This window comes from Actinopolymorpha sp. NPDC004070 (genome assembly GCF_040610475.1).
Taxonomy (GTDB): Bacteria; Actinomycetota; Actinomycetes; order Propionibacteriales; family Actinopolymorphaceae; genus Actinopolymorpha.
Genome location: NZ_JBEXMJ010000010.1, coordinates 57,672 through 114,151, shown reverse-complemented (window position 1 = coordinate 114,151; position 56,480 = coordinate 57,672). Strand labels below are relative to the sequence as shown.

The following is a 56,480-nucleotide window of genomic DNA, read 5'->3' as shown; positions in this document are numbered from 1 at the left end:
GATGTTGTCACGGTTGCTCGGGGCTACCCACTTACCGAGCAGACCGATGATGATGCCTGCGATCAGAAGGCCGATAAGGCTCATCTAGGTCACCTTCCATGGAGCTGCAAATGTGATCCCCCCGGGGCCCGTTCGGGCCCTGGGGCGGTGCTCCCTCGACCGAAGCCGTTGGTCCCCCGTGGTGGCGTGGCCGATGGGGTTACATGGCGCCGAATCCGACGCGACGCTCCGACTCGGGACCGATCTCGACGTAGGCGAGCTTGGCGGCGGGAACGACGACACGGCGGCCTCGCTCGTCAGCCAGGCTGAGCAACCCGTCTTCGCCGTGGAGAGCCTTGCTCACCGCGGCTTCGACGGCCTCGGGACTGTCGTTGCTCTCCAACACGATCTCCCGAGGAGCGTGCTGGACACCGATCTTGACCTCCACGTGGTCGCCCTCTCTTCTTCGTCGTTTTGTCCATGTGTCGGGGCGCATTGTCGGTCGGTTGACCGCCGGTGCCCCAGTTCGGCGGCCTCTAACCCCCATGGTGCACCGGCGGGACGAGGCTAGCCGAGAACGTGCACTAAGTCGCGCAGGATCATCCCGCTTCGTCCCTTTGCCGCACCCGCCGCGGAGCGGGCAGAACCAGGTGAAACGCCGCCGCGGCGGTGGTCATTCTGCCCGCGGGAACCCCCGCAGACCCCGCCAGGCGAGGGTGGTCAACAGCCTGGCGGCCTCGTCCCGGCCGATCGAGCCCTCCGAGGACAGCCACCACCGTGCGGTGACCTGCGCGGTGCCGGCGAGCCCGGCCGCCAGCAGCAGCGCCTGCTCGCGGGAAACCCCGGTGTCCTCCTGGATGACGTCGGCGATGGCGTCCGCGCACTGGTGCGCCACCCGCTCCACCCGCTCGCGGACGGCGGGCTCGCCGGTCAGGTCGGACTCGAACACCAGGCGGAACGTGCCGTCCTCGTCGCTCACGAAGTCGAGGTAGGCCCGCATCGTCGCCGCAACCCGCTGCTGGTTGTCGGTCGTCGAGGCCAGCGCGGTGCGTACGGCGTCCACCAGGCCGTCGCAGGTGGCGTCGAGCAGGGCGAGATACAGCTCGAGCTTGCTCGGGAAGTGCTGGTACAGCACGGGTTTGCTGACTCCCGCGCGGTCGGCGATGTCGTCCATCGCGGCGGCGTGGTAGCCGACCGCGACGAAGACCTGGCGTGCCGCGTCGAGCAGTTGGGCACGTCGGGCCAGCCGGGGAAGTCGGCCGCCGCGCGGGCGGGCCTCGGACACGGTCACGTGCGCTCCTCAGTGCCTGCGGTCAGCGGTAGTCGTCGTCATCGAGGTCGACCTCGATGTGTTGTTCGACAAAGTCGGCCTCGGGCGCTTCGATGTCGGGCTCCTCCGACTCCTCGGCCGTCTCCTCGGTGTCCGCGGGCTCCTCCTCGAGGGCGGGCACCTCGACCTCGCCGTCGAAGGGTACTTCGGTCTCGGACATGGCCTGCCTCCTCATTCCATCCATTCCATCCGTGCGCGAACCGGCCGCGACGCAGGTGAACCGACCGTTCGAGTCCGGCGTACCCACCGCCTTCCTCCCGACGGTAACCCGACAGTAACCGCGAAGCCCCGTCGACGGCAGCCCGAACCGCGCGAATCGGGCGTACGCTTCGGAGCCGACCGGCGCCGCGACGTGGTCAGGGCAGCCGCTGCTCCAGCGTCGACAGGTCCGCGAAGAGGTCTCCGAACTCCTCCACCCGGTCGAGGACGTCGGCCGGGCCGAAGGACAGCGCGCCGGCCTCCTCGCAGCCCTCCACCTCCTCCCAGGCGAGGGGGGTGGAGACGGTCGGGGTCTCCCGCCCGCGCAGGGAGTACGCCGCGATGGTCGTCTTCGCAGTGTTGTTCTGGCTCCAGTCGAGCAGCACCTTGCCCGGCCGCAGGGACCGGCGCATCGAGGAGACGACCAGCTCGGGGCGGTCGTGGGCGAGCTTCTCGGCCAGCTCCTTGGCATACGCCGAGGTCGTCTCCCCGGAGGTCTCGGCGATCGGGACGTACAGCTGCATGCCCTTTCCGCCGGAGGTCTTGGCCCAGGCCCGCAGCCCGTCGGCGTCGAGGAGGTCGCGCAGCAGCAACGCCACCTCACAGCACGCCACCAGGTCGGCCGGCGGTCCGGGGTCGAGGTCGACCACGAGCAGGTCCGGCTTCCGGACGCCGCCGCGCGGACCGACCCGCCACTGCGGGACGTGCAGCTCCAGGGCGGCGAGGTTGGCCAGCCACACCAGGGTCGGCAGGTCGTCGGCGACGACGTACTCGACCTCCTCCCGGTCGCGAGTGCTGCCCGGGGAGGCGACGGTGACGGTGCGTACCCAGTCGGGGGTGCCGCGGGGGACGTTCTTCTCGAAGAACGGCTGGCCGCTCACGCCGTCGGGCCACCGCTTGCGGGTCAGCGGGCGGTCGGTGAGCCGCGGGAGCAGCACCGGTGCGATCCGGGAGTAGTAGTCGATGACCTCACCCTTGGTGAACCCGACCTCGGGGTAGAGCACCTTGTCGAGGTTGGACAGGGAGAGCACGTGCCCGTCGATGCGGACGCGGGTCGCCTTGTCTGCCATGGGGACCATCCTGCTAGGTCCCGGCGGGTTCGGCCAGGCGGGCCGCCCGCGACGCGCCGTGAACATGCGGAGGGCCCCGCCACGACGTCTCGCGTGGCGGGGCCCCGGGTGGCCGCGGATGACCGCGGGTGACCCGATCAGCCGGCTGCCCGGCTGATCGGCCGGTGTCACCTGGTCGTCTGGAACTTCTTGGTCAGCTTCTTCTTCAGGACCGGCTGGACGACGACGGTCATCTGCTGCTTGTCCGCCGACTGGCCGGTGATGTTCATCCGGACGCCGTACCCCGCGACCTTCACGCTGTTGTTGGGCAGCGACGCGTCCCAGTAGCGGTTCGGCTGGGAGTCGTCGAACACCGTGATCGGGCTCTGCTTCGGCACGTTCGCGATCTGCACCTGAACCTGGCGGCCGTTGCGCACCTCCCGGCTCAGCGACAGCGGGTCGGTGGACTCCGGCCCGAACGTCGCGTCGAAGGTCTGGGCGCGCAGGCCGAGCGTCGCGCCGGTGTCCCACCGGATCGGCTTGGGTCGCGCGTCGACCGGCAGGATCAGGCCCTCACCCGGGTGCTTGCCGGTGTTGTTGTCCTCCTGGCGTTCGTTCCAGTAGGTCACCAGCAGGCCGTTCTGGTAGGGGTAGTGCTCCACCCAGTCGGGCCGGGTGATGCCCCGGTTGAAGTTGTACGGGCCCGTCCGCAGAGTGTCGTCGTACCCGATGTACTGGCGGCTCTCGGCGATGTAGTAGCTGCCCTTGTACGTCGTCACCGTGCCGTTGATGCGCTTCCAGCCGTTGGTGGTCCAGCCGTTGGTGCCACCCTCCACGTTGTCGGAGAAGACGGTGGAACCGGCCGCGGTGACCGCGATGTCGTCGAGCATGGGGCCGGCGTAGTGGACGCCGCCGTCGGTGGCGTAGCGGAACCGGAAGACGATCGACTTGCCGGCGTACTTCGACAGGTCGTACGTCAGCGTGGTCCAGCCGTCGGACTTGCCGGTCACCGGGTCGCCGACCCGGCTCCAGTGGGTGCCGCCGTCGGTGGAGACCTCCGCGTGCAGGAAATCGTAGCCCTCCTCGATGTCGTACCACGCCTTGGCGGTCAGCGTCACCGGGCCGGACTTGCCGGTCAGGTCGATCGGCCGGCGCAGGACGTTGTTGAGGTAGTCGTCGGATCCACCCCACCACTCGTACGACCCGGAGTAGGGGTCGTTGTAGTGGTCGACGACCTGCTCCTTGGGCAGCGGGACGACCAGCGCCTGCGGGTTGCCGGTCTCCAGCTCCGCCGGCCCGAGCACGTTGGTGCTGGTGGTGTCCGGGGAGGCGACGTCGTAGTCGACCCAGCCGAGCTGCAGCTTCTCCCACGCGCCCATGTAGCCCGGGGTGGTGCCGATGCTGTCCTTGCCGTGGTTGAGCCACGAGCCGGAGGACATGAGGGTCCAGTACCCGGTTCCGTTGTCCCCGCCCGCGGTGTCGTAGAGGTCGGGCAGCCCGAGGTCGTGGCCGAACTCGTGGCTGAAGACGCCGAGCCCGCCGTTCTCCGGCTCCGTGGTGTAGTCACCGGCCCAGATGCCGGTCTCGCCGAACGGCACGCCGCCGCGCTGGTTCAGCTCGGGGCCTTCGTCCCCGCCGGGGAAGGCGAACCACCGGTGGGACCAGACCGCGTCCGCGCCCTGGGCGCCGCCGCCGGCCTCCTCGCCCTCGCCGGCGTGTACCACCTGGAAGTGGTCGACGTAGCCGTCCGGCTCGTCGAAGTTGCCGTCGCCGTCGAAGTCGTAGCGGTCCCAGTTGTCGAACTGCGCGAGGTAGTCGCGGATCTGGTCCGGCGTCTTGCCCGCGGCGCGCTGGGCGTCGTACCACGCGGTGGCGGCGTCCTTGACGAGGTTCCAGGAGCCGTCGGCGTCGGAGATCTCGTTGCTGCCGTACCGCGCCTCGTTGTAGGGCAGGCGCACCCAGTCGCTCACGTCACCGGCGACGGTGTACTGGCCCTGCGACTGCGCGCGGTAGAACGTCGACATGGACTCGCCGTCCTGGCCGAAGAACATGTCGAGGTAGTGCGCACGGTTGAAGTCGGACGTCCAGTGCGTTGTGTTGTCGCGGCTGCGGTTGGGCTCCGGGATCTGGTTGTGCACAGGGCCTGGGGAGCCGCCGGTGCGGGGGTCGGTCTTGTCCCCGAAGTCGACCAGGATGGTGAAGATCTTGTCGGTCTTCTCCATGCTGAGCTGGGCGAACTTGTTCTTGCCCAGCTGAACGACGTCGGACTTGCCTCGGCGCTGCACCTTGGCCTCGCCGCGCAGAACCTTCTCCAGGGCGGCCTTGCGGGTGGCCCGCATCTTGTCGCCGAGCGGGTTGGGCTTGTCGTCGGGCGCATGGGTGCGCGCGGCCCCTGGCTTTGCGGGCGGTGACGCGGACGCCGGCATCCCGGCCGCGGCGGCGGCGAGGGCGGCCGCTGTCACCACCGAGGCCACGGCGGCGGTGGCTCTGCGAACTCTCACTGGACTCCTTCGGAACGCCCGGGGCCGGGGTCGCCGGCCACGGGCGTGCTGGAAACGATCGCTGTCGATGGTCGATGATCGGCAACATCGCCGACGATGATCCACAAGGATCCACAAACTGGCACAAGATGGCCAGATCTGTCCGATCGTTCGCAGAAGATTTTCGGGAGCGAACGTCTGTCGGCGCGAGGTCGTAGGGTCGCCGCATGCGCTATCGATCTCTTGGACATTCCGGCCTGCTGGTCTCGGTCGTCGGCCTCGGCTGCAACAACTTCGGCGGCCGGCTCGACCTCGCAGGCACCCGCGCGGTCGTCGACGCCGCCCTCGACGCCGGCGTCACGTTGTTCGACACCGCCGACGTGTACGGCAACCGCGGCGGCTCGGAGGAGCTGCTCGGCCAGGCGCTCGCGGGCCACCGCGACGAGGTCGTGCTGGCCACGAAGTTCGCCGGTGACATGGGGTACGGCCCGGTCGCGGGTGCGCCGGGAGGGCGTGCCTACATCCGCCGTGCGGTGGAGGCGTCGCTGCGGCGGCTGCGCACCGACCACATCGACCTCTACCAGATCCACCGCCCGGATCCGGACACCCCGATCGAGGAGACCCTGGCCGCGCTCGACGAGCTGGTGAAGGAGGGCAAGGTCCGCTACCTCGGCCACTCCAACTTCTCCGGCTGGCAGCTCGCCGAGGCCCACCACGTCGCCCGCGAACTCGGCACGACCGCGTTCGTCTCCGCACAGAACCACTGGTCCCTGCTGGAGCGCGCGGTCGAGACCGACCTCGTGCCGGCCGCCGAGCACTACGGCGTGGGCGTGCTGCCCTACTTCCCGCTGGCCAACGGCCTGCTCACCGGCAAGGTCCGGCGCGGAGGGGCGATTCCGGAAAACTCCCGGCTGGCCGGCCGGGAGGGCTACGTCACCGAGGAGAAGCTCGACCGGGTGGAGGCGCTGGCCGCCTGGGCCAAGGAGCACGACCGGTCCCTGCTGGAGGTCGCCGTCGGCGGGCTGGCGGGGCGGCCCGTCTGCGGCTCGGTCATCGCCGGCGCCACCTCCGCCGAACAGGTGCGGGCCAACGCCGCCGCGGCCGACTGGGAGCCGACCGAGGCGGAGCTGGCCGAGATCGACCAGCTGGCGCCGCCGCCCGGGCGCTGAGGTTCGCGCGTCAGGCGCGCGGGCCGTCGGTCAGGCGCGCGGGCCGTCGGTCAGGTGTGCGGGCCACTGATCGGTCGCGTACGCCGCCACTGCTGTCGTTTGTGCTCGTCGCGGACGACGACGCCGAGCCGGCCGAGTTCGGTGCGAAGCTGCTCGGCGTCGGTGTCGTCGTTCTCGGCGAGAGCGCGCCTGCGCGCCCGCAGGGTGGGCGTGTGCCGCGGTCGGCAGGTCCGGCGCGTGAAGACGCACGTGTCGAGCATCCTGACCAAGCTCGACCTGAACAACCGGGTCCAGGTCGCGCTGCTTGCCCACGACGCCGGCCTGCTGGACGAGCAGGGCTGAGTCCCGGGAACCTGTCCGGGAACGCGGGGAATGCCCCGGTTGCACGGCGTCACCGCCCGGCGACGCCGTGACGGCCGTCCAGTCGGGTGCGCCCCCGCTCGGGCCCGGCGCCGACACCCCGTCCGGGGCATGTCGGCGGGGCGCGGGAACATGGGAGGCAAACCGGTGGTTGCCCCCGAAGAGGAACACCCGACAATCCGAGGAGTCAGACGTGTCCGTGCCGCCGCTCGTCGAGCCAGCCCCCGACCTCAGTGTGGACGAAGTACGCCGGTATTCCCGGCACATCATCATCCCCGAGGTCGGCATGGACGGGCAGAAGCGCCTGAAGAACGCCAAGGTCCTCGTCATCGGGGCCGGCGGTCTCGGCAGCCCGGCCCTTCTCTACCTCGCAGCCGCCGGTGTGGGCACGCTCGGCATCGTCGACTTCGACGTCGTGGACGAGTCCAACCTCCAGCGCCAGGTGATCCACGGGCAGAGCGACGTCGGTAAGCCCAAGGCGGTCTCCGCCAAGGAGTCGATCGCCGAGATCAACCCCTACGTCAGGGTCAACCTGCACGAGGAACGGCTCGACTCCGACAACGCGCTGGAGATCTTCGCCGACTACGACCTGATCCTGGACGGCACCGACAACTTCGCCACCCGCTACCTCGTCAACGACGCGGCGGTCATCCTCGGCAAGCCCTACGTCTGGGGATCGATCTTCCGGTTCGAGGGCCAGGTCAGCGTGTTCTGGGCCGAGCACGGCCCGCACTACCGCGACCTCTACCCCGAGCCCCCGCCGCCCGGCATGGTTCCCTCCTGCGCCGAGGGCGGCGTGCTCGGCGTGCTGTGCGCCTCCATCGGCTCGGTGATGGTCAACGAGGCGATCAAGCTGATCACCGGCATCGGCGAGCCGCTGATCGGCCGGCTGCTGATCTTCGACGCGCTGGAGATGAGCTGGCGTGAGCTCAAGGTCAACCGCGACCCGGAGACCGCGCCGGTCAAGGAGCTCATCGACTACGAGGCCTTCTGCGGCGTGATCTCCGACGAGGCGGCCGAGGCCGTGGTCGACTCCACCATCGACGTGCGCACGCTGAAGCAGTGGCTGGACGCCCGGGAGCGCGGAGAGCGTGACTTCCTGCTGGTCGACGTCCGCGAGCCCAACGAGTACGACATCGTCAACATCGACGGCGCGGTGCTGATCCCGAAGGGTGAGTTCCTGAACGGCCAGGCGTTCGAGAAGCTGCCGAAGGACAAGCAGGTCGTGCTGCACTGCAAGGTCGGTGGCCGCTCCGCCGAGGCGCTGGCCGCCGCGAAGGGCGCGGGCTTCGGCGACGCCGTACACGTCGCGGGCGGCATCTCCGCCTGGGTCAGCCAGATCGAGCCCGACAAGCCGTCCTACTGATCCGCGTCCGCGGCTGAACGACCTGGAGCCGACCGAGCCGATGCCGTCCGAGGAGTACGTCGAGCGGGTGCTCTCCGTCGTGGAGCGCATCCCACCCGGCGCCGTGCTCGCCTACGGTGACGTCGCGGAGTACCTCGGAGACGGCGGTCCCCGCCAGGTCGGCTGGGTGATGTCGCACTACGGCGGGAGCGTTCCCTGGTGGCGGGTCGTCCGTTCGGACGGGCGGCCCGCCGACTGTCACGCCGGCGAGGCGATCCGGCGGCTGCGTGGGGAGGGCACGCCGTTTCGCGAACCATCCGGCCGGGTGGACATGGCCGCCGCCCGCTGGGACGGCGCCCTCGCGGAGGGTGCCGGGGGCCAGAGCTAGCCCTGGCTCCGCCTCGCCCTGGCCCTGCCCTCCGCCTTCGCGTTGCGCTCGGCCTTCCACTTCTTCATCAGGTCGTCGAGCGCCTCGTCGATGAAGGTGTAGAAGTCGCGCATCTGTTCCATCCGTCGTCCGGATGGTGTGTCCGGGCCGCCGAGTGACCGAACACCCTCGTCGGCGAGGGCGGCGACGTTCGCCAGCGCCCCGCGCTTGTTGATCGAGGTCTCGTACCACACGTCGTCGGGGAGCCGGTAGCGATGCGTACGCGAACCCGGCACCGGCTCCCGGCTGAGCATCCCGATGTGCTGCAGGTAGCGCACCGCACCTGAGATCGCGGCCGCGCTCACCCCGAGTCGCTCGGCGAGATCACCGGCGGTCAGCGACTCCTCGTCGGCGGCCATCATGGTCAGCAGCACCCGGGCGGCCATCCTGGGGAAGCCCCAGTTCTCGAAGACCATCGCCATGTGCTCGACGAACAGCCGGACCTTTTCCTCGTCGCGGCCCCCGTCGGGGCTCTGGTCGGGGCCCTGGTCGCGCTCGGTGGGCCGGGCCGCACCCCTCGTGGTCTCGGTTGTCATCCTCGTCACACCCTCCAGCGCCGTCGCGAGCTTCCCAAGCATAACGCTGTAAACAAGCTTCATGAGTGTGTGAATCTCGTGTAGCGTGCGAAACGTACGCCTCGGAGGTTGCCAGCCGCGATCCGTCGGCTGCGCCGAGGCAGAGGAGAGACCCGATGAGCTCGCTGCAGGGCGCTCCGGCGCCGTGGCGGACAAACGCTCACCCATCCGTACGGCCGGCCGGCCGCGAGGTGGCCCCCTCCCGGGCACTGACCGCGGCCGCGCGCAAGGCCGACTCCGACCCGCCGCGCTGACTCGAGCCGCCGCGTCAGGGCAGATCGGGACCGGCCAGGACGGCGCCGGTCCGGCACCTCTCGGCCAGACGAAACAGGCCCGACCAGGCCCGGCCAGCTCCGACCCGGGAATGGCCCGGCCGACCCTGCCCATGCACCGCGAGCGGCAGCCGCGCATCGCCCGACCCCACGACTTCCACGTACGACGAGGACACACTTCGATGACCGAACTTGCCATTTCCGTGTCCGGGCTCCGCAAGAGCTTCGGCCGCACCGTGGCCCTGGACGACCTCGACCTGAGCGTCCGGGCCGGTGAAGTACACGGCTTCCTCGGCCCCAACGGCGCCGGGAAGTCCACCACCATTCGCATCCTGCTCGGCCTGCTGCGCGCGGACGCGGGCCAGGTGAACCTGCTCGGCGGCGACCCCTGGAAGGACGCCACCTCCCTGCACCGGCGGCTGGCGTACGTCCCCGGCGACGTGACGCTGTGGCCCAGCCTGTCGGGCGGTGAGGTGATCGACCTGCTGGGCCGGCTGCGCGGCGGGCTGGACCCGCACCGCCGGGCCGACCTGCTGGAGCGGTTCGAGCTCGACCCGCGCAAGAAGGGCCGGGCGTACTCCAAGGGCAACAAGCAGAAGGTGGGCCTGATCGCCGCGCTCGCCTCCGAAGTCGAGCTGCTGCTGCTGGACGAGCCCACGTCGGGCCTGGACCCCCTCATGGAGGAGGTCTTCCAGCAGTGCATCCACGAGGAACGCCAACGTGGGCGGACGGTCCTGCTGTCCAGCCACATCCTCGCCGAGGTGGAGGCGCTGTGCGACCGGGTGAGCATCATCCGCCGGGGCCACACGGTCGAGTCGGGCACGCTCGCCGAGCTCCGACACCTCACGCGTACGTCGATCCAGGCCGACCTGGCCACCCCGCCGAACGGCCTGGCGTCCCTGCCGGGCGTGCACGACCTGGAGGTCGACGGTACGCGGGTGCGGTGCGAGGTCGACACCAGCCGGCTCGACGTGCTGATGGCCGAGCTCACCCGCTCCGGCCTGCGCGGACTCACCAGCCAGCCGCCCACTTTGGAGGAGCTGTTCCTGCGGCACTACCAGGACGACGTGGCCGGGACCGAGCCGGCGGAGGTGGCCCGATGAGCGCGCTCGTCGGCACCCGCCGGATGGTGCGGCTGATCCTGCGCCGCGACCGGTTCGTCATGCCCTTGTGGATCGTGCTGCTCGGCCTGCTCCCGGCCACCCTCGCATCGGGGACCCGCGACCTGTATCCCACCCTCGCCCAGCAGGAGCAGTACGCCCAGACAGCCGGGACCAACCCCACGTTCCTGGCGTTGTACGGCCCACTGCACGCCTCCGGCATCGGCGGGCTGGTCGCGCAGCGCGTCGGATTCTTCCCCGTGGTGCTCGCGGTGATCAGCATCCTCACCGTCGTACGCCACACCCGGACCGAGGAGGACGCGGGCAGGCGAGAACTGCTCGGCGCCACCGTTCTCGGCCGGCAGGCCGGACTGGCCGCCGCGCTGCTCGTCACGGTCTGCGCGAATCTCGTCTTCGGGCTGCTGATGGCGGTCGGCCTGGTGGGCGTGGGCCTGCCGGCAACCGGCTCGTACGCGCTCGGCTTCGGGTGCGCGCTGGGCGGCTGCGTGTTCACCGCGCTGGCCGGGCTGTCCGCCCAGCTCAGCGAGGGGGCGGGCGCTGCCCGCGCGATCGCGCTCGGCACGCTCGGCGCGGCGTTCGTGCTGCGGGTCGCGGGCGACGTCGGCGGGCCGGACTCCGATGCGGCGTGGCTGTCCTGGCTGTCGCCGATCGGCTGGTCGCACGCGGTCCGGGCGTACGGCGACGAACGCTGGTGGGTGTTCGCTCTCGGTGCCGCGGTGACCGTGCTCCTCGCCGTGGCGGCGGCCGCCCTGTCCGCGCGGCGTGACCTCGGGGCGGGCATCCTGCCGGCGCGGCTGGGTCCGGCGGAGGCCTCACCGCGGCTGTCCGGCGCGTTCGGCCTGGCCTGGCGGCTCCACCGCGGGCTGTTGCTCGGCTGGACCATCACGCTGGCGCTGCTCGGAGTCGTGTACGGCGGAGTGGCCGACGGCGTACGCGACATGATGAACGGCAGCCCGCAGCTTGAGGAGATGTTCCAGCGCATGGGCGGCCAGTCGGCCATCGTCGACGCCACCCTCGCGGCCATGCTGGGCACGATCGGGCTGATCGCCGCCGCGTACGCCGTGCAGGCGGCGCTGCGGATGCGCGCGGAGGAGACCGGCGGACGGGCCGAACCCGTCCTGGCCACAGCCGTCGGCCGGGTGACCTGGGTGGTGAGCCACCTCGGGTTCGCAGTGCTCGGCCCGACGGTGGCGCTGGCCGCCGCCGGGATCACCGCCGGCCTGGCGCACGGCGCCAACACCGACGACGTGGCGGGCGAGCTGCCGCGCGTGTTCGCCGGCGCGATGGTGCAACTGCCCGCGGTGTGGGTGCTCGCCGGCGTCGCGACGGCGCTGGTCGGACTGGCGCCGCGGCTGGCCGGGGTCAGCTGGGCGGTGTTCGCGGCGTTCCTGCTGGTGGGACAGGTGGGCGTGCTGCTCGGCCTGAGCCAGAAGGTGCTCGACCTCTCGCCGTTCACCCACATCCCGCGGCTGCCGGGCGGGCACGCGTCCGCCACGCCGCTGCTGTGGCTGACGCTGGTCGCCGCCGTCCTGGTGGTCGCCGGTCTGGTCGGCGTACGGCGGAGGGACGTGCCGGTCGGCTGACGTGGTGGTCGGCTGACGTGGCAAGCAGGTTCGGCAGCCGTTCGCGGGCGACGCGGGCGGCTGCCGAACCCTGCTGTCGGCGGGGTCTGATGGAATGCGGTGCGTGTCGGTTGTCGCCCCTTCCTCCGGTTCCTCCGGTTCGCCCGGTTCCTCGGCTCCGCCCGGTGGTTCGGACGCACCGGCCTACCGGCTCGTCCGGCGGCCCCGGGCGAGCGATCCGGCGCGGCTGACCGGCCCGGAGCTCGACGAGGCGCAGCGGCGGGTCGTGGAGCACCGCGGGGGTCCGCTGCTGGTGCTCGCCGGGCCCGGCACCGGCAAGACGACCACGCTGGTGGAGGCCGCGGTCGACCGGATCGAGCGGGACGGCATCGAGCCCGAGCACGTGCTGTTGCTGACCTTCGGGCGCCGGGCGGCCGCCGAGTTGCGCGACCGGATCGCCGCCCGGCTGGACCGCACCATCCGCGAGCCGCTGGCCCGCACCTTCCACTCCTACGCCTTCGGTCTGCTGCGCAACGACGCGGTGCTGAACGACCTGCCGTTGCCGAGGTTGCTGGCCGGCCCGGAGCAGGACCTGATGATCCGCGACCTGCTGCGCGGTGATGTCGAGGAGTTCGGCGCGAAGGACTGGCCCACCCGGCTGCGGCCGGCGCTCCGCACCCGCGGCTTCGCCCAGGAGCTGCGCGACCTGCTGCTGCGTGCGGCCGAGCGGGGGATCGAACCGCCGGGCCTGGGCGCCCTCGGCCGGCAGCAGCGCCGCGACGACTGGCGGGCGGCGGCGAGGTTCGCCCGCCAGTACGCCGCGATCACCGCACTGCGCCCGGAGGCTCCGGCGTACGACCCCGCCGAGCTGGTCCGGGCCGCGGTCGACCTGCTGCGCGCCGACCCCGAGCTACTCGCCCGGGAGCGGGCCAACCGGGCCGTGGTGTTCGTGGACGAGTACCAGGACTCCGACCCGGCCCAGGAGGAGTTGCTGCGGCTGCTCGCCGGCGGCGGCCGGGAGCTGGTGGTGGTGGGCGACCCCGACCAGTCCATCTACGCCTTCCGCGGCGCCGAGAGCGAGGGGATCCGCCGGTTCACCGAACGCTTTCCGACCGTCGGCGGGGCCGATGCGCCGACGGTCGCGCTGACCCGCAGCCGCCGGGCCGGGGCCACGCTGCTCAAGGCGTCCCGGCGGATCACCGACCGGCTGGGCGGGCCACCCGCACACCGCCGCCTGGTCGCCGAGCCCGACGCGCCCCCGGGAGAGGTGCAGGCGCACCTGCTGCACACCCGCAACCAGGAGGCGTCGTTCGTCGCCCAGCGGCTGCGTGAGGCGCACCTCGTCGACGGCGTGGAGTGGGCCCGGATGGCGGTGCTGGTGCGCGCGGCGTCCTACATCCCGTTGCTGCGCCGCACCCTCGCCGCCGCCGGCGTACCCGCCACGGTTCGGCTGGAGGAGACCCCGCTGGTCGACCAGCCCGCCGTCCGCCCGCTGCTGACCGTCCTCGCGATCGCCACCGGCCGCACCGAGCTGACCACCGAGGAGACCCTCGACCTGCTGGTCAGCCCGTACGGCGGCGCCGACGCGCTCGCCCTTCGCCGGCTGCGACAGGAACTGCGCCGCAGCGAGCTGGCCGCGGGCGGCGGCCGGTCCTCCTCGGTCCTGCTGGTCGAGGCGCTGGCCGACCCCCGGGTGCTGATCCCGCTCGATCCGGCCGCCACCGCACCCGCGCGACGGATCGGGCACCTGCTCACCACCGCCGCCGAGGCCGCGGCCGAGCCGAACGCGACCGCCGAGACCGTGCTGTGGGCAGTGTGGTCGGCCGGCCGGGTGTCCGACCGTTGGGCACGCCGGGCCGCGTCCGGTGGGCCGGGCGCGTCCGCGGCCGACCGCGACCTGGACGCGGTGACCGCGCTGTTCGACATGGTCGCGCGGTTCGTGGACCGGATGCCGGCGGCCGGCCCGGCGGTGTTCCTTGACCACCTGCTCGGCCAGGAGATTCCCGCCGACACCCTCGCGCCCCGGGCGCCGGAGGGCGACACGGTCACCGTGCTCACCGCGCACGCCTCCAAGGGCCTGGAGTGGGACGTCGTCGCGGTGGTGGGCGTACAGGAAGGGGTGTGGCCCGACCTGCGGTTGCGTGGCTCCCTGCTGGGGTCGGAGTCACTGGTCGACCTGGTCGCCGGGCGCGACCCGTCGCCGGTGGTCACGGTGAGCCATCTGCTGGCCGAGGAGCGCCGGCTGTTCTACGTCGCCGTCACCCGGGCGCGGCGGCGGCTGATCGTCACCGCCGTGTCCAGTGAGGAGACGCACCCGTCCCGGTTCGTCGACGAGCTGGTGCCCTGGAACGGTCCCGGCGAGGAACGCCCGCTCACCCGCGTGCCCCGCGGCCTGGAGCTGGCGGCCGTGGTGGCCGAGCTGCGGTCGGTGGTGTGTGCGCCCGAGGCCGGCCCTGACGCTCCCGACGAGCCGCGCCGGCTGGCCGCCGCGCACCAGCTCGCCCGGCTGGCCGCCGCAGGGATCCGCGGCGCCGACCCGGCCGAGTGGTACGCCGTGGCACCCCTCACCGACGACGCGCCGCTGCGCGGACCGGACGAGCAGGTCCGGGTCTCGCCCAGCAAGGTGGAGGCGTTCGCCCGCTGTGCGCTGCGCTGGCTGCTGGAAAGCTGCGGCGGCACCGCCGGCGACCTGCTCAGCCAGGGTGTCGGCACCCTCGTGCACGACCTGGCGTACGACGTCGCGATCGGTGCGGTCGTGCCCGACGAGATCCTCTCCGCGTTCGAGACCCGCTGGGCGCGGCTGGACAGCGGCACCGGCTGGCACTCCCGCCGCCAGCACGAACAGGCCCGGACCCTGGTCGAGCGGTTGTCCAGCTGGCTGCGGAGCAACCCCCGGGAGCTGGCCGCGGCCGAGGAGACGTTCGCCGTCGAGGTCGGCCGGGCGGTGCTGTCCGGCCGGGTCGACCGGCTCGAACGCGACGCCGACGGGCGGCTGGTGGTGGTCGACCTGAAGACGGGCAAGAGCAAGCCGGTGGCGGCCGACCTGCCCACGCACCCACAGCTCGGCGCCTACCAGCTGGCGGTCGAGGAAGGCGGGTTCGAGGGTGGGCCGGAGGACGGTCCGCGGTCCGGCGGCGCGGTGCTGGTCCAGCTCGGCAGCGGCTCGAAGGTCACCGAGCAGTCGCAGGCGCCGCTGTCCGGCGCGGAGAACCCGAAGTGGGCGCAGCAGCTGGTCGAGGAGACGGCCGAGGGCATGGCCGCGGCCGACTTCCACGCGACCGAGAACCGCTGGTGCGGGGTGTGCCCGTCCCGGCGGTCGTGCCCGTTGCACGTCGAGGGTGGACAGGTGACACCGTGACCGAGCAACTCTCCGCCACCCAGCTGGCGCTTCCGCTGGTCCGCGCCGACGGCGTCCGCTACACCGCGGTCGACCTGGCCCGGCTGTTGCGGCAGCACCCGCCGACCGCCGAACAGGCCGCGGTGATCCAGGCACCGCTGGAGCCGGGCGTGATCGTCGCCGGCGCCGGTTCGGGCAAGACGGAGACGATGGCCGCCAGGGTCGTCTGGCTGGTCGCCAACGGTCTGGTGCTGCCGGAGCAGGTGCTCGGTCTGACGTTCACGCGCAAGGCGGCGCGGGAGCTGTCGGCCCGCATCCGGCATCGGCTCGGCCAGCTCCGCGCCCGCGGCCACGTCAGCATGGAGGCCGACGGGGACGCGCCGCCCGGCGAGGTCAACGTCGCCACCTACGACGCCTACGCCCAGCGCATCGTGTCCGAACACGCGCTGCGGCTCGGCCGCGAGCCCGCGTCGCGACTCGTCACCCCGGCCACAGCCTGGCAGTACGCCACCCGGGTGGTGGAGACCTACGACGGGCCGATGGACGCGGTGGAGGCGGCGTTCTCCACCGTGGTCGACGCGGTGCTCGCCCTGCACGGTGAGATGAGCGGCCACCTGGTGACCGCCGAGCAGGTCGCCGCCTTCACCGCCGACCTGGTGGCCGCGGTGACCAGCAAGCCCGCGGTCGCCCGCACCCGCAAGGCGCTGTACAGCAACGTCGCGGAGGCGCTCGCCCGCCAGCAGGCCAGGGTCGCGTTGCTGCCGCTGGTGCAGGCGTTCGAGGCGGAGAAGCGCCGCCGGGAGGCGGTGGACTTCGCCGACCAGGCCGCGCTGGCCGCCCGGCTGGCTGAGGAGTTCGAGGAGGTCGGCGAGCGGGAACGCGAGCGCTACCCGGTCGTGCTGCTGGACGAGTACCAGGACACCAGCCACGCCCAGCTGGCGATGCTGCGCGGACTCTTCGGTGGCCGCACCGGTCACCCGGTCACCGCCGTCGGCGACCCGTGCCAGTCCATCTACGGCTGGCGGGGCGCCAGCGCGGCGACGCTGACGTCGTTCGGCAGTCACTTCCGCACCTCCGACGGCAACCCGGCGCCGACCCGGTCGCTCACTACCAGCTTCCGCAACGGCGCCTCGGTGCTCGAGGTGGCCAACGTCCTCGCGACGCCACTGCGTCAAGGCGGTCTTGACGTACGTGAGCTGGCCGCGCATCCGGCCAACCCCAAGGGCAGGGTGGTGGTGTCGCTGCACCACACGGTCGACGACGAGGCGGCCGACGTGGCGGCCCGCGCGCGGGCGGTGTGGGACGCCGACGCGGACAACCGCGCCAAGGGGAAGCCGGGGCGTACGGTCGCGGTGCTGGTCCGGCGCCGCAGCCAGATCGACCGGCTGGCCCACGAGTTGCGAGCCGCCGGGTTGCCGGTGGAGGTGGTCGGGGTCGGCGGTCTGCTGTCGGCGCCCGCGGTCACCGACGTGGTGGCGACCCTTCGGGTGCTCGCCGACCCCGGGCGCGGAGACGCACTGATGCGGCTGCTCACCGGGACCAGGTGGCGGATCGGTCCGCGGGACCTGGACGCGCTGGGCCGGTGGGCTCGACGGCTGGCTGCCGGTCCCGGGTTTGCCGGTGGCGTGGGCGGCTCGGCCGGGGCGGGTGACGGGCCGGGTTCAGCTGGGTCGGCCGAGGCGTCCGGAGCGGAGCCGGGCGGTGGCCACGCTCTCACGGAAGTGGGCGAGAAGGCCGCCACGTCGGAGCCGGCCGGCTCGGTCGGCTCAGCCGGGTCGACCGAACCCGCGGAGTCCGCCGAACAGGCCGATCCCGACGACGTGGACAACGCCAGCATCATCGACGCCCTCGACGCGGTGGACACCGCACCCGCCGACGGCTGGTTCTCCCCGGAGGGCCGCCGGCGGCTCACGCTGTTCGCCCACGAGCTCCGGTCGCTGCGCCGGCGGGCCGCGCAGCCGCTGGTCGACCTGGTGGCCGACGTCGTGCGCACTCTCGGCCTGGACGTGGAGATCGCCGCCCGGACCGGTGACGTCGCGGTGAGCCGGGCCGACCTGGACGCCTTCCTCGACGTCGCCGTCGGGTTCGCCGAGAGCGGGGAGGGCGTCTCGGTGGCGGCGTTCCTCGCCTTCCTCGACGCGGCCGACACCGAGGAACGCGGCCTGGAGCCCGGGCAGGTGGAGGTCGCCGAGGAGCGGGTCCAGGTCCTCACCGTGCACGGCGCGAAGGGCCTGGAGTGGGACGTCGTGTTCGTGCCGGGCCTGGTGGAGGGCGTGTTCCCGACGGCCGGTGCGAAGGACAAGGCCTGGCTGACCGACCTGGGCGCGCTGCCGTTCCCGCTGCGCGGAGACCGGGACGCGCTGCCGGTGCTCGACGTCGAGCACGCGCTGGACCAGAAGGAGGTCAAGGAGGCGTTCGACCAGTTCGTGGAGGACTGCGGCGAGCGCGCCCGGATCGAGGAGCGCCGGCTCGCCTATGTCGCGGTCACCCGGGCGCGGCAGCTGCTGGTCTGCTCCGGCTACCGCTGGGACGAGACCCAGCGGCCACGGGAGCCGGGGGAGTATCTCCTGGAGATCGCCGACGCCTGCCGAGCCGGTGCCGGGAAGGTCGGCATCTGGCACGGCGAGGTCGACCTGGAGGCAGGCAACCCGCTGACCGCGCAGCCGCGCCGGCACGCCTGGCCCTACGACCCGCTCACCCCGCAGCGCCGCTCGGAGCTGGAGATGGGTGCCGAGCTCGTACGCCGGTCCAAGGCCGAGCTCGCGGCCGAGCGGGAGCTTCCCGCCGAGGTGGCGCAGGCCGCCCTGGAGTGGCAGCGTGACGTCGACCTCCTGCTCACCGAACGCGCCCGCCGGGTGAACCGCGACGAGATCGTCGTCACCCTGCCCGACCGGCTCTCGGTCAGCCAGCTGGTGCAGTTGCGGCGGGAGCCGGAGGCGCTGGCGCGGTCGATCCGCCGGCCGGTTCCGCACGCCCCCAACCCGCTGGCCCGGCGGGGCACCGCGTTTCACGCCTGGCTGGAGTCGCGGTACGGCCTGCCGCAGTTGCTCGACATCGACGAGTTGCCCGGTTCGGCCGATGCCGAGGCCGAGCCGGACGACGACCTGATCGCCCTGCAGGAGGCGTTCCTCGCCTCGGAGTGGGCCGACCGTGACCCGCTCGAGGTCGAGGTGCCGTTCGAGCTCCTGGTCGGCGGCGTGGTCGTCCGTGGCCGCGCCGACGCGGTGTTCCCGGTCCGGGGTGCCGACGCGGCGAACGGCCGCTCCCGCTCGGCGAACGGCGGCGACTCGCCGGTGACTGCGATCGTCGGCGGCCAACCGGTGACCGCGATCGAGGTGGTGGACTGGAAGACCGGGCGTCCTCCTCGAGACGCCGAGGACGAGGCCGCCCGCACGGTGCAGTTGGCGGCGTACCGGCTGGCCTGGGCCCGGCTGACCGGGCTGCCGCTGGGGCAGGTGCGGGCCGCGTTCCACTACGTACGCCACAACCGGACCGTCCGGCCCGTCGACCTGCTCGACGCCGACGGCCTGGAGGCACTCATCGCCGGCGTCCCCGAGGAGGCCGGCGACTGAGGCGGTCGGCGACTGAGGCGGTCGGCGACTGAGAAGGCAGTGCGCGGTCAGCCGGCGTTCGGCGCCGGCCACAGGCGGTCCGGGCCGATGCGGTAGAAGTCACACGCGGTGCCGAAGAAGACCGCGCGTTGTTCGCTCGCGGACAGGTCGGCGGTGAGGTCCTGGAAGCCACCGAAGATCTGTGCGTACGTCGCCCACAGCGCGTCCACCGGGAAGTTGCTGGCGAACATGCACCGCTGCGAGCCGAACAGCTCCAGGGTGGTGAGCACGACCTCTCGTTGCAGCTCCGGCGTCCAGGTGGTGCGCGGCATGTCCAGGCCGGAGATCTTGCAGTACACGTTGGGCTTTTCCGCCACCAGCCGCATCGCGTCGCGCCAGCCGGCCAACCCAGCCGGCGAACGGTCGGCGGGCAGCCCGGTGTGGTTGATCACCATCGGGGTCTGGTCGAACTCCGCCGCGAGGTCGGCCGCCTCGTGCAGGTGCCACCACGGCACCTGGAGTTCGTAGTGCAGTCCGAGCGGTGCCAGCCGCGCGAAGCCCGCCCGCCAGCGCGGGTCGGTCATCATCGTGGGTTCGGCCGATGCCCGGTCCGGTGTGGCCGCGCCGCCGGGCTTGTGCCGGATCCCGCGGGTGAGTGGTGCGGCGGCGACTGCCGCCAGGTGCTCGGCGATGCCGGATGAGTTCAGTACCGCGTGCCCGACGACCACGCTGGGCACGCCCGTCTTCTCGGCCAGTCCGCTCACCCAGGCGATCTCGGACAGTGTGTCGTCGACGCGCCACTCCGTCTCCACGAAGACGCTGCCCACCACGTCGAGCCCGAGGTCGGCCACCGAGGCGGTGTCGGTGCGGAAGTCCGGGGGCAGGTAGTCGCGGCGGATCCGCCCGTAGTTGCCGTACCGGAACGCGATCATCGGGTCGTCCACCAGCCACGGCTGGCCGCCCAGAGCCAGGTCCCACACGTGGTGGTGTGCGTCGACGACGGGGCCGGTGTAGGGGCTCATCGCGGCCACACCGCCGAATGGCGAACGCTTTTCGGCATGGCCACATTGTCGACCGCGTGAGGCCTTTTCCGGGAAGTTCGTAGCTGGTTTCAGACGGCCGAATACGGCTGAACTTTCAGTGTTCTCTTCACTTGTCGAAATGAACGCGAAAGCGCTTGCCCGGGTCCTGTCCACGATGGGACAGCGGCGTTCCCCGTCACCGACATGTGCACGTAACCTCCACGCAGGCAGGGGTTACTGAATGTTCAGTGAAACCCGAGGGGTCTGAATGGGTGCACGGCGGCGGTCGACACTGCGGGAGGTCGCCGCGCGCGCAGGTGTTTCTATCGGGACCGCCTCCGGTGTGTTCACCAGTAATGCGGCCGTTTCCGAACAGGCCCGAAAGGCGGTTCTGGCCGCCGCGGAGGAAATCGGCTACCAACCACGCCGGCGGCCGGCGGAGTCACTGGCCGCTGGCGTTTCGGCGTTCGGCCTGCTGGCTCGTGGCGAGCACTACGTCGGCCCGGCCAACCCCTTCTACGGTCCGGTTCTCTACGGTGCGCAGTCGGCGATCGCCGCCCTCGGGGTGTCGCTGGTGATGGAGACCCTGCACGACGGTGATCGTGACAGCCGCGCGCTGCCGTTGGTGCTGCGCCGCCGGCAGGCGCAGGGGCTGCTGCTGGCCGGCTACCACGAACAGCGGTACGTGGAGAGGTTGCTGGAGACCGGGACGCCCTGCGTGCTGATCGACCACCTGGTCGAGGACCTGCCCGTGGACTGCGTACGTGCCGACGACCACCGTGGCGGCTACCTGGCCACCACCCACCTGCTCGACCTGGGGCACCGCAACCCACCGCCGGCCATCATCACCGGACCGTCGACGGCGTACTCGATCACCGCGCGGCTGGCCGGATACCACCAGGCGCTGGCGGAGTACGGCGTCCCGGCCGACCCGGCCTACGTTCGCGGCGGCCGGTTGAGCGCGGAGAGCGGGAGGGAGGAGATGGCCGCCCTGCTGGATCTGCCGGTGCCGCCGACCTCGGTCTTCTGCGGCAACGACAACACCGCCCTTGGTGCCATCGACCTGCTCCGCGAACGCGGGATCGCCGTGCCCACCGACGTTTCGGTGATCGGTTACGACGACATCGCGATGGCCGCGCACAGCGTCCCCGGGCTCACCACCATCGCCGTCGACAAGGAACTGCTCGGCATGCAGGCGGTGTGGAACCTCACCGAGCGGCTGCGCTTTCCGCACATGGGCTGGCGGGAGACCCGGGTCGGCGTCCACCTGGTGGTCCGTGGGTCAACCGCGCCGCGCAACCCGCCGGCGCCGCCGTACGAGCCGGTGACGGCAACCACCGGAACCACCGGAACCACCGCGACAACCTCCACAACCTCCATCACACAAGGGTGATCGACTGATGCGGCTGACCACGGCCCACAAGCAGGCGTTGTACGACGACGGGCTGGTTCGCCTGCCTGGGATCGTTCCCAGCGAGCTTGTCAACGCGGCCTTGCGGGCGATCAACGGCTCGCTCGGCTCCGAGGGCATCCATCCCGACGAACTGGTGACCTTCCGGTCCCGGTCGTACACCCCGGAACTCCAGACCTCACCGGCCATCACCGACCTGTTGCACCGGTCACCGCTGTGGGAGGTCGCCGAGTCCGCGATCGGTGAGGGCGCGATCGCACCGGTGAACGCGGGCCAGATCGCGTTGCGCTTCCCCGCCGCCGGCACACCGCACGACCCGCACGCCCACATCGACGGCATGTACAGCCCGCACAACGGTGTGCCCAAGGGGACGATCGCCAACTTCACCGCGCTGGTCGGGGTGTTCCTCAGCGACGTGCCCACGTCGTATGCCGGCAACTTCACCGTCTGGCCGGGCAGCCACCGCCAGTACGAAAGCTACTTCCGCGAGCACGGCCCGGACTCCCTGCTGAACGGCATGCCGGAGGTGGAGGTGGCCGAGCCGGAGCAGGTCACCGCCCGGGCCGGTGACGCGGTGCTCGCCCACTACCAGCTCGGGCACGGCATCGCCGGCAACGCCTCCCCGCACATCCGGTACGCGATCTTCTTCCGGCTCAGCCACGTCGACCACCAGTCGGTGCGCTGGGAGTGCATGACCGACATCTGGCGGGAGTGGGCGGGCATGCGCGAAGTCGTCGCGAACGCACCGGCCACCTGACCCAGCCCACCTGACCCAGCCAACCGACCCAGCCAACCGACCCAGCCAACTGACCCGGAAGGAGTGGTTGCCGTGCCCACCCTGGAGGTACGCGGCCTGGTGAAGCAGCTCGGTGACCACCGGGCGGTGGACGGAATGTCGTTCACGGTCGAGGACGGGCAGTTCTTCGTACTCCTCGGCCCGTCCGGCTGCGGGAAGACCACCACCCTGCGGATCGTGTGCGGACTGGAACATCCCGACGCGGGCGACGTCGTCATCGGCGGCCGGGTGGTGACCTCGCTGCCGTCGCGGGACCGCAACCTCGGGATGGTCTTCCAGGAGTACGGCCTGTATCCCAGCATGGACGTCTTCGGCAACATGGCGTACGGGCTGCAGGCACGCGGCGGTGTGCCCAAGGACGAGATCGAACGCCGCATCCGGGCGGCAGCGGACCGGCTCGACCTCGGCCCGCTGCTCAGCTCACCGATCACCGACCTGTCCGGTGGCGAGCAGCAGCGGGTGGCGCTCGGCCGGGCGATGGTGAAGGACGCCGACGCGTACCTCTTCGACGAACCGCTGTCGAACCTGGACCCGAAGCTGCGGTACCGGCTGCGCCGCGACATCCTCGCCCTGCACCGCGACAAGGGCCGCCCCAGCGTCTACGTCACCCACGACCAGACCGAGGCGTTCGCGATGGGCGACGTGGTGGCGGTGCTGGCCGACGGCCGGGTGCAGCAGATCGGCCCGCCGGACGAGCTCGTCGACCGGCCCGCCAACGTGTTCGTCGCGGGCTTCGTCGGGTCACCGCCGATGAACCTGCTGCCCGCCCGGCTGCGGCCGGTGAACGGTGCGTACGTCGCACACGGCTCGGACGGCCCGGGCGGTCCCAACGGCTCGGGCACCGCCTTCTCGCTGCCGTCGGCGTGGAGCGACACCCTGTCGCGGTACGGCAAGGAGCAGGTGACGGTGGGGATCCGCCCGGACGCGCTGGTGCCGGCCGCCGACGGGGACGCGGCGATCACCGGTGAGGTCACCGACGTGGAGCCGCTGATCGGGGAGACGGTGGTCCGGCTGAGGACCGCGGGCCGGTCGATGGCCGCGATCTTCCGGGCCGGCGAGGAGGGTTCGCTCGCCCCGGGTGACTCCGTACGCCTGGACGTCGCTCCGGAGGGCCTGCGGCTGTTCGACCACGACAGCGAACAGGCGCTGGTGCCATGACCGCCGCGTCCGCCACGGCTGGCGACCGGTCCGCCACGCCCGCCGACCGGTCCGAGGCCGCCCTCATGGCCGGCTTCGACACCCTCGCCCGGCTGCTCGCGCTCACCCTCGGTCCGTCCCGGGGCGTGGTGCTGAACGACGCGGGCGGCGGGACCGCCGAGGGTCTCGACGACGCGGCGACCATCGCCCGCCGGGTCACCACCCTGCCCGGGCGCGGCGCGAACGCGGGCGCGGCGCTGCTGCGTGAGGCGGTACGCACGGTGGTCGGCCGGCACGGCGACGGCGGCGCCACCACCGCGGTGCTGACCGCGGCGATCGTCCGGCACGCGCACCGGATGGTGGCCGCCGGCGCCAATCCGGTGCTGGTCCGCGAGGGGATCACGGCCGCGGTCGGATGCGCCGCCGACGCGCTGAAGGGCCAGGCGAGCCCGGTCGAGGGGCCGGACGACCTGGCCGGCCTGGTCACGGCCGCCAGCGGCGACCGGGCGCTGGCCGGCGCGGTCGGGGAACTGCTGGACGTGCTGGGGCCCGACGGGGCGGTCGTGGTGGAGGAGTCCGTACGTACCGGCGTCGCTCACGACTACGTGGACGGCAGCCGGTGGCCCGCCCGTCCGGCCGGGCCGGAGTTGCTGTCCGGCGGTGGCGCGTTCGGTGGCTCGCACACCGAGCTGACCCTGGTCGACCCGGCGGTGGTGGTCGCGGACGTCGTACTCGACGAACCGGCGCAGGTCGTCCCGATCCTGGAGGCCGTGCGGGCGCTGCCCGGCCGGCCGCCGTTGCTGCTGGTGGCCCGGGACGTGACCGGCGGCGCGGCCACCACGTGTCTGCTGAACGACCGCCGCGGGCTGGTGGTGAGTGCGCCGGTCGTCCTCACCACGGCCGGGGTCCGGCAGGGTGAGGACCTCGCCGACCTGGCCCTGCTCACCGGTGCCACCGTGCTGTCGCCGGAGTTCGGCCCGCCGCCGGAGCGGTTCGTCCCGGCGTACGCCGGCCGGGCGCGGCGCGCCGTCGTGCGGGCCGGGCACATGTCCGTAGCGGGCGGCGAGGGCGACCGGGGCGCGCTCACCGACCTGGCCGCCCGGCTGCGTACCCGGGCCTGGGAACTCGACGACGGCTCGGAGGCGTCCACGCGTACCGCCGACCGGATGTGGCTGCGCCAGGCGCGCCTGCTCGGCCGGGTCGGCGCCGTCCGGGTGGGTGCTGCGACCGAGGCCGAACGCGACGACCGTTTGCGCACGGCCCGGCGGGCGGTGCGGCTGGCCCGGACCGCGCTGCGGGAGGGCGTCGTGACCGGCGGCGGGGTGGCCTACCTGGACTGCGTGGACGCCGTCCGCACGGCGTGGGCGCACTGCACCGACCCCGACCGGGGCGCCGGCATGGACGCGGTGGCGGCGGCCCTGGAGGCGCCGTTCCTCCGCCTGGTCGCCAACGCCGGCGCCCGCGACCCCCGGGTCGCCCTGGCCGCGGTCCGCGCACTCGGGCCCGGCCACGGCATCGACGTACTCACCGATCGCTGCCTGCCGATGCGAGCGGCCGGTGTGTTCGACGTCGCGGGCGTGGCCGTCGCAGCGGTGGAGGCGGCCGGCGCCACGGCGGGCGTCCTGGTGTCGGCGTCGGTGGTGAGCGGCCGTGGGTGAACCGGCGAGCCCGATCCTGTCGGCCGCGAGGGGTCCTCGCCCGGAGGAGTTGTGGCTGGGCGGAGTCGGCGGGGTGGTGTCGATCGGCGCGACCGGCGTGGACGGCGCGGCCGGCGTGGACGGCCCGCTGACCTGTGTGGCCGCGCTCGGTGCCGTGGCGGGCCGGCTGCTCGCCGGCGGCGCGGAGGGGATCGCCCGCCGTACCGGCGACGCGTGGGATCTCGCGCAGGTGCAGGGGAGTGGTGCGCCCGTGGTGGCGTTCCTCGACGTGCCGGCGGCGGACGTGGACTCGGCGGCGTCCGACCACGAGGAAGGCAATGCCGACAGCAACGTCGCCCTCGCGGCCACGCTCGGGGACGGCGTACTCCGCAGCGTGGACGGCGGGCGGACGTGGCAGCCGGTGTTCGGCCTGGCCGACACCGAGGTCACCGCGCTGGTCCGTACGCCCGGCGGCCGGTTGCTCGCCGGTACGCCGGAGGGCGTGTTCGCCGGCGACAACTCCGGCCGGGCCTGGCGGCGGACCGGACGCACCCGCCCGGACGCGTCGGGTCCCGACGCACCGGGTCCCGACGCACCGGTGGCGGCGTTCGCGTCGAGGGCGGACGGCTCGGTCGTCGCCGGACTGGAGTCCGGTCGGCTGTGGGGCTCCGCCGACGACGGACGAACCTGGTCACCGCTGGGCTCGCTCCCCGCACCTGTCACCGCGCTGGTCGCGACCGCGTCCGGAACGCTGCTCGCCGGTACGTCCGGCAGGGGAGTGTGGCGCTCCACCGACGGCACCGGCTGGAGCGAGACGGCGGCTGCAACGACGGTGGCCGCGACAACGGCGGCCGGAACAACGGTGCACTGCCTGCTGGCCGACGGCACGGCGACGTACGCCGGCATAGACACCGGCCTGCTGGTCAGCCACGACGACGGGCACACCTGGTCCGAGGTCGGCGTCCCCTCCACCGCCGACCTGGATCGGCTGGTCTGGTGGGACGGTCGCCCGCTGCTCGCCGGTCCGCGGTCGGGAATCGTCCGGCCGGCCGCGCTGACCGCGCCGGCCGCGCCGGGCGCCTGGGAGCCGGTGGCCGATGTGCCGTTTCCCCTGCTGGGGTTGGGCGTCGCGTCCGACGGCGCGTTGCTGGCATCCGGGCCGGACGGGCTCCTGCGGCGGACGCCGGCCGACGTCGACTGGACCCTGGTGGTGGAGGGGAGTGCCGGGGAGGTCGGCCGGTTGGCGTTCGCCGCGGACGGGCGCGGATGGGCCGCGCCGGCCCGGCACGGCGACATGCTGCTGCACAGTGCCGACGCCGGGCGTACGTGGCAGCAGCGGCCGGCGCCGTTCGGCACCTTCCCGCTCACCGCACTGGGTTGGGTCGGCGGCGACGACCTCGTGGCGGCGACCTTCGACCACCGGCGCAACCTCGTCACCGTCTTCGACTCCGCCGACGGAGGCCGGACGTGGCGGCAGCAGCTCACCGCGGAGACGGCGTGGCCGCAGGTGCACTTCGCCCGGGCGGGGGCCGGGGGCCCGGCCGTCCTCGGCATCGGGCGGCTGGTGATCGTCCGCGGTGACGATGGCGGGTGGAAGCAGCTCACCACCTTCGACACGGGAGTACGGGCGATGACCGGTACTCCGGACGGCCTGGCCGCGCTCACCGGCGACGGGCTGTGGACGTACGACCTCGAGCACAGCACCGACACCAGCACCGACACCGGCAGCGACACCGACTGGCGCCGCGTCGAGGACGGCCCGGATCCCGCGTCGGCGTACGACCTTGCCGGCCGCGGCGACGAGCTCCTCGTCCTGCTCGCCGGCGGCGGCGTGTGGACCGCGATTCCGACGAGGAGGGGACGATGAACACCGATCCCGCAAGTCCGAGAACACCTGCGCCGAAGGGGTACGCCGCCGCGCCGACCCGACGGCAGATGCTGTCGCTGATGGCGTCGGGAACCTTCCTCGCCGCGGGTGGCGGCCTGCTGAGCTCGTGCGCGCGCCGGGGTGCCAGCACCGACGGCCATGTCGTCCTGAAGACGTCGGGCGGCTGGCCTTACGGCCCGATGCCGACGAAGAAGGACCAGAAGGCCAACGCGGGAACGAAGTCCTACGCCGACGTGCTCGGCGCGTGGATGGACAAGAACCCCGGCGTCACCATCCAGGACGTCAAGCTGGACGTGTGGAACCAGCAGACGCTGTCCACCGCGATCACCGGTGGCACCGCCCCGTCGATGTTCCCCGGCGACGTGCTCGGTGGCTGGAACCGCCAGGCGGTGCGTTCGGCGATGGCACAGGGGCTGTCCGCCGACGTGACCGAACACCTGAAGACCCACGACATCGCCGGCAAGCTGGCGAGCTACGTCAAGCCCATCTGGGAGAAGTGGCAGGTCGACGGGAAGTTCTACGCCGCGCCGTGGATCTACAACGTCGGGACCGGCCTGCACTACCGCGTCGACCTGGTGCGTGAGCTGGGGCTGAAGGAACCGACGCCGGACTGGACCTGGGACGACGTACGCACGCTGGCCAAGGGACTGACCAAGGGCAAGCGCAAGGGAATCGTCCTGCAGGGCTGGGGCCTGAACATGCGGCTCAGCGCGGACGGCATGGACTACCACGCCAAGCTGCCCGCACCGTCGACGAACTGGAACTGGCGCTGGGACTACATGTCCGGCGTCGACCGCTGGGTGCCGCTGATCCAGGGCATGCGGGACATGGTCTTCAAGGACAAGAGCGTGCTCGCGGACGTGAGCATGGGCGACGGCGACACGCTGGCGGCGTTCGTCCGCGGCGACGCCGCGATGCACAACAACACGGTGATCTTCTTCGCCAACACACCGGGCAGCGACACCGCACCGGCCGACCTGGCCGCCCGGCTGAAGAAGCCGATCGAGGACGTCGTGGGGTGGATGACCCAGCCGATCGGCCTGAACGGGCGCACCGGCACCACCCAGGGGCAGGTGGACCTCGTCGGCTTCTCACCCGACATGGACGACCTCGCGCTGGACAAGGCGATCAGCCTGCACGCGTGGATGAAGGGTCCCGGCTGGGTGGAGCAGAAGAAGGCGACCTACGCGGCCACCAAGGATGCCAAGCGGGTCTTCGACAGCGCCGACTTCATGCCGCTGTTCGCCGGGCTGGTGGAGCAGATGCCGGTCACTCCCGACGACGCGTGGGGCAAGCCGTTCATGGATCAGGTACGCCGGGCCTCGAAGATCCCGCTGGTGCCGAACGAGGCGTTCTACTTCCCGGCCGAGCTCAGCCCCGGGCCGACCGGAACCGCGCGCGACGACATGACCTCGCGGTGGGCGAACGAACGCGGCACCCTCGACCTGCGCGGTGACCTGGCGAAGATGGAGGCGACGATGAACGCCCAGGCGCGCAGTTTCTCCTCCAGCACCTCCGACCCGGACTTCGTCAAGGCTGCGCGCGACTACTTCGGTGCGCACGACACCTACTGGCGGGAGAACGCACCGGACTACCACCGCGACGTCTTCTCGCCGTGGTACCAGAACTCCGTCCTGCCGGCCCTGAAGGGATGAGCGGCACCGATGACTGGTGAACGAGTGATTCCCGGGGCCTCGGGCTCCGGCCAGAACCCCGACAACACCCCGAACCCCGCGGCCCGTCAGGGCACCGCGTCGACCGCGCTGACCGATGCGCCCGGCGCCGGGACCCCTCAGGGCCCGCAGGGCCAGGCCACCGCGGCCGCGCCCAAGCTGAGCCGCCGGCGCCGGCTGGAGGGAGCGCTGTTCGTCACACCGGCGTTCCTCTTCCAGTTGTCGTGGGGCTGGTACCCGCTGCTGATGGCGTTCGTCATCAGCTTCACCAACGCCCGCTTCCGCGGTCCGGTGGAGTTCACCGGGCTGACGAGCTACCTGCGGATGTGGCGTGACCCGCTGGTCGGCGAAGCGTTCAAGGTCACCGCGATCTACACGGTGCTGAGCATCGGGCTGACGTTCATGATCCCGGTCGTGGTGGCGATCCTGTTGATGGAGATGCCGCGGCGGCACATCCGCTGGATGATGCTGTTGTGGTTCCTGCCGCTGTCGGGAATCGCCAGCACGCTGTTGTTCCGCTACATGTTCAACGCGCAGTACGGCCTGTTCCAGTGGGTGGCCACGGAGGTGCTGCACCTGTCGCCGCAGCCGTTCCTCAACAGCGGCAACCAGGTGCTGTTCTGGCTGGTGTTCCCCGGCATCCTGTTCTTCGGGCCGGGGCTTATCTACATGGCAACCCTGCAAGGGATTCCGGCCTCCTACTACGAGGCGGCCGAGATCGAGGGTGCGGGTTTCTGGCGCAAGATCTGGACGATCTCGCTGCCCCGGCTGCGACCGGTCATCTCGATGCTGCTGATCTTCGCGGTGATCGGATCCTCGCAGGCGTTCGAGTTCCCGCTCATCATGACCGGCGGTGGGCCCGGCGGTGCGAGCCGCACGGTCGTGATGTACCTCTACGAGCTCATGCGCAGCCTGCGCTACGCCGACGCGACCGCACTCGGCGTCTTCTTGTTCGTGGTGACCATGGTGCTGGTGGTCATCCAGCGCAGGTTCTTCCGCGAGGACCCCGACCAGTAGGCCACGGACCAGTAGACCGGTAGGAGGACCGAAGACATGCTCTTCCCACGCGTGGGGCGCAGGCAGCCGATGCTGCGGATCGCCTGGTGGCTGGTCGTGGCGTTCCTGTGCCTCGGCATCACCCTGCACCTGTTTCCCTTCTATTTCATGCTGATCACGTCGTTCAAGTCCGGCCAGGAGGTGCTGCAGTTCCCGCCGACCTGGTGGCCGCACGACGGCACCGTCGCCGGCTGGCGGCTGGTGGTGAGCCTGGTCCAGGGCGGCAACACCGCCGCCACGACGTTGATGGACGGACCGTTCTGGAAGTTCTTCCTGAACTCGGTGAACATCACCTTCTGGGTGCTGGTGCTGGGCATCCCGATCACCTCGCTCGCGGCGTACGCCAACTCGAAGTTGCAGACCGGGCCGCTGGCCCGCTGGTCCTTCCTGTTCTTCATCGGCACGCTGATGATGCCGGCAGCACTCACCCTGATCCCGAACTACCTGCTGACCCGCAACTTCCCGTTCGCCCTTCCGGACGCGCCGTCGTTCTTCGGCAGCGACACCCTCGTCTGGCCCAACGTACGGATCTGGGACACGCACTGGGCGGTGATCCTGCCGATCGTCTTCCAGGCGTTCAACTTCCTTCTTTTCAAGGGGTTCTTCGACACGATCCCGAACTCGGTGATCCAGGCGGCCCGGGTGGACGGCGGGTCGGAGTTCAACATCTTCCGCCGGATCGTGCTGCCGATGAGCGTTCCCGTGTACGCCGTGGCGATCTGGGGTGCGTTCAGCGGAGCGTGGGACCAGTTCCTGTGGCCGTTGGTGGTGCTGCAGAGTCCGGACAAGATGCCGGCCTCGGTGGAGATCTACAACCTGTTGCAGAAGTTCACCCAGGCGGGCGCGACGGACGCCAACCAGGCCAGTGCGGCGGCCCAGCAGATGCAGCAGATCCTGTCCGCCGGCATGTCGTGGAACGGCCTGATGGTGCTCGGCATCCTGCAGTCGTTGCCGGTGTTCATCGCGTTCATCGTCTGCCGTGAGTACCTGCTGCGCGGCATCCGCCTGCGCGGCCTGAAGTGAGGACCGCCGATGGCGTCGATCGAGATCGAGCAGGTGCGCAAGCGCTACCAGGCCGAGCGGGTGGTCGACCTGCACGGCGAGGAACGCCCGGCGCTGGACGGCGTGAGCCTGTCCCTCGCCGAGGGGGAGACGGTCAGCGTGGTGGGCTCGTCCGGATGTGGCAAGTCCACCTTGCTCAAGGTGGTCGCGGGACTGGAGTACCCCGACTCCGGCCGGATCCTCTACAACGGCCAGGACGTAACCCACGTCCGCCCGCAGGAACGCGGTGTCGGCATGGTCTTCCAGGACTACGCGCTCTACCCGTCGATGAAGGGAAAGGGCAACCTGGCCTACTACTTCGAGGTGCACGACCGCACCGAGGAGGAGGCCGAGCAGCGCACCCGGGAGACCGCCGAGCGGATGGGCATCGGGTTCGAGCAGTTGCTCGGCCGGGTGCCCGACACGCTGTCCGGCGGGGAGCAGCAGCGGGTGGCGATCGGGCGGTGCATCGTCCGCGAGCCGCAGCTGTTCCTCATGGACGAGCCGATCTCCAACCTGGACGCGAAGCTGCGCGAACGCACCCGGGTGGAGATCCGCAAGCTCCTGCGAAAGTTCGCGATCACCACGTTGTATGTCACCCACGACCAGCAGGAAGCCATCTTCATGGGCGACCGGATCGCGGTGATGCGCGGCGGCCGGATCGAGCAGGTCGGCACGTTCGACGAGCTGTACTCCACGCCGGCGAACCTGTTCGTGGCGACGTTCGTCGGTGCCCCGCCGATGGCGGTGATCCCGGCGGCGATCGAGGCGGGCCGGGTCACCGTTCCCGGAGGCACCTGGCAGCTGCCGGACGGTCTCGCCGGCTCGTTGCCGACCGGTCCCGTGCGGGTCGGCGTACGGCCGGAGGGCTGGCTGCTGGACACCTCCGACGGAGCGCCGCTGCGGATACGCCACCGCGAGCGGATCCCCACCGAGCGGGCGAGCTTCCTGTACGGCCACCTGGGCGAGGCCAACGTCGCTGTGACCGCGCCCGTCGACTATCCCGACCGGGCCGAGGTGGCGATCACCCCGGACTGGGAGCGGGCGTACGTGTTCGCCGCCGACGGAGAGGAGCCGCACCATGTCCCCGGCGTACTCGAACTGTTCTGACACGGCACCGGAACGAGGAGGAGCGGCACGGTGAACGCGATCGCGGTGGACAACCTGGTCAAGCAGTTCGCGGAGAAACGCGCCGTCGACGGGGTGAGCTTCGAGATCGCCGCCGGTGAGCTGCTCGTCCTGGTCGGCCCGTCCGGCTGCGGCAAGACGACGACGCTGCGGCTGCTCGCCGGCCTGGAACCCGTCAGCTCGGGGGAGATCCGCTTCGGCGAGCGGCTGGTCAACGAGATCAGGCCGCGGGACCGCAACATCGCGATGGTCTTCCAGGACTACGCGATCCTGCCGCACCTGACGGTGTTCGAGAACATCGCCTACGGCCTGCGGTCCCGGCGTACGCCGCGTGCGGAGGTCCGCAACGCCGTACCGGCCGCGGCGGCGACGTTCCGCATCGACCACCTGCTGGCCCGCAAGCCGCGGCAGCTGTCCGGCGGTGAACGCCAGCGGGTGGCGCTGTCGCGGGCGATGGTGCGCGACGCGGAGCTGTACCTCTACGACGAACCGCTGTCGAACCTGGACGCCCAGCTGCGCTACCAGGCGCGCGAGGACATCCTCACCCTGCACCGGGAGAAGCGCCGGCCCACCGTCTATGTCACCCACGACCAGTCCGAGGCGATGGCGCTCGGTGACCGGATCGCGGTGATGAACGCCGGCCGGATCCAGCAGGTCGGCACCGGGGCGGAGCTGTACGACCACCCCGCCAACCTGTTCGTGGCGTACTTCATCGGCACGCCGAGCATCAACCTCTTCGACATGGTGGTGCGCGGCGAGGGCGACGGGCTGGTGGTCGAGGGCGCGGGCCTGCGGCTGCCGCTGGATCGCAGCGTGACCGAACGGCTGCGCCGGCACGTCGACCGGCCGGTAAAGCTGGGCGTGCGGCCCGAACACCTGCACGTGCCGCGGATGGCACCGTTCGAGGTCACCGAGGACAACACCATCCACGGCGTGGTCAACCTGGTCGAGCCCACGTCCGCCGGCAGCACGGTCTACCTCAGCCTGCCGGCGGGGCCGAGCGGGCCGGGCGGGTCGGGCGGCTCGGAGGGTCAGGACTTCGTGGCGACGTTCAAGGTACGGGTGCCGAACAGCTACCTCGACCAGGAGATCCCGCTCGGCGTCGACATGGCGAAGGCGCATCTGTTCGACGCCGAGACCGGCGCGTCGCTGCTGGCCCCGGACGCGCCGGTCGCCGCCGGCGCGAACCCCTCGAGTGGGCAGGAGGCCGCCGGTGCCGTTCCTGGATGACATCGGGCCCGGTGACGAACGCCGGAGCCCGAGCTGGGCGACCTTCGCGACCGTCGCCGACCAGGTGGAGCGGATGGTGATGACCAACCTCGCCTGGGCGGCGGTGCTCGCGCCCGGCGTGGTGGCGCTGGCGTTCACCGGGCTGCCGGGTTGGTTGCGGGTGGTGCTCGGGCTGGTCAGCGCGACCGCGCTGCCGCCGGCCACCGCCGTGGTGTACGGCGTCGCCGCCTCGGCCTGCCGGGGTCAGCACGTCGACCTCGGGCTGGCCACCGAACTCCTCCGTGAGCTCGGCGTACCCGCCCTGCGCGCCCTGGCCCCGCTCTATGGAACGTTCGGCGTCCTCGTGTGGTCGGCGTGGGCCGCCTCGGCGGCCGGGCTCACTCCGCTGGTGACGGTGCTGACGCTGGGCGTGCTGGTCTGGTCGGTGTGCGGGACGTACTGGGGCCCGCTGTTCGCCGCCGACCCCTCCCTGTCGCCCGCGCGACTCGCGGCCCGGTCGGTGCGGCTGGTCTGGCAGGCGCCGGAACGCGCGCTGGTCACCTGGCTGCTGGTGGGGCTGTGCGTGCTGGTGGGGGTGGTGACGATCGCCGGCATGGCGCTGATCGTGCCGGTGCTCGTCGCCGTCGCCCAAACCCACCGACTTCGTGACCTCCACTCCGTCGTGTCGACACCACTTGCCCGCTGACACCACCTAGCATTCGACCATACGTTCGACCGCAGCCTCTCCCGGCAGCTTCGTCGTCGACCGGTCCGGCGGCCGGCGATCCCGGGGAGAGGACGCGGGCGGACGTGGTCCCGGGGTGGGGGTGTCCTTGCGTTCCGCGACGGGGAGGAGCCTTCACCGTGCGTCGTCTCGACCGAGCCCGCGAATACCTGCTGTGGTACGAAACACACCGCCGACGATGGGTCGCCGTGCCGACCACGCGGGAGGGAATGCTGTTCGACGTGGAGTACGCCCTGCTCGTCGTGCTCGACCTCGACGGCTACTGACGTAACGAACCGGGGCGCCGACCACGGTGGTCGGCGCCCCGGTCGCAGGAGTCCGGTCACGTCATCCGGTGACGTACCTCCGGGTCACCTACCGGTGCCGTACACCGCCAACTCCACCGAGTCGACGAACTGGCAGCCGGTGTAGTTGCCGGGGCAGGTGGAGCCCCCGGCCTCGGCGAGCTGGGTGCCGAGCATGGTGTAGCGGACGTACCGGACACCGGTGGTGCCCGCCGACAGCGGTACGGCGTTCATCCGGTTGCGGTTGGCCAGGCCGAAGTGGCCCTGTGCCGCCGTCGTCCAGGTGGTGCCGTCCGCCGAGGTCTCCACGCGGTAGTCACCGGTGGAGGAGCTGCCGCCGTCGCCGCAGGTCGCGGTGGGGTCGATGGTCAGCTCGGAGACGTCCACCGCCCGCGGCAGCCGGACCACGACGTACCTCGGATCGACCGAGCTCGCCGGTGTGCCGGGCACCGCGTCGGTCGACCAGCCCGTGCCCTGCGACTGGTCGAACATCGCCGCCGGACCACAGCCGTAGTCGCTGTAGTCGTCGCCATTGGCGTCGGTCACCTCGCTGCCACCGGCCAGGGCCGCCCAGTCGCGCCGGATCGACCAGTTCAGCGAGTTCGTTCCCCGGTGGACCGACACGGTCCGGGTCACCCGGTCGTAGCCCGCTCCCTGCGCGAACACCTTCGGGTAGGTGCCCGCGACGACCCCGGAGATGACGTAGTGCCCCCGCGCGTCGGTGACCGCGGCGTAGTCGCCGGCGAAACCGGAGTTGTGGCCGCCGAACGCCACCGTCGCACCGGCCACCGGGGCCCCCGAGTCGGAGTCGCTCACCTGGCCGGTCAGTGTGCCGGTGGGCGTGCCGGCCGGGGGAGGCGTGGAGAAGTCCTCCACCGGCGAGGTGTCGTCACCGTCGACCGAGCCGGCGAAGTAGCCCATGCCCCGGTGGGCGAAGACCTGCCAGATCGCGCTGTGCGCGCGCCCGCGGTCGACCACCAGGTCGGCCTGCAGGATGGAGTTGCGCATGTCGAGGTACGACGGGTTCGCCGGTGACAGCTCCATCGCCCGGGTGACCAGCGACTCGCTGAGGCGGGAACCCAGCCGGGTTCGCAGATCCCACAGCGTGGCCGCCCAGATCTCGCCGTCGGCGTGCACCTCGGGGCCGCCGGCGATCCGCCCGAAGTCGCCGTAGGTGTAGCCCCCGGGGCCGGTCGCGGGGGTGCCCGGGCACTTCGGAGAGGTGGACCCGACGGGGCAGTCGATGGGCTGGCTGCGGATCAGGTCCTGGCCGTGGCCGACGTACTCGCCGACGCGCACCTCACCGGGCGCGCGGGTGTCCCTGACCAGGCCGCTGCGGACGAGGAAGTCCTCCGCGTACCAGTCGCTCCACGCCTCGCCCATCGAGCCTGCCTGGTAGTTGCCCAGCGTGGACACGCCGTCGGCGTCGACGACGAGGCGGTTGGACAGGCCGTGGGTGTACTCGTGGTAGACGATCCCCGCGTCGTTGGCGCCGCTGGCGGCGAGGAACGGGTCGCCCGGGTCGCCGGGCATCCGCCAGAGGTACATCTGCATCCGCGGCTGGATGCCGTCGGGCGGGGTGGCCATGTTGGCGTTGTCGATGTGCAGCGGGTCGGGCAGCCCGCCGGCGGTGGCGGCGCCGTCGAGGTTCTCACCCTGCACGGCGTCGTCGTCGACGGCCTCGAAGTTGCCGGCCTGCCGGGTGAACCCGATCGGCGCGGCGGCGAGGTGGTCGTGGTACTTCCCGAGGAAGTAGAACAGCTGGGCGCCGTCTCGACGCCGGTTGACCTGCCAGGAGTTCGGGGTGTTCGGGTCCCAGGTGCACGGGAAGAGCGCGGAGCAGTCACCGCCAAGCGCGAACGCCCGGAGCGGGAACCGGAACGAACGCGGGCCCGCCGGCGCGACCTCCTCGGCCGGCTCGGCGAAGTCGTCGTCGTTGGCGTCGGTGTAGACGTGGGCGACGTTGCCGGCCAGCCGGGGGGAGTTCGTCGGCAGCCACCTGGCAGGGAGGTTCACGGTGTGGGTCCGGCCGCCGCGCGGCGCACCGGGATAGTTGTCCACGACGTCGGCCCGGTCGTGCTGCACGAGGTCGCGCCGGTAGAGCACCCGGCCGGTCGCCGCGTCGACGACGTGGAGGTACATCGCGGTGCGGCTGGGGGAGGTGATGGTCCGCCAGGCCAGGCGCGGACCGGAGGTGGTCACGAAGACCACCAGCTGGGCCCGGTCCCCGTCGGAGAACACCGTCTCGCGTGCCGGGCCCCTGCCAGGCTTGGCGGTCGCCCGCTTCGGGGTGGCGAACACGTCGGTGACCGCTGCCCGCCGGGCACGGTCGGCGGACAGGTGCGGCGCGGGCAGACCGGCCGGAAGCCCGGCGACCGGCGAGCCGTCCAGGGACACCAGCCGGCCGTCGCGGGCGACATGCGCCTTCAGTCCGTTGCCGAACACCGGGACGCCGCCCACCGACTGGACGAACGACAGATGGTGGGTGCCGGCCACGTCGGCGTAGTCCTGTCGCAGGGCCAGCCGGTCGACGTCGGCCGCGGACAGCCCCAGCGCGGCCAGGTGGGCACGCACGTAGGACAGCGCGACCGTCTTCGGCGCGGCCCTGCTCGGCGTGGTGAGGAAGCCGTCGGTACGGGCGACCTGCCGGGGCGTGCCGGTCACCGGGTCGACGTCGACGATGCCTTCCCGGCCGAGGGACCTGCGCAACGTCGTCACCGCGGGCCGGGCGGCGAACTTCGCGGCCCGGCGCTGCAGGCTCTTCCTGGCGGCGGGTTCGGTACGGGAGTCGTAGAACGCCGGCCTGTCACCGGGCCCGGACTGCCGGCTGCCCGACGCCACCGATGATGTGTGACCGGCCGGATGACCAGGCTTGGCCGAGCCGGAGGGCTGGGCCGTCTGCGGTGCGGCGGCGAAGGCGTTCGCGGCGGGCAGCAGTCCGGCGGTGAGCAGGGCGCCCGCCGCCAGCATGGCCTGGCGGCGTACTCGCGCCGGCCGGCGGGAACGCGATCCGGCACCGGGCGGAATACCCGGCGGAGAGCCGGACGGGGAATCGGGGAGCGAGGCGAAACGCATACCGTGCCTCCTTCATGAGGCGTCGGGTCAGGCCCGCGAGCGACGGGGTCGGTCGCGGGCTGAGCGCTGGAAGTCGCAGCGGGAACAGTAGTCCCGCGTTCGGACGGTTCGTCTGCCCTTTCCCCAAAGTTGACGTACGCCCCACATGCGGGGCTCGTCCGGCCCGAACCCGGCCCGGGGCGCCCTCGGCGACCGGCGAAGTCCGTGGGACGACGCGAACGGGCCGGCGCGTCCGGGAACGGTCGCCGGCAGGTGGCCCGTCGCGGCCTCGGCGTGGACGCGCGGACGACGTGCCCGCGGTGACGCCGTTACAGTGGTCGACCGTGCCTCGCCTCTCCTCGCTCGCCCTTGCCCGCGCCACCCTCGACCGAGCGACGGAGCGTCGCCATGACCCCGACTGGGTGGACGCGAGGTGGGCAGACCCGCTGGCTCGCGTTGTCCCCGTCCTCGCGGGCAAGGTGCCGGTGAGCGACGACCTCACGTCGCTGGTCTACGTCAGCCCGGCCGCGCTCGAGTCGTTCGGCGGCACGGGCCAGGGCGGCGACGCCGACGCCCGCGCGGACGCCGAGGAGCGGTATTTCCTGGGGCTGGACGAGGACGGCGTTCCGTACTTCGCCGTCGGGTTCGCCGGCACGCCCGAGGACCTGGATCTGGACGTACTCCTCGACCGGCCGCCCACGAAGGTCGGCTGGGCGGGCCTGCGTGAGGTCGGCGGCACCCTGCCCGACCGGGACGCGGGCGTGGTCGTCCATGCGGTAGCCCTGGTCAACTGGCACGCGGCCCACCAGCACTGCGCGCGGTGCGGCGCGCGCACCCGGCCGACCGACGGCGGGCACGTGCGCCGCTGCCCGGAGTGCGAGACCCAGCACTTCCCGCGTACCGACCCGGCGATCATCGTCCTGGTCACCGACGCCGACGACCGCTGCCTGCTCGGCCGGCAGGGGAGCTGGCCGGTGGGGAGGTTCTCCACCCTGGCCGGTTTCGTGGAGCCGGGCGAGTCGCTGGAGCACGCCGTGGCCCGGGAGGTGCACGAGGAGGCCGGGATTCACGTCGTCGACGCGGAGTACGCCGGCAGCCAGCCGTGGCCGTTCCCGTCCAGCCTGATGCTCGGCTTCTTCGCCCGGGCGATCTCCACCGACATCAAGGTGGACGAGGAGGAGATCGTCGAGGCGCGCTGGCTGAGCCGCGCCGACCTGTTGGCCGCGGTGGAGTCGGGGGAGCTGCTGCTGCCCAGCGAGGTGTCGATCGCCCGCCGGCTGATCGAGACGTGGTACGGCTCGCCGCTGTCCGGATCGTGGTGAGTCGTCCTTATTCGGTGACCGGTCGCGGGGGACGGATCCCGGGCGTCGTACCCGCGGGAAGAAGCACGGCCGCCCGGTGGTTGACCACAACGCCGCACACGGCAGAACCGACACAAGCGAAACGCCCGGCAGACACGATGTGTCCGGCTCGTTCGGAAGGGACTCCGATGTCAGAGACGTCGAACTCGATCACGATGTACTCCACCCCGTGGTGCGGCTACTGCCGCCGGCTCAAGGGGCAGCTGGAACGCGCGGGCATCGCCTACTCCGAGATCGACATCGAGCAGCAGCCCGAGGCGGCCGAACTCGTGATGAAGGTGAACGGCGGCAACCAGACCGTGCCGACCGTGGTCTTCCCGGACGGCTCGGCGCTGACCAACCCGTCGCTGGCCCAGGTGCAGGAGCGGCTCGCCGCCGTCTGACCGGCACCCTGAAGCACTTCGAGGGACTTCGAGGGACTCCGTACCTCTGCTCCCACCTCGCCCCGGCACCCGACCCGGGTGTCGGGGCGAGGTGTCGGAGCGAACTGGAATCATGGGCGAAGTGACCGACCTTCTCGCCGGACTCGCCGGCACCCCGGGATCTCGGCCCGCACCGACCGCCGACGAGGTGCTGGCCGCGCTCGATCCCGAGCAGCGCGAGGCGGCCACGTCGCTGTCCGGTCCGCTGTGCATCCTGGCCGGTGCCGGCACCGGCAAAACCCGGGCGATCACCCACCGGATCGCCTACGCCGTCCTCTCCGGCCGCTGGCAGCCGCAGACCGTGCTGGCGGTGACGTTCACCACCCGTGCGGCCGGTGAGATGCGCGGGCGGCTGCGCGAGCTCGGCGTGGCCGGGGTGCAGGCCCGCACCTTCCACTCCGCGGCGCTGCGCCAGGCGCGCTACTTCTGGCCGCAGGTCTACGGCGGTGAGCTCCCGCCGATCGTCGACAGCAAGTTGCGGTTCGTGGCCGAGGCCGCCTCGCGGTGCCGCGTTCAGGCCGACCTCGCCGGCCGCCGCGACCTGGCCAGTGAGATCGAGTGGGCCAAGGTCAGCAACGTCCGCCCCGACGACTACCCCCGAGTGGCGGCCAAGGCGGGCCGGCAGGTCGCGGGCTACGACGCCGCCACGGTGTCGCACGTGTTCGCCGCCTACGAGGAGGTACGCCGCGACCGCGGCCATCTCGACCTCGAGGACGTCCTGCTGTGTGCCGCCGCACTGCTGGCCGACTCGCCGAAGGTCGCCGCTGCGGTGCGCTCGCAGTACCGCCACTTCGTCGTGGACGAGTACCAGGACGTCAGCCCGGTCCAGCAGACCCTGCTCGACCTGTGGCTCGGCGACCGCTCCGACGTGTGCGTGGTCGGAGACGCGAGCCAGACGATCTACTCCTTCGCCGGCGCTAGCCCGGCGTACCTCCTCGACTTCACCAAGCGCCACCGTGACGCCACCGTCGTCCGGCTGGAGCGCGACTACCGCTCCACCCCGCAGGTGGTCCGGGTGGCCAACGGCCTGCTCGCCTCCGCTCGCGGGCCGGCCAGCCGGCATCGGCTCACCCTGCGCGCGCAGCGTCCCGACGGTCCCGAGCCCACCTTCACCGAGTACGCCGACGAGGTGGAGGAGGCCGACGACGTCGCGCGGGCGATCCAGCGGCTGGCCCGGCAGGGCACGCCCCTGCGGGAGATCGCCGTGCTGTTCCGGGTCAACGCGCAGTCGGAGGCCTTCGAGCAGGCGCTCGCCGAACGCGGTGTCCGCTACCTCGTCCGCGGCGGGGAGCGGTTCTTCGACCGGCCCGAGGTGCGGGAGGCGATCGTTCTGCTGCGCGGAGCGGTTCGTGCTGCGGAGATGTCCGGCGCCGGGCTGGTGTCCGACGTGCACGCGGTCCTGGCCGCCACCGGCTGGACGCAGGAGGCGCCCGCCGGCTCGGGCGCTGTGCGCGAGCGGTGGGAGTCGCTGACGGCCCTGGCCTCGCTGGCGGGCGACCTGGCCGAGGAGCACCCCGACGCCGATCTCGCGGCGTTCCTCGCGGTCGTCGACGAACGCATGGCCGCCCAGCATGCCCCCGCCGCCGACGGAGTCACCCTCGCCACCCTGCACGCGGCCAAGGGCCTGGAGTGGGACGCGGTGTTCCTGGCCGGCGTGCACGAGGGCACCGTCCCGATCACCTACGCCGAGACAGAGGAACAGGTGGAGGAGGAACGCCGGCTCCTCTACGTCGGGGTGACCCGCGCGCGGGAGCACCTGGCCGTGTCCTGGTCGCGGTCCCGCACACCCGGCGGCCGGGGCAGGCGAGGGCCGTCCCGGTTCCTGGCCGCGGTCCGGCCGACGGGGTCCGCCGCCGCCGACGCCACCGAGGGGCGCGGCACTGGCGAGCGGTCCGGCCGGCGTACGACCACCCGGTCGGTGGCGCGCTGCCGCACCTGCGGCCAGCCGCTGCACGACGCCGCCGAGCGCAAGGTGGGACGCTGCGCGGACTGCCCCGCGACCTACGACGAGTCGATGTTCGAGCGGCTGCGCACCTGGCGTACTGAACAGGCCCAGGAGCAGCGCGTCCCGGCGTACTGCGTCTTCACCGACGCCACCCTGGTCGCGATCGCGGAGGCCTGCCCGTCGGGCGAGTCCGAGCTGGCCGGGATCCCGGGGGTCGGTGCGACCAAACTCAAGCGCTACGCCGACGACGTGCTGGCGATCTGCGCCGGCGAGCCCAGCTGATCTCCGGGCAGATCTCCACGCCGACCACCGGCTGATCCGCCCGGCGCGGAAACGTTGAGAACTCCCTCGTTAATTCCGTTGCCTGGCTCCGAGGGCAGGCACTAGTGTCATCATCACTCCCGCCGCCGCACTGCGGCGTCGCATGTCCAAACCGAGAGAGGAGGGGGTCCCAGTGATCGTTACGACCGACGTGTCGCGCGAGCTGATGGTCGACACCTCCGTCTCGGTTCACCTGATCGCGAGCCGTTGCGTCTCGCCCGTCAAGCTGCCGCGCCAGGGGACCAGTGTGTCCGGCGGCGGATTCGACGTCCGCGTGCGCGCGCTGGATGTCCGTGACGACGTCGTGACCAAGTCCCTTCCGGCCTTCCTGACGGGCGTTTCCGCCCCGATCGCCAAGGCCCCCGTGTCGGGTGTTCCAGCCTGGAGCCCACCAGATCGATGAGAAATCACGACTGGCGCCTCCAAGGCCGCGGAATCCCGAACCGGGATCCGCGGCCTTCTTGTTTCTCCGGACCCAAAGGCGGCAGTCGATGAGCCAGCACCACCGCAGATACGCACCACCGCACCATCCGCGTCACCGCTACAACCCGCTCCACCCGCAGCACCCGCTCCACCCGCAACACGGCACCACCGGTTGGTCACCGAGCACGGAGTGGCCGGCCACTGGATGTACGGGCCCAGCACGACACCAGACACGAGGAGGTGACTGGAAGTGAGTCTTAGCGTCCTCGACGCCGTAACGGACGTCGTGACAGAGGCAGAGCTTCCCTGCCGCTCATCCGACCCGGAGCTCTTCTTCGCGGAGTCCCCGTCGGACGTCGAGTTCGCGAAAACCATCTGCCATGACTGCCCGATCCGGCGGGAGTGCCTCGAAGGCGCGCTCGCCCGGCGAGAGCCGTGGGGAGTCTGGGGTGGCGAACTCTTCATCGCCGGGGTGGTCGTTCCGCGCAAGAGGCCGCGCGGGCGTCCCCGTAAGAACGAAGTCGCCGCATGACCATCACCCGACCGAGTACGTCGGCCCGGTCGCGCCGGACCGTCGCCTCCCTTCGCACAGGGAATCCGATGACTGACCACCTCCGCAACGAGCACACCCTCACTCCGGCACTTCGGGGAAGGTCCACCAGCACCGCCAGCACAAGGAGCACCACCACCATGAATCTTCTCCACGAAGACCTGGCACGAGCGCAGATACAGACGCGCCTCGAGGCCGGCCGGGCACACCGGCGGGCCGCCGAGGCGCGCCGGGCCCGGCGTCGCAACCGTGAGGAGCGCAAGCTCACGCTGCGGACCCTCCTGGTTCGCACGCGCTACGTCTGATCGGGACGAGCCGGCGCCATTCGCCACTGACACGGCCGGGGTGCCCCACACGGGGTACCCCGGCCGTTCGCTGTCCGCGATCCCTGCTCTGGTGGGGATGTGTCGGACCGTGACCGGTCGCGGACCGAACGCCGGATAACGAAAAGGCTCTGAGCCGGTGTCCGTAGCGTTGTTGTCACATTCGGCGTGGACCATGGGTGCATCGACCGGGCGCGGCCGCAGGGGAGCGGCCGCTGGCGAGAGGGCGACGGCGATCATGATCGACTGCGACCTGTGTGGAACGACCGCTCCTGGGGCGGTGCCACCACTCGGCTGGGTGGTGTCGCGGGAGCGGGGAAGTGTCCAGCACTACTGCGACCGCTGTGCGCGCGAGAACGTACGCAACATCGAGTGCAGGCTGGAGCGCAGCTACTGGTGACGGCCGGCGAACCCGTCGCGGCGCGCCGCCGGGCGGGTGCGGCTCAGGGAGTCGGCGCCGGCGACGGCTGACCGTCGGCCGCGCCGATCACCGGGTCGTCGGTGAACCCGGGCAGCCAGCGTTCGAGTTCGGCCCGGAACGGCGCCTCCGTGCCGAGCTGAGCCAGCACGCCGATCCCGCCGCTCCACACCCGGTGGATGAGGGCGTACGACGGCGGCAGGTTCAGCTTGAACGCGGTCTTCGCGCTGGTGCTGCGGACGTCGGTGATCCGCTGGAACTGCGACCGCATCCACTCCCGGCTGAACTGGAACGTCTCGTGCTGGGCCGGCTCGACGAACGGCTGAAGGTAGGAGTACAGCTCGCTCGCGTCGAGATCGATGTGTGGCTTCACGAACCCCTCGGCTCGCAGTCCCTCCAGGATGCTGTCCGCGTCGCCGTTCAGGCCGATCCGCAGGAGCCGGCCGATCTGCGGGGGAAAGCCGCCGGGAAGCCGGGCGACCAGGCCGAAGTCGAGCACGCCGAGCCGGCCGTCGGGCGTGATGCGGTAGTTGCCGGGGTGCGGGTCGGCGTGCAGCAGTCCGGCACGGGCGGGCCCGGAGAACAGGAACCGCACGAACAACAGGCCGGCGCGGTCGCGCTCTTCCTGCGTTCCGTTCGCGATCACCTGGCTGAGCGGGGTCCCGTCCAGCCAGTCGGTGACCAGCACGTGCGGGGTGTGCAGCCGTACGTGCGGAATGGCGTAGTCGGGGTCGCCGTCGTAGGCGGTGGCGAACTGTTCCTGCGCCTCCGCCTCGAGGCTGTAGTCGAGCTCCTCGCCGATGCGGGCCTTGAGTTCGGCGACCAGCGGCTTGACCTCCAGACCTGGCATCCAGGTGGTGAACAACCTGCTGAGCCGGGCGATCTGGTTGAGGTCGGAGCGCAGTGCCTCCGCCGCCCCGGGGTACTGGATCTTGACGGCGACGTCGTGTCCGCCCGGCCACTGGGCGCGGTGAACCTGCCCGATGGACGCCGACGCGGCCGGCTCGTCGTCGAAGTGGCGCAACCGTCGGCGCCAGCGCGGGCCGAGCTCGCGTTCGAGCACCTTGTGCACCCGGTCCGCCGACATCGGCGGCGCGGAGTCCTGCAGCTTGGTCAGCGTCGCGCGGTAGGGCCCGGCGAGGTGTTCGGGAAGTGCCGCCTCGAAGATCGACAGCGCCTGGCCGAACTTCATCGCCCCGCCCTTGAGCTCGCCCAACACCTTGAACAGCTGGTCCGCGGTGCGCCGCTGGGCCTCGGAGAGCACGACCTCGGCGGGCTTGCCGCCCAGTCGCTTGCCCAGCCCGAGTGCCGTCCGGCCGGCGATGCCGATGGGCAGACTCGCGAGCCGTGCGGTCCGGGCGACTGAGTGTCGAGGAAGATCGCTCACGGATCCATTGTCCAGGTAGCAGTCAACCTGGGCGTCGGCCGAGGGAGGTATGCCGTGGTCGTCCGGCGGGCGAACGCGTGCGTTCCTGCACAGGGTGACCTGCTCCCCCACTTCCGTCACGGCGTCCGTCACGTCGGTCGTACTCGGAGTGACGTGGTGGGACGCGGATGTCAGCGGTCGACCCGGGGCGGGCCGGCGCGAAGCCGGCGCTCGGACTCGGCACGCACCTGCTCGATGTCGAAACCCAGGCTCCAGTCGGCGTCCAGCCACCAGGTCGCGCCGGCGTCCGCCCACGGGCGGACCCGCTCCGCCGCGGCGCGAGGATCATCGGCCGGTGTGGTGCCCTCGACCACCACGTCGTACCCGTCCATGCCCAGCCCGGCCTCCGCCCGATGTGACCGGATCCACTCGACGCCGGACCGGAGCAGCTCGGGAGTGAGCTCGCCGCCCTGATGATCTGGATCGGTGGGGGCGTGATGGGGGAGCCAGCCGTCCCAGCGCGCGGCCCGGGCCATCGACTTCGGGCGGGGCCAGGCGCCGACGACCCAGACCGGGATGCGGGGGCGCTGCACCGGTGCCGGTGGTGGCGGCGGGGCCAGCTCGCCGACCGCGCGGGAGCTGTAGTGCCGGCCGCGGAAGTCGAACGACTGCTCGCCCCACAGCCGCTGCAGCATCGCCAGACCCTCGTCGAGTTGCTCGGCGCGCACCCGCCGGCCGGGGTCGTCCTCGAACAGCCAGAACCGGTCCTCGCCGGCGACACCCAGGCCCACTGACAGGGTGACCCGGCCACCGGAGAAGTTGTCCAGGGTGGAGGTCTGTCCGGCCAGCTCCCAGGGTCTGCGCCGGGGAAGTGGGGTGAGCATCGTGCCGAGGCGGATCCGCCTGGTGCGGGTGGCCGCGGCCGTGAGGACGACCCAGGGGTCGATCGCCCAGATGCCCTCCCAGACGAACAAGCCGTCCCAGCCATGCTCCTCGGCGATCTCCGCCAGCTCCGCGGCGGAGCGGGCGTGCCCGTAGGGCAGCACGAATCCGTATCTCATGAGCGGACCTTAGAACCGACCACCGACAGGAGATCGACAGGCGGCAGTGAGATCCGCCGAGGCGGACCCGGACGCGCGGGCCGGACGAGCGGAGCGGTCAGGCGGCGACCGGTGCGGGTTCGGGATCCCAGTGGCAACCGCACGCCGGATGGGCCGACCAGGACCGGCGGCGGATGGTCCCGTGCGGCAACGCCATCTCCAGGGTCGCGTCCACCGACGGCGGCCGGCCGCCGTCGAGGAACGCCAGGACGTGCAGGACGGCGTGCCCGGCGACCGCGGTGGCGAGCACGACGTCGCAGGCAGGCATCCCGCTCGGTGCTTCGACGGTCTGGGCCAGGATGTCCGGCCACCGCGGGTCGCGGGCCGTGCGGTACAGGTCGTGGCAGCGTACGCAGGAGGACGTACCGGGCAGGACGAACGGTCCGAGGATCGCCCGGCCCTCGCGCATCCGGACCACGAGGTGCGGCACCCCGGCGCGGACGAGCGCGTCGGCGAGGTCGCGGTCGGGCTCCTCGTCGGGGGCGAGCACCGCGAGGTCGGGACGCTTTGTCGTACCGCCGGCACCGACCTCGGTCGAGGGCCCGGCGAGCCTGGCCGCGCGGGCGGCCCCGATCGATCTCGGTCGGCCGACGTCGCCCGTGCAGAGTCCGGCGGGTGCCAGGTCGGCCGAGCGAGTGTGCGTGCGATCACTCACGTCGACCCGGCCCAGTCCGCCGGCGGCGAGCAGGCTGGCCACCGACGCCCCGATCCGACCGGCGCCGAAGACACAGACGGCGGCGTCCCGGCGACGGCGGAGCCACTCGCCGTCGTCCTCGGACGTACCGAGCCGGCGGGCGGCGAGGTCGGGAGTCAGGCGTTCGCGTTCGGCCGGCCCCACCCCGTCCCACACCGACTCGGCGGAGGCGGCGTCCTGCAGAGCTCCGGCCTCGTCGAGCAGCCGGAGCAGCCGGAGCGCACGCGGCAGGCTGACTCCGTTGGTGAGCGCGGAGGTGATCAGATCCTCCTCCGAGCACGCGCCCGACAGACTCTCGACCAGGTGACGCAGGCCGGGGTCGAGCCCGGTGACCACCAGCGCGTGGGCTGGGTCCAGCCCGATCTGGACGGTCTGTCCGTCCCGCCAGACCCGGCGCAGGGCGGGTTTGATCTGTGGGCGCACGGATGACCTCCCCGGAGGGCTCGGCGGCGTCGGGAACGAAGCCTGCCACGACCGAAGACCGACCGGCGGCCGTCGTCCACAGGCGGAATTGTCCACAGCCGGTGTTATCGTCGGCGCAGGATGTGGGCGACCGCGATGCGCGCGGGGAGTGGAAGCGAAGTGGACGACAAGCCCGGCGCGACGCCTCTCGACTCCGTGGAGTCCCGGCCCGCGCCCACGAGCCTGGTCCGCCGGCTGCTCAGCTGGCAGTGGGTCGCCTTCACGCTGGTGGTCGTCCTGGCCGTGGCGGCGTTCCTGTTCCTCGCCTGGTGGCAACTGGGACGGTTCGAGTCGCGCTCAGGCGACTGGCAGAACTTCGGCTACGCGCTGCAGTGGCCGTTCTTCGCGGTGTTCGCGGTCTACGTGTGGTGGCGACTGCTGCGGGAGAGCCAACGGGACTCGACGGGTGGGGAAACCGCGGATGGGAGGCCGGACCCGGAGTCGGGAGTCGACCGGCGGGCCGGCGACGAACTGACCGAGTTGCCACCGCTGCCGCCGAAGCGGGTGGTGCGGCCGGACGGTGCCTGGGTTCGCTCCGCCTCGGGGGCCGAGGCTGCTGAGCAGAGTGGCCGCGCCGGCTCGGCTGAAGCTGAGGGCGGGGCGGACGAGGCGGCGCTCACGGCGTACAACCGCTACCTGGCGGCACTCCAGGAACGCTCCGCCGGTGCCGGACGGACTGCCGGACACTCGGACGGGCGGCCACTGGGGTGACCGCCCGCTCGAAGCGTCTGGTGTTCGTCAGGCCTTGCCGAGGATCCGGTTGAGGTTGGTGCCACACTCGGGGCAGGTGGCCTTGGCCATCCTGGTTCCCTTGTCGTTGACCTTGATCTCGCCGGTCGCGTTGCGCTTGGCCTTGCATTTCACACAGTAGAACTCGCCTGTGTAGGTCTCCGCCATGACGGCCCTCCTCGCTGTGCTGGGTCGGGGCAGGGCGGACCAGCCCGGGCCGCCCGATCTCGGGTCACTTTATTGCAGCGCCGCTCACCGACGAGTGCTCGGCACGCGGATGGCTCACGTCCTGCCCATGGTGCGCACTTTTATGCCTGTGCGTGACCGATGGCCCGGGAAGTGGTCGATCGGTGCGACGCCGTGTCGACGTTACCCCCCGGCGGGGGCGGCGCGGCGACCGAGTCCGGTGAGCCGGGACCCGGACGGACGAAACCCCCGGAGTTGTCCGGGTCCGTGCGCCTTCCCCTTGCGAACGGGCTCGGGCCTTCCGGGGGCTCGTGTCTGGCGAACCTACGACCCTGGCGGCCGGGCGTCAATGTCAGCTTTCCTCCCGATGTGGACGGATCTGTGGAGAGCTTGTGTACGGTCGCCGAACGGCGGTGGACAGCCTGGGGAAGCGGCTGTGGACAATGTGCGCGATCTCGGCCAAGTACTGCTTTGACCTGCTCTTTCGATCGTCCACCGGCTGTGGACAAGAAACTCACCCAGTGAACCTGGGCCGCTCCTGTCGGTCCGGCGGGGTACGTTGCACTCGTGGCCAAGCCGGCACCGAGGCAGCGCACTGAGCCGCGCACTGAGCCGCGACCGGGCGGGAAGACCGACCCCTCGCGCTGTGAGCCCTGCCAGGTGGAGGTCCGCCGGAGCCCGCGCCGCCGCCGCACCGTGAGCGCCTACCGCGAGGGCGACCGGGTGGTGGTGCTGCTGCCCGCGCGGATGAGCGTGGACGAGGAGCAGCGCTGGGTCGGAGTGATGCTCGACCGGCTGTCGGCGATGGAGCAGCGCCGGCGCCCCAGTGACGAGGAGCTGCTCTCCCGCGCCCGCACGCTCACCCGCCGTTATCTCGGTGACGCTCCGTTGCCGGCGAGTGTCCGATGGGTCGGCAACCAGGGCATGCGGTGGGGTTCGTGCACTCCCAGCGACGGCACGGTCCGGCTGTCCACCCGGCTGCGGGGGATGCCCGCCTGGGTGATCGACTACGTGCTCGTCCACGAGCTGGTGCACCTGGTCGAACCCGGCCACACCGCCAGGTTCTGGGCCCTGGTGCGCAACTACCCGCAGGCCGACCGGGCGCGCGGCTACCTCGAGGGGGTCGCCGCGGCCGCCCAGCTGCCGCTGGAGGAGTGCGCGGACTGAGCCGCGCGCCCCGCACGTCCCGCACGTCCCGCACGTCCCGCACGATCCTGGACGTCCTGCGACGCCCCGATGCCGTCCGCTCGGGCGGTTCGCCCGTTCCGCCGTTCACCCCGGCGTTGCGCCCGGGAGTGGTCCTGCCCTACCTCCCGCGTTTCATCCGCGGCGGGTGTGGTGTGCCGTGCGGGTGCCGAAACAGGGTGGAGCGGGGGACTGGCGAGTCTGGCGACTTCGCGCGGGGAGGTGCTCATGCTGTGGCTGCTGACCGGCGCCTTGCTGGTGTGGATCTACCTCAGCATCCGGATCCTCGCCCGCAGACGCCGCATCGTCAACGCGTCCGGGGTGTTCCGGTGCAAGGTGCGCAGTACCTCCTGGGGCGTGGAGGCCCTGGGCTACCGCTGGCCGCGCCGGATCTTCTACGCCGTCTGGGCTCACGACGTGCTGGTCGTGTACCGCCGGTTCGCCCTGAACGAGGTGCTCGTCCTCGAATGCCGGTTCGCCGAGGACCTCGAGGTGGCCCCGTCGACGCTGCGCAGGCTGGGACCGTGCCCGTTGCTGCTGCGGATCCGGCTGGACGACGGGGCGATGGTGGAGGTCGCCGCTCCGCGCCGGGCCTGCACCGAGCTCGTCGGGCCCTACATCGCCGCCCAGCTCTACCCGTCCGAGCGCGGCTGACCGCAGGACGACCCGCCGAGCTGTCCACCGGGCCATCGCCTGAGCCACCCGCCGGGCCGACCGCCCGGGGCCTGATCCTTCGGCTGTGACCGTCCGGGGTTCATCCTGGCCGGGTGAGGTGAACTCGCTCCGGCTTGCCGAGACTCCCCTCAGGAGCTGGTGGACAGACGTCGGTGCGGGGGCTTGGCTGATGATCCTGGATGACGTGTTCGGGCTGGCCCGTAAGGTCGCACCGCGGGGGACCAAAGGTGGACGCCCGAGCCGGCGTTCGGGCACCGAGCGGATCCCAGCCCAGGTCACACAGCCACTCATCCACCCCGCCGTCGCCCAGCCCCTCCGGCCGGCCCGTGCCAGGCCGCTGACCGGCCGGGCGGCGATCCCGCAGGACGTGCTCTGCCTGCAGCCGACCGAGGCGCTGCTGTGCCCGTCGGCGTCGGTCCTGGTCACGGCCGTGCTGCGCCGCGTGGGGGCCTCCCGGCCGCTGCCGTACGTCGTGGTGCTCACCCTCGACCAGGCACCGGACATCGACGACGACGGGTGTGAGGCACTCGTCGAGCTGTGCTACTCGCTGCGGGCGAGCGGGATGCGGTTGTACGTCGCGACCGGCTCGACCACCGTGCTGGACCGGCTGCAGGCGACCGGGGCGGTGAACCGGATGCTCGCCGGGACGGCCCACCTGCGGCTGCGGACCGCGCTGCTGGCGGCGTTCGAGGACCTGCCCGGACCGGCCGTCACCACCCGGGACGTGATCACGGACCTGGAGAACCGGCTCACGCCGTTGCCGATCTGATCGCGCGGCGGCGGACAGTAGAAACCGGGTGGTCAGCCGTCGGCCGGCCGGGACGAGACCGGCCAGTCGTCGGGGAACTCCTCCGCGACGATCTCCGCCTCGCCGAACAGCCTCCTGCGTACCCTCCGGGACAGCCGGTCGGCGAAGACCGTTCCGTTCAGGTGGTCGGTCTCGTGCTGTAGGCAGCGGGCCAGCATGCCGGTTCCGCGGAACTCGACCGGCTTGCCGTACTCGTCCGTTCCCCGGACGGTCGCCTCGTCGGGCCGGGCGCACGGGGCGTACGCACCGGGCAGGGACAGGCAGCCTTCCTCTTCCTCCACGAGGCGGCGGCCGGCGCCGGTCGGCACGTCAAGGACGGGGTTGCACACCACGCCCTGGTGGATGACACCCTCGTCGTCGGCACAGCGGAAGACGAACACCCGAAGATCCACGCCGACCTGGTTGGCGGCGAGGCCCACGCCGTCCGCGGCGTCCATCGTCGCGGTCATGTCGGCCACGAGCGCGTGCAGCTCGGAGCTGTACGCGTCGACCGGCCGGCAGGGGCGGTGCATGACGGGGTCGCCCCACCGCGTCATCGGGCGGACGGTTCCTCCCTCGGGCAGCGTGCCCACGGCGTCTCCTCAGGCTGGGTCGGGCCGCGCCTCGCGGGGCGGCACCGGTCGTTCGTCCGGCGTGTCGGTGCGGGTGGGGGCGGGTGGTGGCCGGCCGGAAGCCGGTGCGGGGCGTCGGGCCGGGCCTCCGGCGATCACCGTATGCCACGCCGGGGGCCGGATTCCCGGCGGCTCACCCCGGCTCATCCCCGGGGTCGCCTCGGGGTCGCCTCGGGCAAGGAGCGGCGACACGCACCCGCGCCGGGGCAGCACCGACCCACCTCGCCCGGGGACACGTCGGTATGGTCCTCGCATGGCGGACCCGAACAAGCCACCGGCAGACCCGACCCAGCCACCGGCGAACGCGCCCCGATCCCAGGCCCGGCCGGGCAGCTCCGAGGAGGATCCGGCTGCCAGTACGGTGATGTTCCAGAAGTATGTCGACGAGCGCGGCGCTACGCCGTCCGGCAGTCGTACGCGGATGATCACGATGGTCGCCGGCGCGGCCGTTCTCGTGGTGCTCCTGGTGGTCGCCGTCCTCGCGCTGTCCTGAGCCCGAGTGGGCCCCGGGCTCGCCGCGCGCGGGCCCCCCGAGCCTGACGACCGGATCGCGGTCGGGCTCAGGTGAGCGCCGAGACCGCCCGCCGCGCGGCCGCCACGCTGTCCACGACCCCCGACGCGAGCTCGTCGGGGAGCTCGCCGACCCCGAACCACCGCACGTCCGCCGACTCCGCGCTCACCACCGGCACCGCGCCGTACGGAACGGTGCCGAGGTACTGCACGTCGAGGTGGGTCTCGGCGTGGCAGGGCGCACCGTGCCTGTCCAGTCGCAGCGGTTGCTCGCTCACTCGAAGGTCCGCCAGACCGGTCTCCTCCAGCGCCTCCCGCGCGGCCGCCGCGGCGAGTGAGGCGTCACCCTCCTCGCAGTGCCCGCCGGGTTGCAGCCACTTGTGAATGCGGCCGTGGAGTACGAGAAGGACGTGATCGGCCGTCGGGTCGACGACCACCATGCTGGCGGTGACGTGCGCGGGCGTGCAGGCACGCCACACGCCGTCGGGTCGCGCGGCGAGGTGGTCGAGGTAGTCCTGCCGAAGCGTCGCCTGGCCGGGTGACGGCGGCCGCCACGTCGACAGGACGCGCACCGCGTCGGCGTGCAGGGCGCTCGCCTCGTGGGTGTTCGGCACGCTCACCGGGTGGTGCCGTCGTCGCCGCGGCCCTCGTCCCCGCTCTCGCCCCCGCCGGACTGGTCACCGTCGCCACGAGGCTCGTCGAAGCCCAGGTCGCCGATGTCCATCCGGTCCGGTGAGGCGGCCCGCTCGGCGAATCCCTTCGCGTCGTCCAGGTCGTCGCCCGTGGGCAGCATGTCGGGGTGGGCCCACAGGGCCTCCCGGCCGCTGATGCCGCGGGTCTCCCGCAGCGACGCCCACACCGTGGCCGCGTCGCGCATCCGCCGCGGCCGGATCTCCAGCCCCACCAGCGTCACGAACGTCTGCTCGGCCGGCCCGCCCTCGGCGCGGCGGCGGCGGATCGCCTCGTGGAACAGCGGGGCGGACGGCATCCGCGGCGTGGCTGCGGAGGTGACCACGTCGTCGACCCAGCCCTCGACCAGGGCGAGCGCGGTCTCCAGCCGGGCCAGTGCGGCCTTCTGCCGGGGCGTCTCCTCGGGTTCGAGCAGCCCGCCGGCGAGCGCGTCGTTGAGCGCCTCGGGGTTGGACATGTCGATGGTGCCGACCGCCTCCTCCAGCTTGGAGGTGTCGACGTGCATCCCGCGGGCGTACTCCTCGACCGCCGAGAACAGGTGCGCGGACAGCCACGGCGCGTGGTGGAAGAGCCGCTGGTGTGCGCACTCGCGCAGCGCGAGATAGAGGCGTACGTCGTCGGCGGGCAGGTCGAGCCCACTGCCGAACGCCGCGATGTTCGCGGGCACCAGCACCGGCTGCCCGGCAGGCCCGAGCGGCAGCCCGATGTCGGTGGCGCCGACCACCTCGGTGGCGAGCTGGCCGAGGCCCTGGCCCACCTGTGCACCGAACATCATCCCGCCGACCTGGGTGAGAACGCCGGTGAGCTGGGCGCCCATGCCGGCCGCCTGCTCCGGCAGCGCCTGGCCCATCGCGCCGACCACGTGCGCGGCCAGCGGCTCGACCAGCTTCTTCCACGCGGGCAGCGTCCCGTCCAGCCACTCGGCGCGGTTCCACGCCAGCGCCTGACCGGCCGAGGCGGCCGGAAGGCTGGTGGCCTCGTCGAGCCAGTGCTCGGCGAGGCGTACGGTCTGGTCGACCTGGGAACGTTCCGATGCGGTGAGGGACGCGTCACCGGTCTGGCGGATCGTCTGCTTGGCCGTCTCGACGGCGAGTTGCCAGTTGATAGGGCCGCCCTGCCACGAGAACATGTTCTGCAGCTGGCCGAAGATCGCGCCGAGGTCGAACCCCGGGAACGGGTTGTCCGGGCCGCCGGGTGGACGCTTCTCGGGCTCCTCGCCCTCGCGACCCGGGCCGGGCTCGTCGTTGCTCACGGTTGGACCTCCGGCAGGATGAGGGACAGCTGCGTGTAGTGGGGAAGGGGTCCGGGCTGTGCCGCCCGACGCGTCCCCACCGCACGAAGCGAGCAGTTCATGTCGTCCAACCTAGCCCGGGAGTTTCCCACTGAACGACGAACCCACCCCCGTTGGTGCCCGGCGCCCCCGGCGCACCACGCGCCGCACCCCGCCGGCCCGTCGTGGCGGTGGCCTGGTCGTGGCGGTGACCGGTGCTGCCTCCGGGCTGGGCCGGGCCCTGGTCGAGCGGCTGGCCGGCCTGGACGAGATCAACCGCGTCGTCGGCCTGGACGAGCGCCGCGGTGACGTCGAGGGCGTGGAGTGGCGGGTGCTCGACATCCGGGACCCCGCCGTCGCCCAGCGGATCGCCGGGTGTGACGTGGTGGTCCACCTCGACGTCGACCTTTCGCCCGATACGGAGCCGCGGCAGCGGAGTGCCCGCAATGTCCGCGGCGCGCAGACCGTGCTGACCGCGGCGGCGGCGTCCGGCGTACCCCGGATCGTGCTGTGTACGAGCGCGATGGTGTACGGCGCGCTCGCCGACAACCCGGTGCCCCTGGCCGACGACGCGCCGCTGCGGGCCCGGCCCGAGGGCGTGGTGGCCGACCTGCTGGAGATCGAGTGGCTGGCCAGGCGCGCGCCGCGGGCACATCCGGGTCTGTCGGTGACTGTGGTCCGGCCGGCGATGGTGGTCGGCGGTGCCGTCGACACGTTCCTGACCCGGCACTTCGAGGCGGCGCGGCTGCTGGTGATCCGGGGCAGCCGGCCGAGCTGGCAGTTCTGCCACGTCGACGACCTGCTGAGTGCGCTGGAGTGGGCGGCGCTCGGCCGCGTCGAGGGTTCGGTGACGGTCGGCAGCGAGGGCTTCCTGGGGCAGGACGAGGTGGAGAAACTCGTCGGCCTACCCCGGCTCGAACTCCCCGAGAGCCTCGCGCTGGGAGCTGCCGAACGCCTGCACCGGCTCGGGCTCACCCCGGCGCCGGCCAGCGACCTCGCCTACGTCAGCCACCCGTGGGTAGTCTCCTCGGACAAGTTGCTGGCCGCCGGCTGGCGTCCCGTCCACGACAACACCACCGCCTGCGAGGCACTCGCGACCGACGTGGCCGGACGCCACACCGCACTGGGCCGGCGGATCGGGCGGCGGGAGACCGCGACGCTGGGCGCGGCCGGTGCGACGGTGGCCTTGCTGGGTACGGCCGCGGTCGTGCGCCGGGCCAGGCGCCGCAAGACCAGAGGGGGATCGTGAGCGACTCGAACGAGCCGACGTCGGCCGGCGCGGTGACCGCCGGTACGACGACCACTGACGCGACGTCCACCACGGCGTCCGCCGGCGCGGCGGCACCGGACCGGATCCGGTTGCTCGACCTGCGCGAGACCCCGCTGTCCGCCGACGAGGTGCTCACGGCCATCGCCGATCGGCGCGCGGGCGGCTTCTGCCTGTTCGTCGGTGCGGTCCGCGACCACGACGAGGGCCGCTCGGTGACCGAGCTGGGATACGAGGCGCATCCACTCGCGCTGCGGGAGTTGCGGGCCGTCGCCGAGGAGGTGGTCGCGGCGCACCCGGTGTGCGGCCTCGCGGCGGTGCACCGCACTGGAGACCTGGCCGTCGGCGAGGCGGCGGTGGTCGTGGGTGTCTCCGCACCTCACCGGGACGCGGCGTTCGCGGCCGCCCGGATGCTGATCGACGAGCTGAAGGCGCGGGTCCCGTTGTGGAAGCACCAGCGGTTCACCGGCGGTGACGCGGAGTGGGTCGGCGCGGAGGGCTGACCCGCGGGTCCGGCGCGCGCCCCGAGCAAGCCTGTCGAGGTGACCGGGGCGTCGTCACCTAACCTTGCCCCCATGTCCCGCCGCACCGCGACGATGGCGCTGACCGCCGTCCTGCTCGTCGCCCTGGTCGCTCTCGCGTGGTTGGTACCGGTTCCGTATGTCGCGATGAGCCCCGGGCCGACCGAGAACACCCTGGGCAAGTACCACGGAAAGCCGGTCATCACCGTCGAGGGACACCCGACCTACCCCACGAAGGGGCAGCTGGACCTCACCACGGTGGCGGTCACCAGCCCGGACCAGAAGCTGGACCTCGCCGGCCTGGTGGCCGGGTGGCTGGACCCGCGGGTGGCCGTGATTCCCCGCGACTACGTCTATCCGCCGAACCAGACGCCGACGCAGGTGCAGGAACAGAACGCCGAGCAGATGGAGACCTCCCAGCAGGCGGCAGTGGCCGCGGCGCTGCGCCAGACCGGCGACAAGGTGACGTCGGTGGTGCAGGTCAAGGCGGTGGTGGAGAAGTCGCCCGCGGTGGGCCGGCTGAAGGCCGCCGACGTGATCCTCGCCGTCGACGGCACCAAGGTCACCAGCGCCCAGCAGGTGGTGGCGCTCGTGGGCCGGCACCGGCCCGGGGACAAGCTGAGGTTCTCCGTCCGGCGCGGCGGGAAGCCGCGTGAGGTCACCATCACCACCACGAAGTCGCCGACCGACGCCAAGCGCGCGTTCGTGGGAATCCAGCCGTTCGACGGCTTCGCGTTCCCGTTCTCGGTGAAGATCACCCTCGGCCAGGACATCGGCGGGCCGAGCGCGGGCACGATGTTCGCGCTGGCGATCGTCGACAAGCTCACCGCCGGCGACCTGACCGGAGGCCGGCACGTCGCCGGCACCGGCACCATCGACGCGGACGGCAAGGTGGGCCCGATCGGCGGGATCCAGCAGAAGATCGCCGGGGCGAGGGAGGGCGGCGCCACGACGTTCCTGGTCCCGGCGGCGAACTGCCCGGCGGCGGCCGGGGCGTCCACCAAGGACATCCGCCTGGTGCGGATCGCTACACTGCGTGATGCCGTCTCGGCGTTGGAGGCTCTGAACAAGAACCCCAAGGCCACCGTGCCGACCTGTGGCAGGGGCTGACCCGGCCGCCGCGCCGGTCGACCAGGCAGGTGGGAACTCCCCGGCCCTGTCCGAAGTTGCCTCACTGACGGCGGGACGTCCCGTCCGTCCGCTTCGGTGTATCCGCAGTCTCCGCACTTTCGCCGAAGACCCCCGACGAAGACCCAGCCGAAGAACCACCCCGCACCGAGGAACGAGGACCACGTGAGCAGCTTCTCCGCCCCGCGCGATCCGTCCAGGCGAGGCTTCCCCCGGGGCAACGTCCGCACCCGTGCGCTGGTTCCCACGATCGTGGTGCTGGTCGTCCTCATGGCGATCTTCGGGATCTTCACCAACTTCTGGACCGAGCGGCTGTGGTTCGGTGCGGTGAACTACTCCGGGGTCTTCACCACGACGCTGGTCACCAAGATCGGAATGTTCGCCGTCTTCGGCGTGATCCTGGGCGCGGCGGTGTTCGCCAACCTCGCCCTGGCGTACCGCCTGCGGCCCCGCTACCGCGCGATGTCGACCGAGCAGCAGACCCTCGACCGCTACCGCGCCGTGGTCGACCCGCACCGCGGGCTGATCGCGGGAATCGCGGCGCTGCTGCTGGCGCTGATCGCCGGCTCGAGTGCGGCCGGCCGGTGGGAGACGTTCCTGCAGTGGCGCAACTCCACCAGTTTCGGCACCCAGGACCCGCAGTTCGGCCTGGACGTGTCGTTCTTCGTGTTCGGCTATC

53 protein-coding genes and 1 pseudogene (2 of these 54 cut by a window edge) are annotated in these 56,480 nt (G+C 72.0%); 37 read left to right on the top strand and 17 right to left on the bottom strand.

Features of this window, described 5'->3' with window-relative positions; translation table 11 throughout:
- From ABZV93_RS19105 to ABZV93_RS19080, 6 genes are all read right to left on the bottom strand, one after another.
- Positions 1 to 84, bottom strand: the beginning of a protein-coding gene (locus ABZV93_RS19105; RefSeq protein WP_354937652.1) for a GlsB/YeaQ/YmgE family stress response membrane protein. It extends 180 nt beyond the left edge of the window; only the first 84 of its 264 coding nucleotides appear in the window; its start codon is at positions 82 to 84; the stop codon falls past the left edge of the window.
- A 115-nt stretch (positions 85 to 199) separates the two neighbouring features.
- Complete coding sequence (locus ABZV93_RS19100) at positions 200 to 427, bottom strand: DUF3107 family protein (RefSeq protein ID WP_179786737.1); 228 nt, start codon at positions 425 to 427, stop codon at positions 200 to 202.
- Positions 428 to 652: 225 nt separating this feature from the next.
- Positions 653 to 1,270 (bottom strand): helix-turn-helix domain-containing protein, encoded by a 618-nt coding sequence (locus tag ABZV93_RS19095; RefSeq protein ID WP_354937649.1) that lies wholly within the window; start codon positions 1,268 to 1,270, stop codon positions 653 to 655.
- Between the two features lie 22 nt (positions 1,271 to 1,292).
- Positions 1,293 to 1,469 carry a hypothetical protein gene (locus ABZV93_RS19090; RefSeq protein WP_354937647.1) on the bottom strand — a complete coding sequence of 59 codons (177 nt, stop codon included), beginning with the start codon at positions 1,467 to 1,469 and terminating at the stop codon, positions 1,293 to 1,295.
- Between the two features lie 196 nt (positions 1,470 to 1,665).
- On the bottom strand, positions 1,666 to 2,577 hold the full coding sequence (ligD, locus tag ABZV93_RS19085) for a non-homologous end-joining DNA ligase (protein WP_354937644.1): 912 nt from the start codon (positions 2,575 to 2,577) through the stop codon (positions 1,666 to 1,668).
- 167 nt (positions 2,578 to 2,744) lie between these two features.
- On the bottom strand, positions 2,745 to 5,057 hold the full coding sequence (locus tag ABZV93_RS19080; protein WP_354937641.1) for an immune inhibitor A domain-containing protein: 2,313 nt from the start codon (positions 5,055 to 5,057) through the stop codon (positions 2,745 to 2,747).
- 206 nt (positions 5,058 to 5,263) lie between these two features.
- Here ABZV93_RS19080 and ABZV93_RS19075 point away from each other — a divergent pair, with 206 nt between their 5' ends.
- The gene (locus ABZV93_RS19075; RefSeq protein WP_354937638.1) at positions 5,264 to 6,205 is read left to right on the top strand and encodes an aldo/keto reductase; all 942 of its coding nucleotides are present in this window, start codon (positions 5,264 to 5,266) and stop codon (positions 6,203 to 6,205) included.
- Positions 6,206 to 6,255: 50 nt separating this feature from the next.
- Here the strand turns inward: ABZV93_RS19075 and ABZV93_RS19070 are convergent, their stop codons facing one another.
- Positions 6,256 to 6,465, bottom strand: coding sequence for a hypothetical protein (locus ABZV93_RS19070; protein ID WP_354937635.1), 210 nt, complete (start codon positions 6,463 to 6,465; stop codon positions 6,256 to 6,258).
- Between ABZV93_RS19070 and ABZV93_RS19065 the strand changes: the two are divergent.
- The 3 genes and pseudogenes from ABZV93_RS19065 to ABZV93_RS19055 all read left to right on the top strand — a co-directional run.
- Positions 6,443 to 6,547 (top strand): annotated as a pseudogene (locus tag ABZV93_RS19065) (DNA-binding response regulator); the annotation flags it as partial. The gene ABZV93_RS19070 and the pseudogene ABZV93_RS19065 sit on opposite strands and share 23 nt — an antisense overlap.
- Positions 6,548 to 6,758: 211 nt before the next feature.
- A complete protein-coding gene (moeZ, locus tag ABZV93_RS19060) occupies positions 6,759 to 7,931 on the top strand; it encodes an adenylyltransferase/sulfurtransferase MoeZ (protein ID WP_354937632.1) in 1,173 nt (390 codons plus the stop codon).
- Positions 7,932 to 7,971: 40 nt separating this feature from the next.
- Positions 7,972 to 8,298 (top strand): MGMT family protein, encoded by a 327-nt coding sequence (locus tag ABZV93_RS19055; RefSeq protein ID WP_354937629.1) that lies wholly within the window; start codon positions 7,972 to 7,974, stop codon positions 8,296 to 8,298.
- Here ABZV93_RS19055 and ABZV93_RS19050 read toward each other — a convergent pair.
- Positions 8,295 to 8,873 carry a MarR family transcriptional regulator gene (locus tag ABZV93_RS19050; RefSeq protein ID WP_354937626.1) on the bottom strand — a complete coding sequence of 193 codons (579 nt, stop codon included), beginning with the start codon at positions 8,871 to 8,873 and terminating at the stop codon, positions 8,295 to 8,297. The genes ABZV93_RS19055 and ABZV93_RS19050 overlap by 4 nt on opposite strands.
- Before the next feature lie 155 nt (positions 8,874 to 9,028).
- Here ABZV93_RS19050 and ABZV93_RS19045 point away from each other — a divergent pair, with 155 nt between their 5' ends.
- The 5 genes from ABZV93_RS19045 (at position 9,029) to ABZV93_RS19025 (ending at position 18,776) form a co-directional block, all read left to right on the top strand.
- The gene (locus ABZV93_RS19045; RefSeq protein ID WP_354937623.1) at positions 9,029 to 9,166 is read left to right on the top strand and encodes a hypothetical protein; all 138 of its coding nucleotides are present in this window, start codon (positions 9,029 to 9,031) and stop codon (positions 9,164 to 9,166) included.
- Positions 9,167 to 9,366: 200 nt separating this feature from the next.
- On the top strand, positions 9,367 to 10,287 hold the full coding sequence (locus ABZV93_RS19040; RefSeq protein WP_354937620.1) for an ABC transporter ATP-binding protein: 921 nt from the start codon (positions 9,367 to 9,369) through the stop codon (positions 10,285 to 10,287).
- Positions 10,284 to 11,888, top strand: coding sequence for an ABC transporter permease (locus tag ABZV93_RS19035; RefSeq protein WP_354937617.1), 1,605 nt, complete (start codon positions 10,284 to 10,286; stop codon positions 11,886 to 11,888). Before ABZV93_RS19040 ends, ABZV93_RS19035 begins: the two co-directional genes overlap by 4 nt.
- Before the next feature lie 103 nt (positions 11,889 to 11,991).
- A complete protein-coding gene (locus ABZV93_RS19030) occupies positions 11,992 to 15,225 on the top strand; it encodes an ATP-dependent DNA helicase (protein ID WP_354937614.1) in 3,234 nt (1,077 codons plus the stop codon).
- Positions 15,222 to 18,776, top strand: a complete 3,555-nt coding sequence (locus ABZV93_RS19025; RefSeq protein ID WP_354937611.1) for a UvrD-helicase domain-containing protein — start codon at positions 15,222 to 15,224, stop codon at positions 18,774 to 18,776. Before ABZV93_RS19030 ends, ABZV93_RS19025 begins: the two co-directional genes overlap by 4 nt.
- Before the next feature lie 47 nt (positions 18,777 to 18,823).
- On the opposite strand, the gene ABZV93_RS19020 is transcribed toward ABZV93_RS19025, so the two are convergent.
- A complete protein-coding gene (locus ABZV93_RS19020; RefSeq protein ID WP_354937608.1) occupies positions 18,824 to 19,777 on the bottom strand; it encodes an amidohydrolase family protein in 954 nt (317 codons plus the stop codon).
- 268 nt (positions 19,778 to 20,045) lie between these two features.
- Between ABZV93_RS19020 and ABZV93_RS19015 the strand changes: the two genes are divergently transcribed.
- The 12 genes from ABZV93_RS19015 (at position 20,046) to ABZV93_RS18960 (ending at position 33,764) form a co-directional block, all read left to right on the top strand.
- Positions 20,046 to 21,170, top strand: coding sequence for a LacI family DNA-binding transcriptional regulator (locus tag ABZV93_RS19015; RefSeq protein WP_354937601.1), 1,125 nt, complete (start codon positions 20,046 to 20,048; stop codon positions 21,168 to 21,170).
- A gap of 7 nt (positions 21,171 to 21,177) precedes the next feature.
- The gene (locus tag ABZV93_RS19010) at positions 21,178 to 21,945 is read left to right on the top strand and encodes a phytanoyl-CoA dioxygenase family protein (protein WP_354937598.1); all 768 of its coding nucleotides are present in this window, start codon (positions 21,178 to 21,180) and stop codon (positions 21,943 to 21,945) included.
- A 72-nt stretch (positions 21,946 to 22,017) separates the two neighbouring features.
- On the top strand, positions 22,018 to 23,142 hold the full coding sequence (locus ABZV93_RS19005) for an ABC transporter ATP-binding protein (RefSeq protein ID WP_354937595.1): 1,125 nt from the start codon (positions 22,018 to 22,020) through the stop codon (positions 23,140 to 23,142).
- On the top strand, positions 23,139 to 24,779 hold the full coding sequence (locus ABZV93_RS19000) for a TCP-1/cpn60 chaperonin family protein (RefSeq protein WP_354937592.1): 1,641 nt from the start codon (positions 23,139 to 23,141) through the stop codon (positions 24,777 to 24,779). Before ABZV93_RS19005 ends, ABZV93_RS19000 begins: the two co-directional genes overlap by 4 nt.
- Positions 24,772 to 26,625: a hypothetical protein gene (locus ABZV93_RS18995; RefSeq protein ID WP_354937589.1), complete on the top strand. Its 1,854-nt coding sequence runs from the start codon at positions 24,772 to 24,774 to the stop codon at positions 26,623 to 26,625. The genes ABZV93_RS19000 and ABZV93_RS18995 overlap by 8 nt, the downstream gene beginning before the upstream one ends.
- On the top strand, positions 26,622 to 28,301 hold the full coding sequence (locus ABZV93_RS18990; RefSeq protein ID WP_354937586.1) for an extracellular solute-binding protein: 1,680 nt from the start codon (positions 26,622 to 26,624) through the stop codon (positions 28,299 to 28,301). The genes ABZV93_RS18995 and ABZV93_RS18990 overlap by 4 nt, the downstream gene beginning before the upstream one ends.
- Positions 28,302 to 28,310: 9 nt before the next feature.
- A complete protein-coding gene (locus tag ABZV93_RS18985) occupies positions 28,311 to 29,336 on the top strand; it encodes a sugar ABC transporter permease (RefSeq protein WP_354937583.1) in 1,026 nt (341 codons plus the stop codon).
- Between the two features lie 36 nt (positions 29,337 to 29,372).
- Positions 29,373 to 30,398 (top strand): carbohydrate ABC transporter permease, encoded by a 1,026-nt coding sequence (locus tag ABZV93_RS18980; RefSeq protein ID WP_354937580.1) that lies wholly within the window; start codon positions 29,373 to 29,375, stop codon positions 30,396 to 30,398.
- 9 nt (positions 30,399 to 30,407) lie between these two features.
- A complete protein-coding gene (locus ABZV93_RS18975; RefSeq protein WP_354937577.1) occupies positions 30,408 to 31,526 on the top strand; it encodes an ABC transporter ATP-binding protein in 1,119 nt (372 codons plus the stop codon).
- Between the two features lie 30 nt (positions 31,527 to 31,556).
- A complete protein-coding gene (locus ABZV93_RS18970; RefSeq protein ID WP_354937574.1) occupies positions 31,557 to 32,774 on the top strand; it encodes an ABC transporter ATP-binding protein in 1,218 nt (405 codons plus the stop codon).
- A complete protein-coding gene (locus ABZV93_RS18965) occupies positions 32,758 to 33,459 on the top strand; it encodes a hypothetical protein (protein WP_354937571.1) in 702 nt (233 codons plus the stop codon). Before ABZV93_RS18970 ends, ABZV93_RS18965 begins: the two co-directional genes overlap by 17 nt.
- A 158-nt stretch (positions 33,460 to 33,617) precedes the next feature.
- Positions 33,618 to 33,764, top strand: a complete 147-nt coding sequence (locus ABZV93_RS18960; protein ID WP_354937568.1) for a hypothetical protein — start codon at positions 33,618 to 33,620, stop codon at positions 33,762 to 33,764.
- Positions 33,765 to 33,848: 84 nt separating this feature from the next.
- Here ABZV93_RS18960 and ABZV93_RS18955 read toward each other — a convergent pair whose 3' ends face one another.
- Positions 33,849 to 36,857: a M36 family metallopeptidase gene (locus tag ABZV93_RS18955; protein WP_354937565.1), complete on the bottom strand. Its 3,009-nt coding sequence runs from the start codon at positions 36,855 to 36,857 to the stop codon at positions 33,849 to 33,851.
- A gap of 323 nt (positions 36,858 to 37,180) precedes the next feature.
- On the opposite strand from ABZV93_RS18955, the gene nudC reads away from it, so the two are divergent.
- The 7 genes from nudC to ABZV93_RS18920 all read left to right on the top strand — a co-directional run bounded on the left by nudC (position 37,181) and on the right by ABZV93_RS18920 (position 42,581).
- Positions 37,181 to 38,158 (top strand): NAD(+) diphosphatase, encoded by a 978-nt coding sequence (gene nudC / locus ABZV93_RS18950; protein WP_354937562.1) that lies wholly within the window; start codon positions 37,181 to 37,183, stop codon positions 38,156 to 38,158.
- 167 nt (positions 38,159 to 38,325) lie between these two features.
- A complete protein-coding gene (locus ABZV93_RS18945) occupies positions 38,326 to 38,580 on the top strand; it encodes a mycoredoxin (RefSeq protein ID WP_354937559.1) in 255 nt (84 codons plus the stop codon).
- A gap of 112 nt (positions 38,581 to 38,692) precedes the next feature.
- On the top strand, positions 38,693 to 40,846 hold the full coding sequence (locus tag ABZV93_RS18940; protein WP_354937556.1) for an ATP-dependent DNA helicase UvrD2: 2,154 nt from the start codon (positions 38,693 to 38,695) through the stop codon (positions 40,844 to 40,846).
- Between the two features lie 172 nt (positions 40,847 to 41,018).
- The gene (locus tag ABZV93_RS18935) at positions 41,019 to 41,288 is read left to right on the top strand and encodes a hypothetical protein (RefSeq protein ID WP_354937553.1); all 270 of its coding nucleotides are present in this window, start codon (positions 41,019 to 41,021) and stop codon (positions 41,286 to 41,288) included.
- Positions 41,289 to 41,558: 270 nt separating this feature from the next.
- Complete coding sequence (locus ABZV93_RS18930) at positions 41,559 to 41,840, top strand: WhiB family transcriptional regulator (RefSeq protein ID WP_354937550.1); 282 nt, start codon at positions 41,559 to 41,561, stop codon at positions 41,838 to 41,840.
- A gap of 158 nt (positions 41,841 to 41,998) precedes the next feature.
- Positions 41,999 to 42,163: a hypothetical protein gene (locus tag ABZV93_RS18925; protein ID WP_354937547.1), complete on the top strand. Its 165-nt coding sequence runs from the start codon at positions 41,999 to 42,001 to the stop codon at positions 42,161 to 42,163.
- Between the two features lie 193 nt (positions 42,164 to 42,356).
- Positions 42,357 to 42,581: a hypothetical protein gene (locus tag ABZV93_RS18920; RefSeq protein WP_354937544.1), complete on the top strand. Its 225-nt coding sequence runs from the start codon at positions 42,357 to 42,359 to the stop codon at positions 42,579 to 42,581.
- Positions 42,582 to 42,624: 43 nt separating this feature from the next.
- On the opposite strand, the gene ABZV93_RS18915 is transcribed toward ABZV93_RS18920, so the two are convergent.
- From ABZV93_RS18915 to ABZV93_RS18905, 3 genes are all read right to left on the bottom strand, one after another.
- Positions 42,625 to 43,986: an AarF/ABC1/UbiB kinase family protein gene (locus ABZV93_RS18915; protein ID WP_354937541.1), complete on the bottom strand. Its 1,362-nt coding sequence runs from the start codon at positions 43,984 to 43,986 to the stop codon at positions 42,625 to 42,627.
- A gap of 170 nt (positions 43,987 to 44,156) precedes the next feature.
- Entirely contained in the window at positions 44,157 to 45,026 is an 870-nt protein-coding gene (locus ABZV93_RS18910) for an LLM class flavin-dependent oxidoreductase (protein ID WP_354937538.1), read from the bottom strand.
- Positions 45,027 to 45,123: 97 nt separating this feature from the next.
- The gene (locus ABZV93_RS18905) at positions 45,124 to 46,182 is read right to left on the bottom strand and encodes a ThiF family adenylyltransferase (RefSeq protein ID WP_354937535.1); all 1,059 of its coding nucleotides are present in this window, start codon (positions 46,180 to 46,182) and stop codon (positions 45,124 to 45,126) included.
- 159 nt (positions 46,183 to 46,341) lie between these two features.
- Here ABZV93_RS18905 and ABZV93_RS18900 point away from each other — a divergent pair, with 159 nt between their 5' ends.
- Positions 46,342 to 46,932: a hypothetical protein gene (locus ABZV93_RS18900; protein ID WP_354937532.1), complete on the top strand. Its 591-nt coding sequence runs from the start codon at positions 46,342 to 46,344 to the stop codon at positions 46,930 to 46,932.
- A 27-nt stretch (positions 46,933 to 46,959) separates the two neighbouring features.
- On the opposite strand, the gene ABZV93_RS18895 is transcribed toward ABZV93_RS18900, so the two are convergent.
- Positions 46,960 to 47,118: a DUF5679 domain-containing protein gene (locus tag ABZV93_RS18895; protein WP_020575848.1), complete on the bottom strand. Its 159-nt coding sequence runs from the start codon at positions 47,116 to 47,118 to the stop codon at positions 46,960 to 46,962.
- 585 nt (positions 47,119 to 47,703) lie between these two features.
- On the opposite strand from ABZV93_RS18895, the gene ABZV93_RS18890 reads away from it, so the two are divergent.
- The 3 genes from ABZV93_RS18890 to ABZV93_RS18880 all read left to right on the top strand — a co-directional run bounded on the left by ABZV93_RS18890 (position 47,704) and on the right by ABZV93_RS18880 (position 49,765).
- Positions 47,704 to 48,303 carry a M48 family metallopeptidase gene (locus ABZV93_RS18890; protein WP_354937529.1) on the top strand — a complete coding sequence of 200 codons (600 nt, stop codon included), beginning with the start codon at positions 47,704 to 47,706 and terminating at the stop codon, positions 48,301 to 48,303.
- A gap of 246 nt (positions 48,304 to 48,549) precedes the next feature.
- Complete coding sequence (locus ABZV93_RS18885; protein WP_354937527.1) at positions 48,550 to 48,975, top strand: hypothetical protein; 426 nt, start codon at positions 48,550 to 48,552, stop codon at positions 48,973 to 48,975.
- A gap of 190 nt (positions 48,976 to 49,165) precedes the next feature.
- Positions 49,166 to 49,765 carry an STAS domain-containing protein gene (locus ABZV93_RS18880; RefSeq protein WP_354937524.1) on the top strand — a complete coding sequence of 200 codons (600 nt, stop codon included), beginning with the start codon at positions 49,166 to 49,168 and terminating at the stop codon, positions 49,763 to 49,765.
- A gap of 32 nt (positions 49,766 to 49,797) precedes the next feature.
- On the opposite strand, the gene def is transcribed toward ABZV93_RS18880, so the two are convergent.
- Positions 49,798 to 50,376, bottom strand: a complete 579-nt coding sequence (def, locus tag ABZV93_RS18875; RefSeq protein WP_354937521.1) for a peptide deformylase — start codon at positions 50,374 to 50,376, stop codon at positions 49,798 to 49,800.
- A gap of 292 nt (positions 50,377 to 50,668) precedes the next feature.
- Here def and ABZV93_RS18870 point away from each other — a divergent pair, with 292 nt between their 5' ends.
- Positions 50,669 to 50,908: a hypothetical protein gene (locus tag ABZV93_RS18870; protein WP_354937518.1), complete on the top strand. Its 240-nt coding sequence runs from the start codon at positions 50,669 to 50,671 to the stop codon at positions 50,906 to 50,908.
- Positions 50,909 to 50,975: 67 nt separating this feature from the next.
- On the opposite strand, the gene ABZV93_RS18865 is transcribed toward ABZV93_RS18870, so the two are convergent.
- Together ABZV93_RS18865 and ABZV93_RS18860 are read right to left on the bottom strand one after the other, a co-directional pair.
- Positions 50,976 to 51,545, bottom strand: coding sequence for an NUDIX domain-containing protein (locus ABZV93_RS18865; protein WP_354937515.1), 570 nt, complete (start codon positions 51,543 to 51,545; stop codon positions 50,976 to 50,978).
- A complete protein-coding gene (locus ABZV93_RS18860) occupies positions 51,542 to 52,867 on the bottom strand; it encodes a zinc-dependent metalloprotease (RefSeq protein WP_354937512.1) in 1,326 nt (441 codons plus the stop codon). The genes ABZV93_RS18865 and ABZV93_RS18860 overlap by 4 nt, the downstream gene beginning before the upstream one ends.
- A 220-nt stretch (positions 52,868 to 53,087) precedes the next feature.
- On the opposite strand from ABZV93_RS18860, the gene ABZV93_RS18855 reads away from it, so the two are divergent.
- The 4 genes from ABZV93_RS18855 to ABZV93_RS18840 all read left to right on the top strand — a co-directional run.
- Entirely contained in the window at positions 53,088 to 54,134 is a 1,047-nt protein-coding gene (locus ABZV93_RS18855; protein WP_354937509.1) for an NAD-dependent epimerase/dehydratase family protein, read from the top strand.
- Positions 54,131 to 54,655, top strand: coding sequence for a molybdenum cofactor biosynthesis protein MoaE (locus ABZV93_RS18850; RefSeq protein ID WP_354937506.1), 525 nt, complete (start codon positions 54,131 to 54,133; stop codon positions 54,653 to 54,655). Before ABZV93_RS18855 ends, ABZV93_RS18850 begins: the two co-directional genes overlap by 4 nt.
- Before the next feature lie 72 nt (positions 54,656 to 54,727).
- Entirely contained in the window at positions 54,728 to 55,783 is a 1,056-nt protein-coding gene (locus ABZV93_RS18845) for a PDZ domain-containing protein (protein ID WP_354937503.1), read from the top strand.
- A 183-nt stretch (positions 55,784 to 55,966) separates the two neighbouring features.
- Positions 55,967 to 56,480: the start of a UPF0182 family protein gene (locus ABZV93_RS18840; protein WP_354937500.1), read on the top strand. Its footprint extends 2,483 nt past the window's final position; the window shows 514 of its 2,997 coding nt (coding positions 1-514); the start codon lies at positions 55,967 to 55,969; its stop codon lies off the right edge, out of view.

Coding starts and splice junctions, on each gene's coding strand:
- ABZV93_RS19090 (WP_354937647.1), bottom strand. CDS start 1,469: ATGTCCGAGACCGAAGTACCCTTCGACGGCGAGGTCGAGGTGCCCGCC.
- ligD (WP_354937644.1), bottom strand. CDS start 2,577: ATGGCAGACAAGGCGACCCGCGTCCGCATCGACGGGCACGTGCTCTCC.
- ABZV93_RS19075 (WP_354937638.1), top strand. CDS start 5,264: ATGCGCTATCGATCTCTTGGACATTCCGGCCTGCTGGTCTCGGTCGTC.
- ABZV93_RS19070 (WP_354937635.1), bottom strand. CDS start 6,465: ATGCTCGACACGTGCGTCTTCACGCGCCGGACCTGCCGACCGCGGCAC.
- ABZV93_RS19055 (WP_354937629.1), top strand. CDS start 7,972: ATGCCGTCCGAGGAGTACGTCGAGCGGGTGCTCTCCGTCGTGGAGCGC.
- ABZV93_RS19050 (WP_354937626.1), bottom strand. CDS start 8,873: ATGACAACCGAGACCACGAGGGGTGCGGCCCGGCCCACCGAGCGCGAC.
- ABZV93_RS19045 (WP_354937623.1), top strand. CDS start 9,029: ATGAGCTCGCTGCAGGGCGCTCCGGCGCCGTGGCGGACAAACGCTCAC.
- ABZV93_RS19040 (WP_354937620.1), top strand. CDS start 9,367: ATGACCGAACTTGCCATTTCCGTGTCCGGGCTCCGCAAGAGCTTCGGC.
- ABZV93_RS19035 (WP_354937617.1), top strand. CDS start 10,284: ATGAGCGCGCTCGTCGGCACCCGCCGGATGGTGCGGCTGATCCTGCGC.
- ABZV93_RS19020 (WP_354937608.1), bottom strand. CDS start 19,777: ATGAGCCCCTACACCGGCCCCGTCGTCGACGCACACCACCACGTGTGG.
- ABZV93_RS19015 (WP_354937601.1), top strand. CDS start 20,046: ATGGGTGCACGGCGGCGGTCGACACTGCGGGAGGTCGCCGCGCGCGCA.
- ABZV93_RS19010 (WP_354937598.1), top strand. CDS start 21,178: ATGCGGCTGACCACGGCCCACAAGCAGGCGTTGTACGACGACGGGCTG.
- ABZV93_RS19000 (WP_354937592.1), top strand. CDS start 23,139: ATGACCGCCGCGTCCGCCACGGCTGGCGACCGGTCCGCCACGCCCGCC.
- ABZV93_RS18990 (WP_354937586.1), top strand. CDS start 26,622: ATGAACACCGATCCCGCAAGTCCGAGAACACCTGCGCCGAAGGGGTAC.
- ABZV93_RS18985 (WP_354937583.1), top strand. CDS start 28,311: ATGACTGGTGAACGAGTGATTCCCGGGGCCTCGGGCTCCGGCCAGAAC.
- ABZV93_RS18980 (WP_354937580.1), top strand. CDS start 29,373: ATGCTCTTCCCACGCGTGGGGCGCAGGCAGCCGATGCTGCGGATCGCC.
- ABZV93_RS18975 (WP_354937577.1), top strand. CDS start 30,408: ATGGCGTCGATCGAGATCGAGCAGGTGCGCAAGCGCTACCAGGCCGAG.
- ABZV93_RS18955 (WP_354937565.1), bottom strand. CDS start 36,857: ATGCGTTTCGCCTCGCTCCCCGATTCCCCGTCCGGCTCTCCGCCGGGT.
- ABZV93_RS18945 (WP_354937559.1), top strand. CDS start 38,326: ATGTCAGAGACGTCGAACTCGATCACGATGTACTCCACCCCGTGGTGC.
- ABZV93_RS18940 (WP_354937556.1), top strand. CDS start 38,693: ATGGGCGAAGTGACCGACCTTCTCGCCGGACTCGCCGGCACCCCGGGA.
- ABZV93_RS18925 (WP_354937547.1), top strand. CDS start 41,999: ATGAATCTTCTCCACGAAGACCTGGCACGAGCGCAGATACAGACGCGC.
- ABZV93_RS18920 (WP_354937544.1), top strand. CDS start 42,357: ATGGGTGCATCGACCGGGCGCGGCCGCAGGGGAGCGGCCGCTGGCGAG.
- ABZV93_RS18910 (WP_354937538.1), bottom strand. CDS start 45,026: ATGAGATACGGATTCGTGCTGCCCTACGGGCACGCCCGCTCCGCCGCG.
- ABZV93_RS18895 (WP_020575848.1), bottom strand. CDS start 47,118: ATGGCGGAGACCTACACAGGCGAGTTCTACTGTGTGAAATGCAAGGCC.
- ABZV93_RS18885 (WP_354937527.1), top strand. CDS start 48,550: ATGCTGTGGCTGCTGACCGGCGCCTTGCTGGTGTGGATCTACCTCAGC.
- ABZV93_RS18880 (WP_354937524.1), top strand. CDS start 49,166: ATGATCCTGGATGACGTGTTCGGGCTGGCCCGTAAGGTCGCACCGCGG.
- ABZV93_RS18870 (WP_354937518.1), top strand. CDS start 50,669: ATGGCGGACCCGAACAAGCCACCGGCAGACCCGACCCAGCCACCGGCG.
- ABZV93_RS18845 (WP_354937503.1), top strand. CDS start 54,728: ATGTCCCGCCGCACCGCGACGATGGCGCTGACCGCCGTCCTGCTCGTC.